This window comes from Pseudomonas sp. MPR-R2A5, assembly GCF_058793055.1.
The window spans coordinates 1-56076 of the sequence record NZ_JBXAFK010000022.1 but is presented as its reverse complement, the minus strand read 5'-3'; the positions used below and the strand labels follow the sequence as shown (position 1 = coordinate 56076).

55 protein-coding genes and 2 pseudogenes (1 of these 57 only partly in view) are annotated in these 56076 nt (G+C 60.7%); 24 read left to right on the top strand and 33 right to left on the bottom strand.

The features are described 5' to 3' along the window. On the bottom strand, positions 1–3786 hold the 5' portion of the coding sequence (locus AC1Q6I_RS17010) for a DNA glycosylase AlkZ-like family protein (protein ID WP_102624511.1). It extends 462 nt beyond the left edge of the window; 3786 of the gene's 4248 nt are visible here — the first part of the coding sequence; its start codon is at positions 3784–3786; the stop codon falls past the left edge of the window. A 210-nt stretch (positions 3787–3996) separates the two neighbouring features. Here AC1Q6I_RS17010 and AC1Q6I_RS17005 point away from each other — a divergent pair, with 210 nt between their 5' ends. Further along, the gene (locus AC1Q6I_RS17005) at positions 3997–4881 is read left to right on the top strand and encodes a sugar nucleotide-binding protein (RefSeq protein ID WP_024077661.1); all 885 of its coding nucleotides are present in this window, start codon (positions 3997–3999) and stop codon (positions 4879–4881) included. Positions 4882–5018: 137 nt separating this feature from the next. Here the strand turns inward: AC1Q6I_RS17005 and AC1Q6I_RS17000 are convergent, their stop codons facing one another. The 5 genes from AC1Q6I_RS17000 to AC1Q6I_RS16980 form a co-directional block, all read right to left on the bottom strand. Further along, positions 5019–5720 carry an OmpW/AlkL family protein gene (locus tag AC1Q6I_RS17000; RefSeq protein WP_024077660.1) on the bottom strand — a complete coding sequence of 234 codons (702 nt, stop codon included), beginning with the start codon at positions 5718–5720 and terminating at the stop codon, positions 5019–5021. Between the two features lie 94 nt (positions 5721–5814). After that, on the bottom strand, positions 5815–6336 hold the full coding sequence (locus tag AC1Q6I_RS16995) for a DUF3299 domain-containing protein (protein ID WP_041161033.1): 522 nt from the start codon (positions 6334–6336) through the stop codon (positions 5815–5817). Between the two features lie 11 nt (positions 6337–6347). Beyond that, complete coding sequence (locus AC1Q6I_RS16990) at positions 6348–7613, bottom strand: ABC transporter permease (RefSeq protein WP_024077658.1); 1266 nt, start codon at positions 7611–7613, stop codon at positions 6348–6350. Between the two features lies 1 nt (position 7614). Continuing rightward, a complete protein-coding gene (locus AC1Q6I_RS16985; RefSeq protein ID WP_024077657.1) occupies positions 7615–8325 on the bottom strand; it encodes an ABC transporter ATP-binding protein in 711 nt (236 codons plus the stop codon). A 70-nt stretch (positions 8326–8395) separates the two neighbouring features. Then, complete coding sequence (locus AC1Q6I_RS16980; protein ID WP_024077656.1) at positions 8396–8995, bottom strand: DUF2796 domain-containing protein; 600 nt, start codon at positions 8993–8995, stop codon at positions 8396–8398. Positions 8996–9126: 131 nt separating this feature from the next. On the opposite strand from AC1Q6I_RS16980, the gene AC1Q6I_RS16975 reads away from it, so the two are divergent. Beyond that, a complete protein-coding gene (locus tag AC1Q6I_RS16975) occupies positions 9127–9477 on the top strand; it encodes a hypothetical protein (RefSeq protein ID WP_024077655.1) in 351 nt (116 codons plus the stop codon). Positions 9478–9578: 101 nt separating this feature from the next. On the opposite strand, the gene trxA is transcribed toward AC1Q6I_RS16975, so the two are convergent. From trxA to AC1Q6I_RS16960, 3 genes are all read right to left on the bottom strand, one after another. Continuing rightward, on the bottom strand, positions 9579–10451 hold the full coding sequence (trxA, locus tag AC1Q6I_RS16970; protein ID WP_024077654.1) for a thioredoxin: 873 nt from the start codon (positions 10449–10451) through the stop codon (positions 9579–9581). A gap of 349 nt (positions 10452–10800) precedes the next feature. Next, positions 10801–11454, bottom strand: a complete 654-nt coding sequence (locus AC1Q6I_RS16965) for a class I SAM-dependent methyltransferase (RefSeq protein WP_102625664.1) — start codon at positions 11452–11454, stop codon at positions 10801–10803. Beyond that, complete coding sequence (locus tag AC1Q6I_RS16960; RefSeq protein WP_024077652.1) at positions 11451–11906, bottom strand: YbaY family lipoprotein; 456 nt, start codon at positions 11904–11906, stop codon at positions 11451–11453. Before AC1Q6I_RS16960 ends, AC1Q6I_RS16965 begins: the two co-directional genes overlap by 4 nt. A 139-nt stretch (positions 11907–12045) precedes the next feature. Here AC1Q6I_RS16960 and nrdR point away from each other — a divergent pair, with 139 nt between their 5' ends. The 10 genes from nrdR to AC1Q6I_RS16910 all read left to right on the top strand — a co-directional run bounded on the left by nrdR (position 12046) and on the right by AC1Q6I_RS16910 (position 19603). Then, a complete protein-coding gene (gene nrdR, locus AC1Q6I_RS16955) occupies positions 12046–12510 on the top strand; it encodes a transcriptional regulator NrdR (RefSeq protein ID WP_041161032.1) in 465 nt (154 codons plus the stop codon). Next, complete coding sequence (gene ribD, locus AC1Q6I_RS16950; protein ID WP_024077650.1) at positions 12507–13643, top strand: bifunctional diaminohydroxyphosphoribosylaminopyrimidine deaminase/5-amino-6-(5-phosphoribosylamino)uracil reductase RibD; 1137 nt, start codon at positions 12507–12509, stop codon at positions 13641–13643. The genes nrdR and ribD overlap by 4 nt, the downstream gene beginning before the upstream one ends. 47 nt (positions 13644–13690) lie before the next feature. Further along, entirely contained in the window at positions 13691–14353 is a 663-nt protein-coding gene (locus AC1Q6I_RS16945; protein WP_024077649.1) for a riboflavin synthase, read from the top strand. Positions 14354–14368: 15 nt separating this feature from the next. After that, complete coding sequence (gene ribBA / locus AC1Q6I_RS16940) at positions 14369–15460, top strand: bifunctional 3,4-dihydroxy-2-butanone-4-phosphate synthase/GTP cyclohydrolase II (RefSeq protein ID WP_024077648.1); 1092 nt, start codon at positions 14369–14371, stop codon at positions 15458–15460. 88 nt (positions 15461–15548) lie between these two features. Then, positions 15549–16025 carry a 6,7-dimethyl-8-ribityllumazine synthase gene (gene ribH / locus AC1Q6I_RS16935; protein WP_003194576.1) on the top strand — a complete coding sequence of 159 codons (477 nt, stop codon included), beginning with the start codon at positions 15549–15551 and terminating at the stop codon, positions 16023–16025. Then, complete coding sequence (nusB, locus tag AC1Q6I_RS16930) at positions 16022–16522, top strand: transcription antitermination factor NusB (protein ID WP_024077647.1); 501 nt, start codon at positions 16022–16024, stop codon at positions 16520–16522. Before ribH ends, nusB begins: the two co-directional genes overlap by 4 nt. A gap of 18 nt (positions 16523–16540) precedes the next feature. Next, positions 16541–17506 (top strand): thiamine-phosphate kinase, encoded by a 966-nt coding sequence (gene thiL / locus AC1Q6I_RS16925; protein ID WP_024077646.1) that lies wholly within the window; start codon positions 16541–16543, stop codon positions 17504–17506. Positions 17507–17772: 266 nt separating this feature from the next. Next, positions 17773–18390, top strand: a complete 618-nt coding sequence (gene ribA, locus AC1Q6I_RS16920) for a GTP cyclohydrolase II (protein WP_024077645.1) — start codon at positions 17773–17775, stop codon at positions 18388–18390. Beyond that, the gene (locus tag AC1Q6I_RS16915) at positions 18387–18806 is read left to right on the top strand and encodes a nuclear FMR1 interacting 1 family protein (protein ID WP_069077098.1); all 420 of its coding nucleotides are present in this window, start codon (positions 18387–18389) and stop codon (positions 18804–18806) included. Before ribA ends, AC1Q6I_RS16915 begins: the two co-directional genes overlap by 4 nt. Next, complete coding sequence (locus AC1Q6I_RS16910) at positions 18803–19603, top strand: cobalamin-binding protein (protein ID WP_102625666.1); 801 nt, start codon at positions 18803–18805, stop codon at positions 19601–19603. The genes AC1Q6I_RS16915 and AC1Q6I_RS16910 overlap by 4 nt, the downstream gene beginning before the upstream one ends. A gap of 21 nt (positions 19604–19624) precedes the next feature. Here AC1Q6I_RS16910 and AC1Q6I_RS16905 read toward each other — a convergent pair whose 3' ends face one another. From AC1Q6I_RS16905 to ycaC, 14 genes and pseudogenes are all read right to left on the bottom strand, one after another. Then, positions 19625–21520: a TonB-dependent receptor domain-containing protein gene (locus AC1Q6I_RS16905; protein WP_102642547.1), complete on the bottom strand. Its 1896-nt coding sequence runs from the start codon at positions 21518–21520 to the stop codon at positions 19625–19627. 141 nt (positions 21521–21661) lie between these two features. Further along, positions 21662–23560 carry a 1-deoxy-D-xylulose-5-phosphate synthase gene (gene dxs / locus AC1Q6I_RS16900; RefSeq protein ID WP_024077641.1) on the bottom strand — a complete coding sequence of 633 codons (1899 nt, stop codon included), beginning with the start codon at positions 23558–23560 and terminating at the stop codon, positions 21662–21664. Positions 23561–23670: 110 nt separating this feature from the next. Then, entirely contained in the window at positions 23671–24558 is an 888-nt protein-coding gene (gene ispA / locus AC1Q6I_RS16895; RefSeq protein WP_069077095.1) for a (2E,6E)-farnesyl diphosphate synthase, read from the bottom strand. Continuing rightward, the gene (locus tag AC1Q6I_RS16890; protein ID WP_102625721.1) at positions 24555–24797 is read right to left on the bottom strand and encodes an exodeoxyribonuclease VII small subunit; all 243 of its coding nucleotides are present in this window, start codon (positions 24795–24797) and stop codon (positions 24555–24557) included. The genes ispA and AC1Q6I_RS16890 overlap by 4 nt, the downstream gene beginning before the upstream one ends. A 74-nt stretch (positions 24798–24871) precedes the next feature. Further along, positions 24872–25273: pseudogene (locus AC1Q6I_RS16885) on the bottom strand (Fic family protein); the annotation flags it as partial. A gap of 8 nt (positions 25274–25281) precedes the next feature. Continuing rightward, a pseudogene (locus AC1Q6I_RS16880) lies at positions 25282–25632 on the bottom strand (DUF962 domain-containing protein). A 121-nt stretch (positions 25633–25753) separates the two neighbouring features. Then, the gene (locus AC1Q6I_RS16875) at positions 25754–26041 is read right to left on the bottom strand and encodes an Imm50 family immunity protein (RefSeq protein WP_256581231.1); all 288 of its coding nucleotides are present in this window, start codon (positions 26039–26041) and stop codon (positions 25754–25756) included. Between the two features lie 372 nt (positions 26042–26413). Next, positions 26414–26959 (bottom strand): hypothetical protein, encoded by a 546-nt coding sequence (locus AC1Q6I_RS16870; RefSeq protein WP_256581230.1) that lies wholly within the window; start codon positions 26957–26959, stop codon positions 26414–26416. 373 nt (positions 26960–27332) lie between these two features. Next, positions 27333–27632 (bottom strand): hypothetical protein, encoded by a 300-nt coding sequence (locus AC1Q6I_RS16865; RefSeq protein WP_102625720.1) that lies wholly within the window; start codon positions 27630–27632, stop codon positions 27333–27335. Between the two features lie 100 nt (positions 27633–27732). After that, on the bottom strand, positions 27733–28047 hold the full coding sequence (locus tag AC1Q6I_RS16860; RefSeq protein ID WP_102625719.1) for a hypothetical protein: 315 nt from the start codon (positions 28045–28047) through the stop codon (positions 27733–27735). 1 nt (position 28048) lies between these two features. Continuing rightward, positions 28049–32662, bottom strand: a complete 4614-nt coding sequence (locus AC1Q6I_RS16855) for an RHS repeat-associated core domain-containing protein (protein WP_492618400.1) — start codon at positions 32660–32662, stop codon at positions 28049–28051. Positions 32663–32796: 134 nt separating this feature from the next. Continuing rightward, positions 32797–33177: a MerR family transcriptional regulator gene (locus AC1Q6I_RS16850; RefSeq protein ID WP_024077634.1), complete on the bottom strand. Its 381-nt coding sequence runs from the start codon at positions 33175–33177 to the stop codon at positions 32797–32799. After that, positions 33116–33760, bottom strand: a complete 645-nt coding sequence (locus AC1Q6I_RS16845; protein WP_024077633.1) for an NAD(P)H-dependent oxidoreductase — start codon at positions 33758–33760, stop codon at positions 33116–33118. The genes AC1Q6I_RS16850 and AC1Q6I_RS16845 overlap by 62 nt, the downstream gene beginning before the upstream one ends. A gap of 132 nt (positions 33761–33892) precedes the next feature. Next, a complete protein-coding gene (gene ycaC, locus AC1Q6I_RS16840) occupies positions 33893–34525 on the bottom strand; it encodes an isochorismate family cysteine hydrolase YcaC (RefSeq protein ID WP_024077632.1) in 633 nt (210 codons plus the stop codon). Positions 34526–34894: 369 nt separating this feature from the next. On the opposite strand from ycaC, the gene AC1Q6I_RS16835 reads away from it, so the two are divergent. The 8 genes from AC1Q6I_RS16835 (at position 34895) to AC1Q6I_RS16800 (ending at position 40922) form a co-directional block, all read left to right on the top strand. Then, positions 34895–35476, top strand: a complete 582-nt coding sequence (locus AC1Q6I_RS16835) for a YjfI family protein (protein WP_081730367.1) — start codon at positions 34895–34897, stop codon at positions 35474–35476. 17 nt (positions 35477–35493) lie between these two features. Further along, complete coding sequence (locus AC1Q6I_RS16830) at positions 35494–36192, top strand: PspA/IM30 family protein (RefSeq protein WP_024077630.1); 699 nt, start codon at positions 35494–35496, stop codon at positions 36190–36192. Between the two features lie 56 nt (positions 36193–36248). Further along, positions 36249–36809 carry a rhomboid family intramembrane serine protease gene (locus AC1Q6I_RS16825; RefSeq protein ID WP_024077629.1) on the top strand — a complete coding sequence of 187 codons (561 nt, stop codon included), beginning with the start codon at positions 36249–36251 and terminating at the stop codon, positions 36807–36809. A gap of 72 nt (positions 36810–36881) precedes the next feature. Continuing rightward, a complete protein-coding gene (locus tag AC1Q6I_RS16820; RefSeq protein ID WP_102625365.1) occupies positions 36882–37916 on the top strand; it encodes an ion channel in 1035 nt (344 codons plus the stop codon). Next, positions 37903–38577 (top strand): DUF2491 family protein, encoded by a 675-nt coding sequence (locus AC1Q6I_RS16815; protein ID WP_024077627.1) that lies wholly within the window; start codon positions 37903–37905, stop codon positions 38575–38577. The genes AC1Q6I_RS16820 and AC1Q6I_RS16815 overlap by 14 nt, the downstream gene beginning before the upstream one ends. 15 nt (positions 38578–38592) lie before the next feature. Continuing rightward, the gene (locus AC1Q6I_RS16810; protein WP_024077626.1) at positions 38593–39021 is read left to right on the top strand and encodes a DUF350 domain-containing protein; all 429 of its coding nucleotides are present in this window, start codon (positions 38593–38595) and stop codon (positions 39019–39021) included. Between the two features lie 18 nt (positions 39022–39039). Then, the gene (locus AC1Q6I_RS16805) at positions 39040–39753 is read left to right on the top strand and encodes a DUF1190 domain-containing protein (RefSeq protein ID WP_024077625.1); all 714 of its coding nucleotides are present in this window, start codon (positions 39040–39042) and stop codon (positions 39751–39753) included. Positions 39754–39764: 11 nt separating this feature from the next. Then, the gene (locus AC1Q6I_RS16800) at positions 39765–40922 is read left to right on the top strand and encodes a glutathionylspermidine synthase family protein (protein WP_024077624.1); all 1158 of its coding nucleotides are present in this window, start codon (positions 39765–39767) and stop codon (positions 40920–40922) included. 608 nt (positions 40923–41530) lie between these two features. Here AC1Q6I_RS16800 and AC1Q6I_RS16795 read toward each other — a convergent pair. The 10 genes from AC1Q6I_RS16795 to exaC form a co-directional block, all read right to left on the bottom strand. Continuing rightward, complete coding sequence (locus tag AC1Q6I_RS16795; RefSeq protein ID WP_256581210.1) at positions 41531–41755, bottom strand: restriction endonuclease; 225 nt, start codon at positions 41753–41755, stop codon at positions 41531–41533. A gap of 311 nt (positions 41756–42066) precedes the next feature. Beyond that, positions 42067–42840, bottom strand: coding sequence for a LexA family transcriptional regulator (locus tag AC1Q6I_RS16790; RefSeq protein ID WP_081329255.1), 774 nt, complete (start codon positions 42838–42840; stop codon positions 42067–42069). A gap of 213 nt (positions 42841–43053) precedes the next feature. Next, complete coding sequence (gene ppa / locus AC1Q6I_RS16785) at positions 43054–43581, bottom strand: inorganic diphosphatase (protein ID WP_003176323.1); 528 nt, start codon at positions 43579–43581, stop codon at positions 43054–43056. Between the two features lie 108 nt (positions 43582–43689). Beyond that, positions 43690–44505, bottom strand: a complete 816-nt coding sequence (locus AC1Q6I_RS16780) for a M90 family metallopeptidase (protein WP_069077087.1) — start codon at positions 44503–44505, stop codon at positions 43690–43692. A 6-nt stretch (positions 44506–44511) separates the two neighbouring features. Further along, positions 44512–45171, bottom strand: coding sequence for a DedA family protein (locus tag AC1Q6I_RS16775; protein ID WP_069077088.1), 660 nt, complete (start codon positions 45169–45171; stop codon positions 44512–44514). 291 nt (positions 45172–45462) lie between these two features. Then, positions 45463–45921: a GNAT family N-acetyltransferase gene (locus AC1Q6I_RS16770; RefSeq protein WP_069077089.1), complete on the bottom strand. Its 459-nt coding sequence runs from the start codon at positions 45919–45921 to the stop codon at positions 45463–45465. 90 nt (positions 45922–46011) lie between these two features. Further along, positions 46012–46845, bottom strand: a complete 834-nt coding sequence (gene eutC, locus AC1Q6I_RS16765; protein ID WP_069077090.1) for an ethanolamine ammonia-lyase subunit EutC — start codon at positions 46843–46845, stop codon at positions 46012–46014. Beyond that, the gene (locus AC1Q6I_RS16760) at positions 46842–48236 is read right to left on the bottom strand and encodes an ethanolamine ammonia-lyase subunit EutB (protein ID WP_024077595.1); all 1395 of its coding nucleotides are present in this window, start codon (positions 48234–48236) and stop codon (positions 46842–46844) included. Before AC1Q6I_RS16760 ends, eutC begins: the two co-directional genes overlap by 4 nt. Before the next feature lie 52 nt (positions 48237–48288). Continuing rightward, on the bottom strand, positions 48289–49722 hold the full coding sequence (eat, locus tag AC1Q6I_RS16755) for an ethanolamine permease (protein ID WP_102625363.1): 1434 nt from the start codon (positions 49720–49722) through the stop codon (positions 48289–48291). A 145-nt stretch (positions 49723–49867) separates the two neighbouring features. After that, the gene (exaC, locus tag AC1Q6I_RS16750; RefSeq protein WP_024077593.1) at positions 49868–51388 is read right to left on the bottom strand and encodes an acetaldehyde dehydrogenase ExaC; all 1521 of its coding nucleotides are present in this window, start codon (positions 51386–51388) and stop codon (positions 49868–49870) included. A gap of 273 nt (positions 51389–51661) precedes the next feature. Here exaC and AC1Q6I_RS16745 point away from each other — a divergent pair, with 273 nt between their 5' ends. The 4 genes from AC1Q6I_RS16745 to AC1Q6I_RS16730 all read left to right on the top strand — a co-directional run bounded on the left by AC1Q6I_RS16745 (position 51662) and on the right by AC1Q6I_RS16730 (position 55893). Further along, positions 51662–53566: a sigma-54-dependent Fis family transcriptional regulator gene (locus AC1Q6I_RS16745; RefSeq protein WP_102625362.1), complete on the top strand. Its 1905-nt coding sequence runs from the start codon at positions 51662–51664 to the stop codon at positions 53564–53566. 74 nt (positions 53567–53640) lie between these two features. Beyond that, positions 53641–54990 (top strand): UDP-N-acetylmuramate:L-alanyl-gamma-D-glutamyl-meso-diaminopimelate ligase, encoded by a 1350-nt coding sequence (mpl, locus tag AC1Q6I_RS16740; RefSeq protein ID WP_069077093.1) that lies wholly within the window; start codon positions 53641–53643, stop codon positions 54988–54990. Next, complete coding sequence (ubiX, locus tag AC1Q6I_RS16735; protein WP_010206807.1) at positions 54987–55616, top strand: flavin prenyltransferase UbiX; 630 nt, start codon at positions 54987–54989, stop codon at positions 55614–55616. The genes mpl and ubiX overlap by 4 nt, the downstream gene beginning before the upstream one ends. Continuing rightward, entirely contained in the window at positions 55609–55893 is a 285-nt protein-coding gene (locus AC1Q6I_RS16730; protein ID WP_024077590.1) for a YceK/YidQ family lipoprotein, read from the top strand. Before ubiX ends, AC1Q6I_RS16730 begins: the two co-directional genes overlap by 8 nt. Positions 55894–56076: the final 183 nt, after the last annotated feature.

Sequence of the window (56076 nt, the reverse complement as noted above, 5' to 3'; positions counted from 1 at the left end):
TTCCGGCGGGCGCCGAATCAGCGCCCAACGCCCGGCATCGTCCATCCCGCCAACCAATGCGCCGCGCCCACGTCGGCTGCTGCGCGCCTGGCGTTTACTGGCGGGCGTGGTCAGCGCGCGCAGCCCGGCAAAACTGTCGGCATTGACCAGGCCGGCGCCGACCAATTCCTGTAGGGCGCCTTCCAGTTCGCTGCGCAGCAGATGGGCTTCGTGCACCAGTTCGTCGAAAAACAGCGCGCCGTGTTCGCGCAGGGCCAAGTGGACTTTTTGTGCCTTGGGCGACAACGTCGTGCTGTCCGTCTGTTCGGTCAGCCCGCTCCATAGCGGTACCTGGCTGCGCGGCAACAGCACTACCGGGGTGCTGCGCAACGCCATGGCGCCGGGTTTATTGCTCAGGCGTATCCACACCAGCCTGCCGCTGCGGCAGAGGTCATCGAGCCAGGTGGGAGTGTAATCCTTGATCCGCGCACTGAGCAGGTCACTGTCCCAGGCCGAGGCGGCCGCCGCGTAGCCTTCGAACTGCCCGACAATCTGGGGCAACACTGCGCTGCCCTGGCCGCGGGTGCTGTTGGACAGGTGCTGCCAATCGAACAGAAAGCGCATGAAATCCTGCAACGCCACCGGCTCTATTTCCCGGCGCAGGCGCTTGACCGTGTAGCGATGAATCCGCGCGAGCAAGTGCCGTTCGCACCATTGTTCTTCGCCGATGCCGGGACTGAAGTGCCCGCGCAGCACGTAGCCTTCTTGCTCCAGGCGTGCCAGGGCCTGGGCGATGTCGGCCACCGGCAGGCCGAGGGGCGCGGCAATTTCGATCAGCGTCAGCGGGCCGAAGCCAGCCAGGCGCGCGCGCAGCAGTTCCACCAGCGCGTCATCGTGAGTCCAGGGCTCATCGAACCCCGGTAGCAGCGGCAGGTGGTTGGGATAAATCGTCTGCACGCAACTCAAGCGCTCCACGGCCACCCAAAGACCGTTCGACAAACAATAAGCGCGGCCACACTTGGCCAAGGCATGCAGCCACTGCGCCCACTGTGGCGTGACTTCGTGGCTGGCGATGCACGCCAGGCTCATCAACGCCTCATGCATTTCATCCAGGCCCTGGGGCGCCGGCCAGGCTTCTTCGCGCACGCCGTCGATGGCCTGCGCGTCCAGCGCACCGAGGTCGTCGGTGCTTTGCGGGTCGCTCCAGCGCCGGTTGAGTACGGCCTGGGTGCGGCGTTCTTCCAGCGGGGCATCGTCGAGAAAGGTGTAGGGGCGCGCGTTGAGAATTTCGGCGGCCATGGGCGAGGGCGCCGGCAAGTCGCGGCTGATCAACCGCACTTCGCCGCGCTCCATGCGCCGCAACAGGGCCAGCCAGGCGTCGCTGTCCATGGCTTCGTGCAGGCAGTCATCGAGGGTCTGTTCCACCAGCGGATGCTCAGGCACTTCGCGTTCGCCTGCGAGGTTTTCCAGGCAGGCGATCTGGTCGGGAAACACGCAGGCGATCAGGTCTTCGCTTTTCATGCGCTGGATCTGGGGGGCCACCTTGCGCCCCCCGGTATAACGCGGCAACGCCAAGGCCACCCCGGCGTTCCAGCGCCAGCGCACACCGAACAGCGGCGCATCAAGCACGGCCTGGATCAGCAGGTGTTCGGCGCTGTGGCTGTTCAAATAGCGCCAGACGTCGTCCAGCTCGAAACTGTGGCTGGTGGACAGCGACAGCACAATCGCATTCTCGCTGGCCGCCGCTTGCAGTTCGAAGTTGAAGGTGCGGCAAAAACGCTTGCGCAAGGCCAGGCCCCAGGCACGGTTGACGCGGCTGCCGAACGGCGTGTGGATGATCAACTGGGTACCGCCGGACTCGTCGAAAAAGCGCTCCATGATCAACGTGTCCTGGGACGGCAATGCGCTCAGGGCCAGGCGTGTGCGCGCCAGATAATCGAGGATTTGTTCGGCGCTGGCGCGGTTCAGGCCGAGGGTGACGGTCAGCCAGTCGTGTGCACCTTGCAGGTCGCCGGGGGTGGCGCTGAGCAGCGTGTCCAATTGCCCCTGCAAGCGCGCCACCGCGGCGGATAATTCGTTGCTGCGCCCCGGTGCCTCGCCCAGCCAGAACGGAATGCTTGGCGGCTGGCCGTGGGCGTCTTCGACCCGCACCTTGCCGGCCTCGACGCGCAGGATGCGGTAGGACGTATTCCCGAGCTGGAAGATATCCCCAGCGATACTTTCCACCGCGAAGTCTTCGTTGACGCTGCCGATATTCAGGCCCTGGGGTTCGAGCAACACGCTGTAGTCGGCGTTGTCGGGGATGGTGCCGCCGCTGGTCACTGCGGTGAGTCTGGCGCCCCGGCGGCCGCGCAAGGTGCGCGTCAAGGCGTCGCGGTGCAGGTAGGCGCTGCGAATGCCCTGGCGACCGTTGTAGCCCTCGCTGAGCATCTGCAACAGCGCCTGGTAATGGTGGTTATCCAGCGCGGCGTAGGGCGCGGCGCGGTGGATCAGGTCGAGCAGGGCCTGTTCCGACCATTCCTGGGCGCTGACCTCGGCGATGATCTGCTGGGCCAGTACGTCCAGCGGCGCAATCGGGATATGCAAGGTGTCGAGTTCGCCCCGGCGCACGCAGTCGAGCAGCGCGGCGCATTCGATCAGGTCGTCGCGGGTGGTGGCGAACAGGCGCCCCTTGGGTGTGCCGCCAACCTGGTGCCCGGAGCGGCCAACGCGTTGCAGAAACCCGTTGATGGAACCCGGCGAGCCGATCTGGCACACCAGGTCGACATCGCCGATATCAATCCCCAGCTCCAGGGACGCGGTGGCGATCAGTACTTGCAGGGTGCCGGCCTTGAGGCGTTGCTCGGCGTCCAGGCGCAGCTCCTTGGCCAGGCTGCCGTGGTGGGCGGCCACTGCGCTCTTGCCCAGGCGCTCGCTCAAGTGCCGGGCCAGGCGTTCGGCCAGGCGCCGGGTGTTGACGAAAATCAGCGTGGTGCGGTGTTCACGGGCCAGGGCGGCGAGGCGGTCGTAGACCAGCTCCCACACATCGTTGGCCATCACCGCCGACAGTGGCACCGGCGGCACTTCGATATCCAGGTCGCGGGGGCGGGCGTGGCCGATATCGACGATGTCGCACAGGCGCTCGCTGCCCACCAGAAAGCGCGACACGGCCTCGATGGGCTTTTGCGTGGCGGACAGGCCAATGCGGGTCAGCGGCTCGGCGCACAAGCCTTGCAGGCGCTCCAGGCTCAAGGCCAGGTGGCTACCGCGCTTGCCGGCGGCGATGGCGTGGATTTCATCGACAATCACCGTGCGCGTGCTGGCGAGCATCTGCCGGCCGGAGTCCGAGCCCAGCAGCACATACAGCGATTCCGGTGTCGTCACCAGGATATGCGGCGGGCGCTTGCGCATCAGTGCGCGGTCTTTTTGCGGGGTGTCGCCGGTGCGCACGGCGGTGCGGATCGCCAGCGGTGGCAAGCCCAGGCGCTGCAGATGGTCGGTGATCCCGGCCAGCGGATTTTGCAGGTTGATCTGGATATCGTTGGACAGCGCCTTGAGCGGCGACACGTACACCACCAGGGTTTCATCCGGCAACTGCCCGCCGTTGGCCAGGCCTTGGTGCACCAGGTCATCCAGTACGGCCAGGAAGGCGGTCAGCGTCTTGCCGGAACCGGTGGGCGCGGCGATCAGCGTCGAGCGGCGCTGGCGGATTAACGGCCACGCCTCGGCCTGGGCCTGGGTCACCGAGGGAAAAGTACTATGGAACCAGGCGCTGACGGCGGGGTGGAAACCGTTCAATACCGTGTCCGTTGATTCAGGAAGGTTCATAAAACAATCCTACCTCATTGGGGCCGCCGCGCAGCCCAACGCGGGGCAAGCCTGCTCACCGCCGTCCAACAACGTGCAACCCCGCACTTTATAAGTGACGGTTGCGCTACAAACCCGCAAAATGCAACGATTCTGGCAACTACCCACAGCATCGCTCACAAGGCGGCTGACAATAACCATCGTTCCAAACAGACCGGGCCTGCTCAATCTATGCGAATGCGCCTTATGTTACTGGGCGGCGGGAATGCCCTCGGGCAGGCGCTGATTCGCCTCGGTGCAGAGGAAGACATCGGTTTCCTCGCACCCAAACCGCCCCAAGACGGCTGGGATGCCGCAAGCCTCACCCAATTGCTCGACGACACCCGTCCCGATGCGTTGATCAACCTCGCCTACTATTTCGATTGGTTCCAGGCAGAGGCGGTCAGCGAAACCCGCCTGGCGTCCCAGGAGTATGCGATCGAACGTCTGGCCGAACTGTGCCAGCACCACACCATTACCCTGCTGCAACCGTCCAGCTACCGCGTGTTCGATGGCTCCCGCGCCACCGCCTACAGCGAAAAAGACGAACCGGTGCCCCTGGGCCTGCGTGGCCAGGCGTTGTGGCGGATCGAACAAAGCGTGCGCGCCACTTGCCCGCAACACGTACTGCTACGGTTCGGCTGGCTGCTGGACGACAGCGTCGACGGCACCCTCGGGCGTTTTCTGGCCCGTGCGGAGAAAGCGGAGGAATTGCTGATGGCAGACGACCGGCGCGGCAATCCGACCCCGGTGGACGATGCCGCGCGGGTGATCCTTTCGGTGCTCAAGCAACTCGATTGCGCGGCGCCGCTATGGGGCACCTATCACTATGCCGGCCACGAGGCGACGACCCCGTTGGCGCTGGGCCAGGCGATTCTTACCGAAGCGCGTCACTTTCATCCGCTGGCGATCGAATCGCCCACCGCCCAGGCTCATGCGGCGCGGCCGGATGCGGGCGACGAACCGCAACATGCGGTGCTGGCCTGCAAGAAAATCCTGCATACCTTTGGCATCAAGCCACGGGCGTGGCGGGCCGGGTTGCCGGCGTTGCTGGACCGGTTCTACCGCCGCGGCTGACACCACACAAAGCAAAAATGTGGGAGGGGGCTTGCCCCCGATAACACGGTGTCAGTCAACCGATTCATTGACTGATCCACCGCTATCGGGAGCAAGCCCCCTCCCACATTGGTTGTGTGGCGTTTGTTCGATTTCGCTTAGAACTTGTAGCCGATACCGACCATGTAGACCAATGGGTCGACATCGACATCAACCTTGGCGCGAGTGCCTGGGGCCACTCCGTTGTTTTCAACGGTGGCGGTGGTGCTGATGTCGATGTAGCGCACCTGGCCGTTGATCATCCACTTATCGTTGATCATGTAGTCGGCACCAATTTGCGCGGCCCAGCCCCAGGAGTTATCGGCCTTGAAGTTGCTGAAGCCAGCTTGTTGGGCGCCGCTGCTGACGTGTTCGTCATAGATCCAGGTGTAGTTGATACCGGCACCCACATACGGTTGGAACGCCGACTTGCTGTCCAGCGGGTAGTACACAACGCTCAGGGTTGGCGGCAGGTGTTTCAGGGTGCCGAGTTTGCCGTTGGCGGCGCTGAGAGCCGTGTTCTTGAGCTTCACATCATGCTCGAACGGGGTAGCCGCCAGCAGTTCGATACCCCAGTGGCTGGTGAACATATAGGCGAAGTTCAGACCCAGTTGCGTGTCGCTGTCCATGGTCGCCTTGCCGCCCAGGTTGGTACCGGCCAGCGGGCCCTGGTCTACCTTGACACTGCCGCTGTCGGCCTTCGGGTTCACGGTAATTGCACCAGCGCGAACCAGAATGTCGCCCGCTTCGTGAGCGTGGGCTACGGGGGCCGCGAGGGCGAGCGCGAAGAGGGACGCGCCGAGCAGAGACTTGTTGTTCATGGGAGCTCCAAGGGACGTTTAAAAGTTGTACGTCCAATGGTAAAGATCGTTCCGTTCGGACTTTTGACTCAGCTCAATGAAAGGGTGATAAGCGTTATTCCGGCAGTTCGTAGAGGTAAATCTTCTCGGCATCCATCTGGTAGCCGGCGTCCGCCAGCTCACTGGACGACGGCTTGACCTGCATCGCCCCTTCGATCCAGTACGGCTGGTACAGCTCATCGAGCTTCACCCCAACCTCACTTTTCACGTGCACGATCTGGTTCGACGGCGGCGGCGGCACGTGGATGCACGCGCCGAAATACGGCACCAGCAAGAACTCGGTGGTACGGCCTTCCTCGCTGACTTCCAACGGCACGATGTAACCCGGCAGGCGAATATGCTGGCCGTCGAGGCTTTGCACCACCGGCGCATTGGGCAAGTCCTGCTTGGCCGCAGGCGCCGCTTCGACGGACAAGGCATCGGCCATGTTCGACAGGTCGTGCAGCGGTTTCATGTTGGGGATTTCCGGCGGCGCGTCCGGCGGGATCATCTCCTGCCAGGATAGATCCCTGGGCTGATCCTCCGCCCAGGCGGGCACAGCCACCAGCAGTAACAACGCAAACAGAGCGCGACGCATCGAAGCCTTCCTCATAAACGTATGGACAGGCCGTCGGCCAAAGATTGTCGATAGGCACGCCAGGCGGGCACGCTGCCCATCAACAGTGCCGCTGCAAGGATACCGGCCAGTAACGTCCACTCATATTCGCTCGGCCAGGACATCGGCAGGTCCAGGCCGTAATTGGCCTGTAGATATCCGCGCGACGCGGCGATGCATACATACAGCAAACCCACGCCGGCGATCACACCGGACAGCGCCAGGGCGAAGGCTTCGAAGATCAGCAGCGTCGCAATGTGCCAGGGCCGCGCGCCCACCGAACGCAGGATCGCCATTTCGCGCCGGCGTTCGTTGAGGCTGGTGAGGATCGCTGTGAGCATGCCGATCAAACCGGTCAGCACCACGAACAGTGAGATCACGAACAGCGCCTTTTCAGCGGTGCCCATCATGCTCCATAGCTCTTGCAGCGCCACGCCGGGCAGGATCGCCAGCATCGGCTCGCCACGGAATTCGTTGATCTCCCGTTGCAGCGCAAAGGTGGAAATCTTGTTGTTCAGGCCAAGCATAAAGGCGGTGATGGCTTGCGGGGTCAGGTCCATGTTGCGTGCCTGGTCGGCGCTGATGCGGCCTTTGCCCTGGGCCGGCACGCCGTTGTGCCAGTCGATATGGATCGCCTCCATGCCGCCGAGGCTGATATGCAGCGTGCGGTCCACCGGCGTGCCGGTGCGCTTGAGAATACCGACCACGGTGAACGGTTTGTCGTCGTGCTTGACCAGGCTGACCGCTGCCACGCCATGGGCCAGCACCAGTTTGTCGCCCAGCTTGTAGTGCAGTGCATCGGCCACTTCGGCACCTAGCACCACTTCGAACGGGTCGGTGGCGAAGGCACGGCCGCTGGCCAGTTCGAGGTTTTGCTTGCGCCCGTACTGATAGTGCTCGAAGTACGATTCGTTGGTGCCCATCACGCGGTAGCCGCGGTGGGAGTCGCCGAGGGAAATCGGGATCGCCCATTTCACCTGGGGGTTGGCGGCGAAGTGTTCGTAGCTGTCCCAGCGGATGTTATTGGTGGCGTTACCGATGCGGAACACCGAATACAGCAGCAGGTTGACCGAACCGGAGCGCGCGCCGACGATCAGGTCGGTGCCGCTGATGGTGCTGGCGAAACTGTTGCGCGCCTCAACGCGCACGCGCTCCACCGCCAGCAGCAGGCACACCGACAGGGCGATGGCGAAGGCGGTGAGGATCGCGGTAAAGCGACGGTTAGCCAGGCTGGCCATGGCTAGACGAAACAAATACATCTCAAACCTCTGCGGGCGTGGCGGCGCGATTGAGTTCGGCCAGCGACAGGTTGCGATCGAACAACGGCGCCAGGCTCTGGTCATGGCTGACAAACAACAGGCTGGAACCGGCTTCGCGGCATTCGGCGAACAACAGCTGGATGAAGGCTTCGCGGGCGTCGTAGTCGAGGGCCGAGGTGGGCTCGTCGGCGATCACCAGTTCTGGTTGGCCGATCAGTGCGCGGGCGGCGGCGACTCGTTGTTGCTGGCCGATGGACAACGAATCGGCGCGGCGTTCCAGCAGGTCGAGGTCTTTCAGGCCCAGGTGCGCCAGCAAGGTCGCGGCGGCCTGGTCGATGCTGCCGTGACGCTGGATCGCACGTTGCGCGCGCAGCTTGGAAAAGTGGCACGGCAGCTCGACGTTCTCGCGCACCGACAGGAACGGCAGCAGGTTGAACTGCTGGAAGATATAGCCGGTGTGGTCGACGCGAAAGCGATCACGGGCACCGGCCGAAAGGTCGGTCAGCTCCTGCCCGAGCAGGCGGATGCTGCCTCGGCTGGGCTTCTGCACACCGCCCAGCAGGCCGAGCAGGGTGGTCTTGCCACTGCCGCTTGGGCCCTTGAGGAACAGGGTTTCACCCGCTTCCAGGCGGAACGCGGGGATGTCCAGCAACTGGGGGTGACCGGGCCAGTTGAAGCCCAGGTCGGACAGTTCGATGAGCGCTTGAGTCATGGGAAATCAGTATCGCCTGCTAACGAGGTTACGAAAAATGGCGCCGATCGCCTGTGGGGGCGCATTCCAATCAGAACTTCAGGGTAGCTGCCTGCGGCGTCGCTTCAACACCCTGCTGGCCGCTTGGGCCGATCAGTTGTACCTGGATTTTTTGGGTGGCGGGGAAGGTCTTGAACACTTGCGTCAGGTCGAGATTGCTCAGGGCGGTCGGCGTGGCGCAGGTGAACTGGTAGTGGGCGTGGATTTCGCTGTGGTCGTGATGATGCTCATGGGCGCCGTCTTTGGCGTCGTGATCATCGTCATCATCATGGTCCGCTTCCGGCTTGTCGCCGAACAGCGGGCTGTTCAGTTCCTGGGTGCTGATCACGCAGCCAGCGGCCTTGGGCAGGTTGAACAGGGCCAGCGGGTTTTCCAGCTGTTTGCGCGCGGCGGCGACCTTGGCTTTGTCGGCGGCGCTGGTTGCCGCATGTTCGAAGCCCACCAGGTTCATCGCCGGGCTGTCCAGTTCAAGCTCCAGGGCCTGGCCGTCGAGGACTGCGTTGAGGCGGCCAACACCGTGTTCATGAGCACCCAGGCTGCCGTGCTCATGATCGTGGTCGTGTTCATCCGCGGCGTGAGCGACGGCCAGTGGCAACAAGGCGAACGGCAAAGCAAGCATCAGACGGCGCATGACAAGGCTCCAGAACATGAAAGTTTTGTTATGTGATCTTATAACAATATTCGGCAGAGTTTGACCGTCCGCTTGGCGTTGCGCAAGCCGCATGGGAGCATGCTCGTCAGAAAAATGCAGGAGTAAGGACGATGTTGCGAATTCGTGGAACCGTCGGCGACCTGCCGGTGGATTTGACCCTGGAGCTGGATGATGGCGATTGGGCGCGACTCGGCGCGCAGCTACAGGCGACGCCAGTGAACAGCGCGGCGGCCGCACCGGTTGCTCCGGTCAAGCACAATGATGACCTGTGGCAACACGCCCAGGACCTCTTGCGTCATGCCGGGCAGCTCAATGGCCTGGAGCTGCTCGACCAGTTGGAAGGTTTGGCGGGGGATGCCTCGGCGGGCAAGCGTCTGCTGGTGCGCCTGCGCCATAGCGCCAAGGTCAAGGTGAGCAGCGGCGGGGATACGCCGCTCTATACCTGGATTGAGCCCTTGTAGGCGCAAGCTTGCTCGCGAAAGTCGTTAACGATAACGCGGGTATTCTGGATGAACGCGGCGCCCTGGCGTTTTTCGCGAGCAAGCTCGCTCCTACAGAGCGACTAGTACAACGCAGCGAACAACTTGCGACGGTACACGGTCACCAGCGGGTGATCATTGCCCAGTAACTCGAACACCTGCAGCAAGGTCTTGTGCGGCAAGCCTTCGCCATAGCTGCGGTTACGGATGAACAGCTTGAGCAAGCCTTCCAGCGCCGCGTCGTACTGCTGGCGTGCCAGCTGCTGGATGGTCAACTGATAGGCCGCTTCATCGTCCTGCGGGTTTTGCGCCAGGCGGCTTTTCAGGTCGGCGGCATCCGGCAGGTCACCCGCCTGGCGCAGGAAGGTGATCTGCGCCTTGGCCCCGGCGAGGGCGGCCTTGTGATCGTCGCTCTTCACGGCGTCGAGCACGGTCTGGGCTTCGCCCAATTCACCGCGTTCGGCCAGGCAGCGGGCATACAGAATCAGCGCGGCGGCGTTGGTATTGTCCTCGCCCAGCAATGTCACCAATACGGCTTCGGCGTCGCTGATACGGCCCTCGGCAAACAACGCCTGGGCCTGCTCCAGCGGGTCCGCCGCAGCCGGCGGCGGCATCTGCACATGAGGCTCCAACATGGCCCGCACTGCCGACTCTGGCTGTGCCCCGGCAAACCCGTCCACCGGCTGGCCGTCCTTGAACAGCACCACCGTCGGCAGGCTGCGAATACCGAAACGCGCGACGATGTCCTGCTCGGCCTCGCAATCGACCTTGGCCAGCAGCAACTCGCCCTGATAACTCTCGGCAATCTGCGCCAGCAGCGGCATCAACGCCTTGCACGGCGCGCACCACTCGGCCCAGAAGTCCACCAGCACGGGCTTTTCAAAGGAGTTCTGGATCACCGCCTGGTCGAAGTTGGCGGTGGTGACATCGAAGATGTACGGCGTGGGCTCACTCATGGGGCGTCTCGAATAAAGCGGGAATGGCGCAACTATAAGGGCTGGTGAAGGCTACCGGAAGGAGCAGGGTGCTGATGATCAAGCGCAAGCCCTAATGCCAGTCAGTTAAGGAGAAACATTGTGACTGTGGCGAGCGGGCTTGTCCCGCGTTGGGCTGCGCAGCAGCCCTCAAACATAGCCCCGGAGCTGCCTGGCACACTGCAGCGTTCTTATTGGGGCTGCTGCGCAGCCCAACGCGGGACAAGCCCGCTCGCCACAGAAAAAAGTGAGTAGATGCCATTGCGCATAAGGGCTTCGCCGAAGGAAGCCTCACGCTCAAAAAAGTCGGAAATGGCCTGACGATTGGGGGTTATCTTCGCGAATGGTACAGGCTCACCTTGCGAAACTCCCAAGGCTCGGCCAAGTCCGGCAGCGTCAGCGCATCGAGTATCTTCAGCCGCCGATAGGCCGGGTGCTGGAAGTCCCGCACTCGCGAATCCGCCACCAGCGCTTCGCGGCCACGGCTGAGGAAGTGGTCGAGCAAGGGCAGGTTGGCGCGGTCGTACAGCACATCAGCCACCAGGATCAGGTCGAAGCGGTCGGCTTCGGCGAAAAAGTCCGCTGAGTAGCTCAGTTCCACACCATTGAGTTCGGCATTCGCGCGGCAGGACGCTAACGCCAGCGGATCCAGGTCGCAGGCAACCACTTCCAACGCGCCCGCCTTGACCGCCGCAATCCCGGCCACACCGGAGCCGGCGCCGAAATCCAGCACGCGCTTGCCCTTCACCCATTCCGGGTTCGCTGCCAGGTACCGCGCCAGTGCCAGGCCACTGGCCCAGCAAAAACTCCAGTAGGGCGGTTCATGCAGGATGCGCCGGGTTTCTTCGGGGCTGAAGGCGCGGTCCATATTGTCGGCATCGAGCAGCCACAACGACAGCTCGGTGCCCGGCAGGGGGCAGGGCACCAGGTGCGCGTCGCCGATCAGTTCGCTCAGGGCGCGTTGCAGGTCCAGCGGTGGCGTCATGGTGCCTTGACGAGTTGCAGGGGGCCGGTGGTCTGGGTGATCGCCTGGGTGATGCGTACGGCGGGCAGGTGCAGGATCAGCTGGCCGGACTGGCTGGCACGGCCGCGTAACTCAACCCGTGCACCGGCCGGGAACGCTTCGGGGTTGAAGCGCAGGCGGAAGGCCAGGGGCTTGCCGTTGCCACTGAGCACGCTGCTGGCGAGCAGTTGTTGCGGGCGGCTGCGGTCGTCGATCACCAGCAGCGCCAGCTCCACCTCGGCGCCACTGGGCACGTTGGTGAGGGTACCGTTGATTTCCCGTTGATAGGCCGGCAGCGGGCCGACGTCTTCAATGCCTGGGACTTTTTTCTCTTGCTGCGGCGTCGGTTGGGGGGTCGATGGTTTCGGGGCTTCGCTGCTGCAGGCGACCAGAACACTGAACAGGGTGAGTAAAACAAGTGGTCGTAACTGCATGTACGGCTCCAGAAAGGACAAAATCCGTGGCTTAAAAAGTATGAAACATAATAGTCAGCCTATATACCGTAAAGGCTATGGCTTGTCTTGCCACGGGGATGCGCTACCATGGCCCTCCCTTTTTTTGTTGCCTGCCACCATGCACTGTCCCTTCTGCGGTGCCAACGACACCAAGGTCATTGACTCACGTCTGGTCGCCGAGGGCGATCAAGTGCGTCGCCGGCGCGAATGCCTGGCCTGCGGTGAACGTTTCACCACCTTCGAAACCGCCGAACTGGTATTGCCACGTCTGATCAAGTCCGACGGCAGTCGCCAGCCTTTCGATGAAGACAAATTGCGCGCCGGTATGCAGCGCGCCCTGGAAAAACGCCCGGTGAGTGTCGAGCGGCTGGAGGCGGCGCTGGTGCATATCAAGCACAAGCTGCGTGCGACCGGCGAGCGCGAGGTCAAGAGCCTGGTGGTTGGAGAGCTGGTGATGGGCGAGCTGCAAAAGCTCGACGAAGTCGCCTATATCCGTTTCGCCTCGGTGTATCGACGCTTCCAGGACCTCAATGAGTTCCGCGAAGAGATCGACCGCCTGGCCCGTGAGCCGGTCAAGAAATGAACCCACCTTCTGCTGAACAGGCTGTCCTCGACGCTCACTACATGGCCCGCGCCCTCGAATTGGCGCGTAATGGCCTGTACACCACCCATCCCAACCCGCGAGTGGGCTGCGTGATTGTGCGTGATGGGCAGGTCGTCGGCGAAGGCTGGCATGTGCGCACCGGCGAGCCCCATGCCGAAGTGCATGCCTTGCGCGCTGCCGGGGGTAAAGCCCGAGGCGCCACGGCCTATGTGACCCTCGAGCCTTGCAGCCACTATGGCCATACCCCGCCTTGCGCCGACGCACTGGTGAGTGCCGGGCTGGCGCGGGTGGTCGCGGCGATGCAGGACCCTAACCCGGAAGTTGCCGGGCGCGGCATGCAGCGCCTGGCCCAGGCCGGTATCGAGGTCTACAGCGGTGTGCTGGAAGGGGAAGCCCGCGCCCTCAATAAAGGCTTCCTCAAGCGCATGGAGCACGGCCTGCCGTTTGTGCGGGTCAAGCTGGCGATGAGCCTGGATGGCCGCACTGCGATGGCCAGCGGCGAGAGCCAATGGATCACCGGGCCCGCCGCCCGCGCCGCGGTACAGCGCCTGCGCGCCCAGGCCAGTGTGGTGCTGACCGGCGCCGACACGGTATTGGCCGACGGTGCGCGCCTGACCGTGCGCGCCGCCGAATTGGGCCTGGATGACGCCACCACCGCCCTGGCCATGTCACGCCCGCCGTTGCGCGTGCTGATCGACGGCCGCCTGCGGGTGCCGCTCAATGCGCCGTTCTTCAAGGCCGGCCCGGCGCTGGTCATTACCTGCGTCACTGCGGAAAACCAGTTCCCCCGTGGCCCCGAATGCCTGGTGGTGCCCGGCGTCGATGGCCAGGTTGACCTACGCTCGGCGCTGGTGGCGCTGGCGGCCCGTGGCGTCAATGAAGTGCTGGTGGAGGCCGGCCCAAGCCTGGCGGGTGCATTTGCCCAGCAGGGCCTGGTCGACGAATACGTGATTTTCGTCGCCGGCAAGTTCCTCGGCTCCGCCGCCCGGCCTTTGCTGGACTGGCCGCTTGAGAAACTGGCGGATGCCCCCCAACTCAAGATCACTGAAATGCGCGCTGTAGGCGACGACTGGCGAGTCACTGCCATCCCGCTTCCACCCGCGCGCGTATAATTCTGACCGGGCGCTCAAGTGCCCGTACCGTTTTCCAGGAGAAGGCCATGTTCACCGGCATTATCGAATCCATCGGCAGCATCCGTGCCATGACCCCCAAGGGCGGCGATGTGCGCCTGCTGGTTGAAACCGGCAAGCTCGACCTCGGCGACGTCAAATTGGGCGACAGCATCGCGGTCAGCGGCGTGTGCCTGACCGTCATCGAGCTGACGGGCAACGGCTTTGCCGCCGACGTCAGCCGGGAAACCCTGGACTGCACCGCGATGAACGACCTCAAGGCTGGCAGCCCGGTCAACCTGGAAAAAGCCCTGACCCCGACCACCCGCCTGGGCGGCCACCTGGTCAGCGGCCACGTCGACGGTGTCGGCGAAGTGGTATCGCGCAGCGAAAACGCACGCGCCGTGGAATTTCGCATCCGCGCGCCAAAAGAATTGGCCAAGTACATCGCCCACAAAGGCTCGATCACCGTCGACGGCACCAGCCTGACGGTGAACGCCGTGAACGGCGCTGAATTTGAACTGACCATCATTCCCCACACCCTGAGCGAAACCATCATGGCGTCGTACCAGCCGGGTCGCCGGGTGAACCTGGAAGTCGACTTGCTTGCCCGTTACCTGGAGCGCCTGTTGCTGGGCGATAAGGCCGCAGAGCCTGCAACCGGGAACATCACTGAGAGTTTTCTGGCCGCTAACGGCTACCTGAAATCCTGACCAAGGGGGTGCCCTGTGGCGCTCAATAGCATCGAAGAACTGGTTGAAGACATCCGCCAAGGCAAGATGGTCATCCTGATGGATGACGAAGACCGCGAGAACGAAGGCGATATCATCATGGCCGCCGAACTGTGCCAGGCCGAACACATCAACTTCATGGCCAAGCACGCCCGTGGGCTGATCTGCATGCCCATGAGCCGCGAGCGCTGCGAGTTGCTCAAGCTGCCGTTGATGGCGCCGCGCAATGGTTCGGGTTTCGGTACCAAGTTCACCGTGTCGATTGAAGCGACCACCGGCGTCACCACCGGTATTTCCGCCGCCGACCGTGCGCGCACCGTGCAAGCGGCCGCCGCGAAAGACGCCAAGGCCGAAGACATCGTCAGCCCTGGCCACATTTTTCCGCTGATGGCTCAACCGGGCGGCACCCTGGCCCGTGCCGGCCACACCGAAGCCGCGTGCGATCTGGCGCGCATGGCCGGGTTCGAGCCGAGCGGCGTGATCTGCGAAGTGATGAACGACGACGGCACCATGGCCCGCCGCGCCGAGCTCGAGGCGTTTGCCGCCGAACACAACCTCAAGATCGGCACCATCGCCGACCTGATCCACTACCGGATGATCCACGAACGTACCGTTCAGCGGATTGCCGAGCAGCCGCTGGACAGCGAACTGGGCCAATTCAATTTGGTGACCTACCGTGATTCCGTTGAGGGCGATGTGCACATGGCGCTGACCCTGGGCACCATCTGCGCCGAAGAACCGACCTTGGTGCGCGTGCACAACATGGACCCGCTGCGTGACCTGCTGATGGTCAAGCAACCCGGTCGTTGGAGCCTGCGCGCCGCCATGGCTGCGGTTTCCGAGGCCGGCAGCGGTGTGGTATTGCTGCTGGGCAACCCGGTGGATGGCGACGTATTGCTCGCGCATATTCGTGAAACCGCCGAGAACACCCAGGTCAAGACACCGACCACCTACAGCATCGTCGGGGCCGGTTCGCAGATCCTGCGCGACCTCGGCGTACGCAAAATGCGCCTGATGAGCGCACCGATGAAATTTAATGCGATATCCGGTTTCGACCTGGAAGTTGTAGAATACGTGCCCTCCGAATAAAGGCCGGCGATTTTCGCCCCTTGTTCGCGGTTAAATCATCACTGAGGGACGCACTTTTCGCGTCCCGGCTCTTTAAGAGATTTGTCGAATGACCCTGAAGACCATCGAAGGTACCTTCATCGCCCCCAAAGGCCGCTATGCCCTGGTGGTTGGCCGTTTCAACAGCTTCGTGGTTGAAAGCCTGGTAAGCGGTGCCGTGGACGCCCTGGTTCGCCACGGTGTGAGCGAAAGCGACATCACCCTCATCCGCGCCCCTGGCGCCTTCGAAATTCCACTGGTTGCGCAAAAAGTTGCGCAGCAGGGCGAATACGCGGCGATCATCGCCCTGGGCGCGGTCATTCGTGGCGGTACTCCGCACTTCGAATACGTCGCCGGCGAATGCACCAAGGGCCTGGCCCAGGTGTCCATGGAGTTCGGCGTGCCGGTTGCCTTCGGCGTGCTGACCGTGGATTCCATCGAGCAAGCCATCGAGCGTTCCGGCACCAAGGCCGGTAACAAAGGCGCTGAAGCTGCCCTGTCCGCCCTGGAAATGGTCAGCCTGCTGTCGCAGTTGGAGGCCAAGTGATTTCCGACGAGAGCGATCGTTTCAACCCGCGCGACGAGCGTCCTGCGGATGCCGGCAAGCCATCGAAAAGCGAAAAGCGTCGTGCAGCTCGCCAACTCGCTACCCAGGCGCTGTACCAGCGTCACATGGCGGGTACCTCGCTGAATGAAATCGAAGCGCAATTTCGTGTCGACAACGATTTCACCTTCGCCGACCAGAGCTACTTCCACGACATCCTGCATGGTGTCCCGGCCAACCTGACCGAGATCGACACTGCACTGACGCCGTGCCTGGACCTGACCATCGAAGAACTGGACCCGGTTGAACTGGCCGTACTGCGCCTGTCCACCTGGGAACTGCTCAAGCGCGTCGACGTGCCGTACCGCGTGGTGATCAACGAAGGCATCGAACTGGCGAAAGTCTACGGTTCGACCGACGGCCACAAGTTCGTCAACGGTGTGCTCGATAAACTGGCTCCGCGCCTGCGTGAAGCCGAAGTGAAGGAACACAAGCGCTGATCCGCGCTTGAGTTCCCGATGGGCGAGTTTGAGCTGATCCGTAAATACTTCGCCGCCGCGCCCTGTGCGCAGGGCGGCGAAGGCATTGCCCTGGGGATCGGCGACGACTGCGCCCTGCTGGCGCTCCCCGTTGGGGAGCAACTGGCAATCTCTACCGATACCTTAGTGGCCGGCGTGCACTTTGCCGACCCCTGTGATCCGTTCCTGCTCGGCCAGCGCTCGCTGGCCGTGGCGGTGAGTGACCTGGCCGCCATGGGCGCCCATCCCCTTGCGTTTACCCTTGCCCTGACAACGCCGACGGTCGATGCCGATTGGCTGCAACGCTATGCCCAGGGGCTGAACGCCATGGCGCAAAGCTGCGGTGTGGGCCTGGTCGGCGGCGACACCACGCGCGGGCCGCTGAGCCTGACCCTGACCGTGTTTGGCCGGGTGCCGGCCGGGCAGGCGTTGACGCGCAGCGGTGCGCGTCCGGGTGACCTGCTGTGTGTGGGCGGTGAACTGGGCAATGCTGCCGGCGCCTTGCCGTTGGTGCTGGGCCAGCGCAGCGCCGAGGCGGCCATCGCCGATCCACTGCTGGCGCATTACTGGTCGCCGCAACCGCAATTGGCCCTGGGCCTGGCGCTGCGGGGCAAGGCCACATCAGCCATGGATATTTCCGACGGGCTCCTGGCCGATTGCGGGCATATCGCCAAGGCGTCGTCCGTCAGCCTGCTGATCGAGCGCCAGGCGCTGCCTTTGTCCAAGGCCCTGCTCGCGTTTGTGGGGGATGATGCCGCGCGAGTGGCGGCCTTGAGTGGTGGCGATGACTACGTGCTGGTGTTCACTCTGCCACCGACCGAGCTGGCGCCGTTGCTGGCGGGCGGCTGGCCGGTGCATGTGATCGGCCGGGTCGAGGTGGGGCAGGGGGTGACGCTGCTCGACGCGAACGGGCAGGACATCACCCCAGCCGTGCGTGGCTATCAGCACTTTCGCGAGACGCCCTGAACAGGCGTCTCATCCGTCCCAGGCGCCCTGTAGGAGCGAGCTTGCTCGCGAAAAACGTAAGCACAGCGCGTTTATTCAGGCTGCGCGTGTCAGCGTTGACGAGGTTCGCGAGCAAGATCCAGGCGGCCCCTCGTTCCTGCACATAGAACCGATACGAAGGCCAATCGAACCGATTGATCTTTATCAGCGATAATTCAGCTTAAGCGTCTGTAGGAACGTGCTGTTACAATGCCCGCCTCTGTGAAATCTGAAATCAGGAGCACACGGTGCCCGTCGTTTTCGTCGCTGCTTCCAAGCTGCCTACCCCTTTTGCCACATTCACCATGCATGGCTTTCTCGAAGAAGAAACCGGGCGCGAGCACGTTGTGCTCAGCCTGGGTGATATCGCCGATGGCGCGCCGGTACTTGGCCGCGTGCACTCCGAGTGCCTGACTGGCGATGCGCTGTTCAGCCAGCGCTGCGATTGTGGCTCGCAGTTGGAGGCCGCGATGCAAGCCATCGCCCGTGAAGGCCGGGGCGTGCTGCTGTACCTGCGCCAGGAAGGCCGTGGCATTGGCCTGCTGAACAAGATCCGCGCCTACGAGTTGCAGGATGGCGGCGCCGACACCGTCGAAGCCAACGAACGCCTGGGCTTTGCCGCTGACCAGCGGGACTACGGCATCTGCTTGCCGATGCTGGAGCACCTGGGCGTCAAATCCCTGCGCCTGATGACCAACAACCCGCGCAAGGTCAAAGCCTTGACCGAGATGGGCATCACCGTGGCCGAGCGCGTGCCGCTGCACACCGGGCACAACCCGCACAACAAACTCTACCTAGCCACCAAGGCCAGCAAGCTCGACCACATGATGGGCAACGAGCATCAGGGCGAGGTCGACCGCGCGTGACCCGAGGCCAGGTAAAACGGCGACTGTCCTTCAGCTGGTGGCAGTACCTGGCCCTGGCGCTGCTGCCGTTGTTCGTGATCAACCTGGTCTTTGGCCACGCTGAATCCCTGCTGCCGGTGCTGGCCATGCCGTTCTTTATTGCCGGTGTGGCCTCGATGTTTCTCAGCCTGCGTTTTTTCCATGGCTATAAACACGCGCTGATCGCCACCGCCAAAGCCCTCGACACCCCTGAAGAACCCGCGGCCTGGATCACCCTCGCGGCCCGGCGCCGCACGGCGTTGCTGGTGGCTGCCGTGCCGGCCTGGATTGGCGCACTGGCGGTGTTCGTCGGCCTGGAAGCGGTGCCGCTGTTTCTGCTGGCGTTGTCGACTCTGGTGCTGTTTTACCTCTATCGCATCCCGCGTCAGTTGGGATGATGCGTCACTGGCTGGCGCTCCTGCTGCTGGCGTGCTGCGCCCAAGCCCTGGCGGTCGAACGGGTGGTCAGCCTGGCCCCATCCCTGTCTGAAATCGTGGTTGAACTGGGCGCTGCCGACCTTTTGGTGGGCGTACTGGACGGCGGCGATCGGCCAGCCGCGCTGGCGACAGTGCCGTCGGTGGGGCAGTACGGGCAGTTGAATATGGAGCGCCTGCTCAGCCTCAAGCCCGACCTGATCCTGCTGTGGCCCGGCAGCATCAATTCGGCGCAGCGTGACCAATTGCAACGCCTGAGTATCCCGGTGTACGTCGCCGAACCCCATAGCCTTGAACAGTTGACCACCCAGGTGCAGGCCATTGCCGAGCAGTTGGGGCGCGCCGACACCGGTCGACAATTGGCCGCCCAGTTGCGCCAACGCTTGGCTCAGTTGCGCCAGCGCTACCAGCGTGCCGAACCGTTGCGCGTGTTTTACCAAGTGTGGAACCGGCCGCTGTACACCGTGGGCGGCGGGCAGATCATCAGCGATGCGCTCAGCGTGTGCGGCGCGCGCAATGTGTTCGACGATCTGAAGTTGCCCGCGCCGCAGGTCAGCATCGAGTCGGTGTTGCAGCGTAATCCTGAGGTGATCCTGGCGGGCGATCAGCCGCAGCTGGAGGCTTGGAAGGCCTGGCCGCAGGTGGCTGCCGTTGCGCAGGGGCGCTTGTTGTTAGTGCCGGATAAAGGCCTGGAGCGGCCGAGTGGGCAGATGTTGGAGGCGCTGGCGCGGTTGTGCCAGGTGATTGCGCCGAACCTGTGAGGTCGGGCCTCGAATGTTTGCTCAGAGCGCCGGCGTCCAGCTCACCCCAATCCTCCACACCCGACCCTCTTCCCGATAATCCTGGTTGTTCAGGAATGCCGGATCGTTATAGCTGTAGCGCGCCCGCGCGTAAGCCTTGTCCAGCAGGTTATCGACCTTCAGCGACAGCGACACTTCCCGGCTCACCGCCCAACTGCTGCGCAATCCCAACAAGGCATAGCCGCCCAGGCGATGGCGATTGTCTTCATCGTCATAGCTGCTGCTGATCGCCTGCCAGCTCGCGCCGACTCCGAATTGATCGAATTGCCGATCCAGGTCCAGGCTCACGGTGCGCCGTGCACGGCGGGCCAGGGTGTGGCCGGTGTTGCGGTCACGCGGGTCGATGACCGAGACGCCCAGGTTGCCTTGCCAGCCAAACAGTTCCTGTTTGAGTGCGCCCTCAAAGCCGTTGATACGCGCTGCTGCCACGTTCTGCGGCTTGCTGGTGCGGTCGAGAATGATGGCGTCGCTCAAGTCGGTGCGATACAGCGAGGCTTCCAGGCGTGTGCGGTCGCTGAGCTGGCTGCGCCATTGCAACTCGTAACTCTTTGAGGTCTCTGGCTGCAGGTTGGGGTTGCTGTACTGGGTGTCCGGATAATAAAGGTCGTTAAAGGTCGGCGCGCGAAAGCCCTCGCTGTAGCTGAGCAGCACATCATTGTCCGGGTTGATCGGCACGGTGAGGGTGCCGCTCCAACTGTTCTGGGCGCCGAATTGCTGGTTCTGGTCGCGGCGCAGGCCCAACTCGGTGGAAAACCCCTGGCCGTGGAAGCGGTGCTGCACGAAGGCGGCGCGGTTCCAGCGGCTGTTTTCGGTAAAGGAGGTGGAACCGTGGAAGCGGTCTTCGTACCAGTCGCCGCCGAGGATCAGACTGTTCTGGTCATCCAGCGTCAGGTCGTTCTGCCAGTTGACCGAGTCGCGGTAGGTATTGAACACGCTGAAATCCTCGCTGAGGGTATCGCGCTTGGTGTCGCGGTTTTCGCTATGGCCCAGTTCCAGGCGCGACTGCCAGTGCTCATTGAGTTCGGCGTCGACATAACCGCTGGCGCTGCTCACGGCGTAGTCGGTGTAGGGTTTCTGGCCGACGGTCTGCCCGGTGGCGGCGACGTAGCGCCCGAAGCTGTTGTCGTATTCCGACTTGCCGCGGCTGTCCAGGAGATTGAAACCCACCTCCAGCGCCTCACTGAAGGCATGGCTGAGGTTCAGGCTGACGGACTGGTTGCGGTAGGCATCCCGATCGCCATCGCTGGGGAATGACGTGTGCGTCGAATTGATGCCGGCGGTTTCATCCAGGCTCGCGCCCAGGTTGAAGCGTGTGTGTTCATCACCGCCGGATAATCCGAGGCTGCGCTCCCAGGACTGGTGGCTGCCCAAGCCCAGGTTCAAGCGTGGTTGCAGGCCCTGTTCGGCATTGCGCCGGGTAAACACCTGGATCACCCCGCCGATCGCGTCGCTGCCGTAGATCACCGAGCGCGAACCGCGCAGCACTTCCACCCGCTCGATCTGATCGACGTTCAGGTACTGCAGGCCACTGTCGCCGGAGGTGGTATTGGCGATGCGCTGGCCGTCCACCAGCACCAGGCTTTGTGCGGACTTGGTGCCACGCAGGTAAATGCCTGGAAGGCTGCCACGGCCGCCGGTGGGCGCAACTTGCACACCGGGGACGCGGCTGAGCAGGTCGGCCAGGCTGGTGGGTTGCAGGCGGTCGATGTCGTCGCGGGTGAAGACGGTGTTGGCGGCGCTGCTGTCGTTGCGCGCCTGGACCTGGCGGTTGGCGCTGATGACCACGTCGGGGAGTTTCAGCGCATCGTCGCGGGTGTCGGCGAGCAATTCAGGGGAGGGCAGAAGCAGCAGGGGGAGGGCGAGGCGAAGATGTCTCATGGGGCTGTCCATGGCGTTTGAAGGTGACGCAAATCAAATGTGGGAGGGGGCTTGCCCCCGATGGCGTCTTGTCAGTCAGCATCGTAGTTGACTGAACTGCCGCTATCGGGGCAAGCCCCCTCCCACATGTTGAGCCGGTTTCTACAGCCCCAGCAGGGTCATACGCTCGCGCACGGAGGCTTCGATTCCTGCTTCGTCCAACCCGCACTCCGCCAGCATCTGCGCCGGCTTGGCGTGTTCGACGTACATATCCGGCAGGCCCAGGTGCAATACCGACTTGAGGATATTCTCGCGCGCCAGGAACTCGCTGACGGCGGCACCGGCACCGCCCATGATGGCGTTCTCTTCAACCGTCACCAGCAATTCATGGCTGGCGGCGATGTCGCGTACCAGGGCTTCATCCAGCGGCTTGACGAAGCGCATGTCGACCACGGTGGCATCGATCTTCTCGGCGACTTTCAGCGCTTCGGCCAATTGCACGCCAAACACCAGGAAGGCGGCCTTGCTGCCTTGGCGACGCAGGATCCCTTTGCCGATCTCGATAGGCGCCAGGTCTTTCTCGATCACCGCGTTCGGGCCATTGCCTCGCGGGTAACGCACAGCGGCCGGGCCGTTATACAGGTGGCCGGTGCTGAGCATCTTGCGCAGTTCGTTCTCGTCGCTCGGCGTCATCACCAGCATGCCGGGGATGCAACGCAGGTAGGACAGGTCGAAACTGCCGGCGTGGGTCGGGCCGTCTTCGCCGACCAGGCCAGCGCGGTCGATGGCAAACAGCACGTCGAGGTTTTGCACCGCCACGTCATGCACCAACTGGTCATAACCGCGTTGCAGGAAGGTGGAATAGATCGCCACCACTGGCTTGGCGCCTTCACAGGCCATGCCGGCGGCGAAGGTCACGGCGTGTTGTTCGGCAATCGCGACGTCGAAGTAACGCAGCGGGAAACGCTCGCTGAAGGCCACCAGGTCGGAGCCTTCCTTCATCGCCGGGGTAATCCCTACCAGGCGCGGGTCGGCAGCGGCCATGTCGCACAGCCATTCGCCGAACACCCCGGAATACTTCGGCCCACTGGCCTTTTTCGGTGCGGCGGCGGGGGCGTCCAGGGGTTCGAGCTTGGTGATGGCGTGGTAGCCAATCGGGTCGACTTCGGCCGGGGCGAAGCCTTTGCCCTTCTTGGTAACGATATGCAGGAATTGCGGGCCCTTGAGGTCACGCATGTTGCGCAACGTGGCGATCAGGGTCGGCAGGTCGTGGCCGTCGATCGGGCCGATGTAGTTCCAGCCCAGTTCCTCGAACAGCGTGCCGGGCACCAGCATGCCCTTGGCATATTCCTCGGTACGCCGCGCGATTTCCCACGCGCCGGGCAGGCGTGACAGCACTTTCTTGCTGCCTTCGCGCATGCTCGCGTAGGTACGGCTGGAGAGAATCTTGGCCAGGTAATTGGACAAGCCACCGACATTGCGCGAGATCGACATGTCGTTGTCGTTGAGGATCACCAACATATTGGCATCCACTTCCGGCGCGTGGTTGAGCGCCTCGAAGGCCATGCCGGCGGTCAGTGCACCATCACCAATCACGGCAATCGCCTTGCGATCGCTGCCTTGCAGGCGGGCGGCAATCGCCATGCCCAGCGCTGCACTGATGGAGGTGCTCGAGTGGCCGACACCAAAGGTGTCGTACTCGCTCTCGGAACGACGCGGGAAGGCAGCAATGCCGTCCTTCTGGCGCAGGGTGCTCATGCGCTCGCGGCGGCCCGTGAGGATCTTATGCGGATACGCCTGGTGACCCACGTCCCACACCAGCCGGTCGTCCGGGGTGTCGAACACGTAATGCAGCGCGATGGTCAGCTCGATGACGCCCAGGCCTGCACCGAAATGCCCACCGGTCTGGCCGACCGTGTAGAGCAATTCCAGGCGCAACTCATCGGCCAGGGTTTCCAGCTCGGCTTCACCCAGACGACGCAGGCCGTCCGGCGTGGCAGCACGGTCGAGCAGGGGCGTGGACGGGCGTTTGCGGGGAATCTCTTGAAACGTCGTGGGCATCAGGCGAATCGTTATAGGTATAGAAGAGGCGGCAGTTTACCTCAAGCATCGCAAACTGCCCACGCAGAGCGCCGAACTTGGCTGATATGCGGCTGCAATGGCCGCAGTTATCAGTGCCGACGTTCGACGATATACCGCGCCAGGTGCCGCAGCGGCTCGGCTGCCGCGTCGAAAGGTCGCAGGGCGGCCAGGGCCTGGTCGCGTAGCTCGATGGCATACGCCTTGGCAGCTTCAAGCCCGAGCAATGCAGGATAAGTCGGTTTGTCCCGTGCGATATCCGCACCCTGGCGTTTGCCCAGGGTGGCGGTATCACTTTCCACGTCGAGAATGTCGTCCTGTACCTGGAACGCCAGGCCGATGGCCCGGGAATAGGTTTGCAAGGCCGCCAACTGCGGCGCTTCGGCCCGGCCACTGGCCAGGGCACCGAGGTGCACGGCAGCTTCTATCAATGCGCCGGTCTTGTGGCGATGCATATGTTCGAGGGCTTGCTGATCCAGCTTGAGGCTGACCGACCCCATGTCGATCGCCTGCCCGCCGACCATGCCGGCCGGGCCCGCAGCCAGGGCTAACGCGGTCACCATACGCAGGCGGATCTCGGCATTGACGCTGCTCAGCGCCGGGTCCAGCAAGGCGCTGAACGCCAGGCTCTGCAAACCGTCGCCGGCCAGGATCGCATAGGCTTCATCAAAGGCTTTATGGGTGGTGGGTTGGCCACGACGCAGATCGTCGTCGTCCATCGCCGGCAAATCGTCATGCACCAGGGAATACGCGTGAATCAACTCAACCGCACACGCCGCGCCATTCGCCTCTTCGGCCGGTGCGCCCAAGGCTTCACAGGCCGCATACGCCAGCAACGGGCGCACACGCTTGCCGCCATTCATCACGCTGTAGCGCATGGCTTCATAGAGACGCTTCATTTCCGGGCTTGGCGCAACAAACAAGGGCTCCAGCGCCGCATTCACCCGGGCTTGGCTGCTGGCCTGATACGCGTCGATCATTCCGGCTGTTCCGCATCGAAAGGTTCTTCGGCCAACTCCCCGTCGCGCTCCAGCAACACCTGGACCTTCTGCTCCGCCTGCGCCAACGCGCTCTGGCAGTCACGGGTCAGGCAGATGCCTTGCTCAAACGCCGTCAGCGAGTCCTCCAGCGACAACTCGCCGTTCTCCAGACGCTCGACCAATGTTTGCAGGTCGGCGAGGGATTGTTCGAAATCGAGTGCAACTTTTTTGCGGGCCATGGCGGCTATTCCGGTAGACGGTAAACCGGCGCGACACTAGCAGACATGGGGGATGGGGGCAAATGAGAGGGGCGTCACTCGCCTGCTGTATTGACCCGATAACGCGTGCTGCGGCCGCCTCCCGGGAGACGAACCAAACAGTTTTTTTCCAACAGATCGGCCAGGTGTCGCGTCGCCGTCGCCTTGGATACCTTTGCCACCGCCTGGTACTGCGCAGCGCTGATGCCGTGTTCGAAGCCCTTCTCACCACCGTCGAGCAGGCGATTGAGGACCTTGATCTGTTCAGCCGACAAAGGGAGGTCGCGGTGTTGCTGCCAGAACCGACTCTTTTCCAGCACTCGGTCAATCCGCGCCATGGCCTGCTGCACGCTGCGTAACAGGGTTTTAAGGAACCACTCCAGCCAGTCCGTGATATCCAATGAGGCCTTCTGGCTGGATTCCAGCGCGTTGTAGTAGCCGGTGCGGTCTTCGCCTAAGCCGGCTATCAGTGGTGGTGGCGCTGACGCCAGCCACCGCTCAACACAAAGTGTGAGAAGGTCACGAACTGCTCGGCCACTGGGGGCTGTACCGCATCTTTGCGATCACTGAATGACTCGCAGGCCTAAGCTTCCAGGCTATGGCCCTGGCCCTGCAGCGCCAGGCCAGCCAGGATGCCAACTGCACCAACGGCGAAACTGGCCAAGCTCAGGCTGAACACTCCGGAAACGATCAACAGGAAGCCGATGATAAACAGCGGCACGGCGATCAAGTGCAGCGCCAGGTTGGTCGGGTGCTGATGGTTTTGAGGGTAGTTGCGCCATTGCCAGGCGGGGAGATTGGGATGACGTTTGCCCATGATGGTGAATCCTCTGTCCGTTGAAACAACATGGGGAGAGTTTCGGTGGAGGTGGGCGGGGGAGCGAATTGGCATTGGCTATGGAGGCCATAGGGGGCACGTATTCAGAAGTTGTGACTGTCTAGAAAAAATAATCATCTGGCCCATTTATGTAAACATTTGGGTCCACAAGTGAAATGGATTTAGCTTTGAATTCAATTAAAAAGTTCTTATTAGTCGCCTGAAAATAAAACTGATTATTTTCCTTGGTGATTTTGACAAAAAATACCTCCCGAACAGGAATGTTTTGTATTTTTAGGCTGTGAATGCCATAACAGTCTATCCCCATCCTGCAGGTGTTGTAGCCTTGCCTTCCCATTTTTTTTGGCAATATGTCAGGAAAGTCAGGTATGTCGAATCCTAGTCCCACAGAAGGTCGATCGTTTTCTATTTGTAAAGAAAAAAGAGCAATTCGCCAATTTCTACAGGTTCGTTAAAGATTTTTTCAAAGAATATATTTTGATCCGGTTCGTTCCAGTATTTCATCGTTTACTCCTGAAAATTGTAATGTTCCTTGGCTTCGGGTAACGGGGACGGATTTATTTAATGGAGCAGTGAATCGAATGTTCAGGTTATAAATAGTTCTGTCCCCTTTCTGCTAGTTGGTTTTGTAGTCTTCCCTCTGGTGCTAGATATTTAGGATGCTATTTGATGGCGTCGCGTAGTGTTGGGGAGTGTTTCAGATTGTTGAGTAGTTGTTCAAATTTGAATTTTTGGTCTGGAGAGGTTGTTGCGTTTTTGGTCATATCTTTTCAACGCTATATCCGTCTGAAGTCACTGTAAAAATAACCTCTTTTCTGATGGTTTCCTTGAAGCAGTAAGTCTTTGTATTTTGCAGAGGGGTAGTGCATTTTGCCTCTTGCGAGAGGGTAAGATCTTCTTCTTTATGAAGGCCGTTTGTTTCGATTCCAATCGCGCTAATACCTTTGAATTCTATGGGGTTGTGGAAGGTGATTAGTAAAAATTCATCTTGCTGGTTGGTAAAAACCATCAGTAATTCGTTACGCTTACACGTTACTTGTTGAATGGTTCCCTTCGAGATGTCAGGTACTTCTGTTTCAGGTTCTTTTTTATTCAAGGGTTGATCGGGTTTCCAAAATTTCAAGTCGGAAAAATGTCTCTCTATATCATCCATTTCGTCATCGCCGAGAGAATCATCAAAGTGTTGAGAAATTATCGTGCGTACCTTTGCCAACCTCTGGGTAACGGCACAGTCATCGATAAAGTCAGTGGTTGCTTTGCGGTATTCTTCCAGGGCACCAGGTTTTTCAGCATAAAAGCTGCCCATTTTGCGTAGGGATATTAGTATGTATTAAATTTCTTTAAGGGCATCAAGTGCCTCTTTGCCGCTGAGTACTATTTTTTGATTTTGCTCTAGCATTATTTTTTTCTCGTAAATGTAGGGTTGTTTAATGTTAGGTTGCCTTTTACGGTTAGCTCCATGGTGCTGTATCTGTGGGGAATTGGGACGTGGGGGGAATTGGGACGGATTTATTTGATCGAAAACAGCGAGTCGGATCTTTAGTCTATAAATAGTTCTGTCCCCTTTCTGCTGTTGCTTCCTTCCTGCCTCCTTTCTGCTTCGTCGATGCGGGTCATGCGCGTAATGTCTTCGCTGTACTCGCCGCCGATGACAACGATATTTTTATCCATCGTATTTTTTAGTGCTGTATTAATTGAGATTGTGCACGGAGAAGTAGCTTGCCTAGTGTATCAATTGATTGCGTGGTGAGAGTTGGAGTAGGTGAGTCCCAGTCATAGTCTTTGACGACCTTTATTTGGAAGTGGCCTTTTGCATCGAATGAAGGAAACCAACCTACGTCAAGTAAGAAGCCGTCCGGATACTCCACCTGAAGCATATCCTCCTTCAAGTTGTGTACTTGATCCTCAATCGCAGAATCCTCCAGCAAAGAAAGCTCATCATAGGTGATGTTACCTTGTATGAAGCCTAACGAGATCATTTGGTTAATCTCCTGAATTCTTGCTCCGAAATAGGGTGGGTTGAAACTTTAGCTTATAAATAGTTCTGTCCCCTTCCTGGTCCCTTTCTGGTCATAAATGTCATATCTCTTGTGTGCTATAGCTACCAGCAACTACGAGAAGAATTGTTTCTCCGCTATTGCTCGATGTAAAGCAGTAAGTTATTCCAGTTTCATCAGGCTCCAGTCTAGTTGCTTCTTGCGAAAGCCATGTGTTTTCTTCTTCGTACATGTCGCATATTTCGGTGCCGACAGCGCCTAAGCCTTGAAAGGCAACTAGATCGTTGAAGGTTATCTTCCATTGTTTTTCCTGCCAGTCTGTAAACTCCATTATCAATGTATTGCGGTTGCAAATCAGTTTTTCAATTGTTCCATCTGCCACAGGGAATTTGTTCATATCAGCTTCCTGGATGTTTTTCACCCGGTAAAAATCCGGATCCGTGCCCTTTTTTGTAATTATGTGGGAGGACCTTCATTACTAGATTGTTTTTTTCAGCCTGTCTCCAACTGAAATCGTTGGGCTTTAGCTCTATATGATAGTGCTCGCCGTGATGTCTCGGTACGAATATACCCTCATCTCCCGGATGGCTCTCAAATCTTATCCGGGTATTACTGTTAGGTCTCCACTCCATTCGCTGAGTGTCATGCTTTGTCGTAGATACTTTTGGCGTTACTCCTAGCACTTCTGTTAAATCATTTGGGTCCCTTGGGAAATGAGAATGGGCAGTTGGTAGGGTTGGCTGTCCATCATTGTGTTGTGGTACAGGCTCGTCAACACTCGACGATGGTTTACATTCGTTATTCCCTGGACATGTACTCAGTCCCAGTGGATCCACCCATCCCGTAGGATTGGGCGCGTACAAGTACGCGTTGATCCCACCCGCCAACTTCACCGGATCCGGTGTCAGGTAACGACCAACATCCGGATTGTAGTAGCGATGGCGGTTGTAATGCAGCCCGCTTTCCTGATCGAAGTACTGACCCTGAAAACGCAGTGGGTTGTCGACTGTTCCGATGTCGAGTCGGGTGATTTCGCCGTAGGCGCGGTAGTGGGCGGACCAGACGATTTCGCCCTCGGGATTGGTGAGTTCCTGGGGTGTGCCGAGGTGGTCGAGTTGGTAGTGGTAGGGCTTCGTTTCTTTTGGGCCGAAGCCTTCCAGTAGCGCCAGTGGGCGGAAGCTGTCCGGTTCGTAGAGATAGCTGCGATGCTTTTCGGCGTGGTGCTCGGCGATGAGTTTGTCGCCTTGCCAGAAAAACTCCGTGGTTATGCGATCCACGGTCTTGCTGATGCGCCGCCCAAACGGGTCATAGCGATAGCTCGCGGTTTGGCCGTCGGGTTGGGTAATGCCTATCAGCCGGTGCTGGCAGTCGTAGCGGTATTCGGTAATCAGCGCGTGCCCACGGCCACGCCGTTCGCGGATCAGGTTGCCGAAGGCGTCGTAGTCGTAATGGCGGTCACCCTGGATCATCAGGCGGTTGCCGGCGACGATGTCGGGGCCGGGGCGGTCTTGCATGAGCAGGTTGCCGGCCGGGTCGTGGGCGAAGCGTTCGTGCGGGTCCTGTGAGTGGTCGACGCGGGTGAGGCGGGCGAGGGGGTCGTAGTGGTAGTGGTGTTCGCCTTTGCGGCTGTCGACTAAACGGGTGAGGTTGCCGGTTTTGTCGTAGTCGTAGTGGCGCTGGTAAAGGGGGGTGTCCTGTTGCGCGACGGTGTGGGCGTGCAGGCGGTGTTGTTCGTCGTAGTGGTAGTGGCTGAGGAGCTGGCCCTGTTGGCGTTGGTGTTCTTGGCCGGCCTTGAAAAGATGAGAGGTCAGCAGTGCGCCATTTAACTCGACGGTGGCGAGGTGGCCGCCTTTGCTGTGGTTGAACACCACGCGGTTGTTGTCGGGCAGGCGCAGGTTTTGAAGTTGACCGCAGGCATCGTAGCCATAGCGCAAGGTGCCCCAGCCTTGGTGTTCGGCGGTGAGACGGTTTTGTGGGTCGTATTCGTAGGCTAACGCCCAGTGGCCGTCGTCGACGCTAAGGAGGTTGCCCTGGCGGTCGTAGGTATATTCAACAAGGTTGCCGTCGGGCAGGGTTTTTCGTACGAGGCGACCGGCGTGGTCTCGCTCATAACGAGTAACGAGCTGACTGCCATCGTCGCCGTGTTCGGTCTTTTCCTGCAGGTTGCCGTTGAGGTCGTAGGCATAAACCGTACGCTGCCCATCAAACCCGACTTCCTGCTGGATCAGGCCGTTGGGGTGGTAGTCGAGCCGGTAGGTCTCGCCAACCTCGTTTTCGATCTCGGTCAGCAGTAGCCGGGCGTTGTCGTAGCGGTAGTGGACCTGGGTGCCATCGGCATTGATACGGCGGCTGATCAGGTGCAAGCCGTCGGCGTATTCGTAGCGGGTGACGCGCCCGAGTTCATCGCGTTCGGCGGTGATTTTTCCGTAGGGGTTGTAGCTGTATTCGCGCGTAGCGCCGTCCGGTTGAGTTAGCTTGACCAGGCGCCCGGCGGCATCCCATTGGTACTGGGTCAGCGCGCCATGCTCATCCTCGCGGGCAATCTGTCGACCCAAGTCGTCATAGCGATAGCGCCGCACACCGCCATTGGGCAGCGTCTGCTCCAGCAGTTGCCCGCGCTCATTCCACACCAGCCGTTGGCAGCTGTGATCCGGGTGCCAAACCCCCACCAGTTGTCCGTATTGGTCGTAGCTGTAGTCGGTGACATGGCCGTCGGGATCGGTCTTACGCGTAATGTCGCCTTGGTCATTGCGCTCGTACTTCCACAGCGCCTGACCCCGGCGCACCACGCGTACGAAGCCATTGTCATGCTCGTAGGACGTCGGCTCGTCATCCCCCGGAAACAGCGCGACCAAGCGCCCGGCTTCGTCGTACTGATACGCCGTCACCGCCCCCAGCGGATCTTGCTCAACCGTCAGCCGACCTTTGTCATCATAGGATTTGAAGTGCTGCGCACCGTCCGGATCAATCCGCTGCACCAGCCGCGCCCGGTGGTCATGGACATACACTTCCTGGCTGCCATCGGCGCTGTGCACCGTGACGCGCCCGTCCTCGCCCCAGACATAGCGCGTGTCCATCTGCGAAAAACTGGCCCAATGCCGGACACATCGCGCCGCCTTGCCAGACCGTTCCCACGCCCAAAAGAAACTCGCCCCACCGGCCAAGCCACGCTCAAGAATCACGTGCTGCTCGTCGTACCGATACACCTCGCTTTCGCCGACGGCATTGGTCGCGCAAACCAGTCGGCCGGCATCGTCATAGGCGTAGGCAACAACGTGCTGCTCCGTCACCCAGACGTAGGGTTCATGCCCCGTGGCGCGCTGAACCTGGTAGTCCACCGCCACAATGCGGCCCCGTTCATAGCGCAAAAACAGCGACCGGCCCGCGCCGTTATCCAACCGTTCGATGCGCCCCAATACGTCGCGGAAAATTCGCAGGCGGTTGTCATACGCGTCACTGATCGAGACCAATACACCGTCGCGAAAGTGATAAAACCGCGCCGCCTGGGCCAGCACCAGTTCATCCGGCGAAGCGCCCAGATAGATCGCCGCTTCAGCCAGGCTGTTGGTGATCGCGGGGCGAGCCGCGGTGGGCAGTGGAAACTCAGTCGTGCGGTTTTCATGGTCAATCCAGACGACCGAATCGCCCACCACGGAAAGCCTGTGCGCCAGCGAATGACTCCAGCCAAACCCCAACCCGCAATCCACTTCCACCGCACTGGTGCGGTACAACCGGGTCCACTCGAACGGCAAGATCCCGTCCAGCGTGCCATCGGTGAGGGTGAGCAGCTCCTCGCCGGTAACCATCGACACCGGGCAGCCGTTGGTGACGGTCTTGTCCGAAGACGCGGCAGCATCCCCCGCAGGGTTTTTCCCCGAAAGAGGCTCATCATCCACGTGCTCTCTTTGCTTCAGCACCGTGTTCTGCCGCGCCCGCCAGCGCATCTGCAGCGTGCCTTGCTTCACGCCGCCGACCGCGCCGCGAACCGCCACCGCTTTGTAGCGATCCACCGCCTGCATGAACTTCGTCAGAATCGCCAGCACGCCCTGAACAAAACCCACCGCCGCCTTAACCATCTGCGCGCCATACCTGGCCAGCCGCAGGCTCAAATACGCCACAGCCGCCGCCGGCAATGCGATGGTCAGCACCGCACCCATCACCAGGTCGATCAGCAGCGACACCACAAACCCAGCCGCCACTTGCGCAATCTCACTGGGCGGCAATGCGTCCAACCAGATCATCGCCGTGCGCACCAGCAGGAACAGCGCCGCTTCATCACTGGCGAGCAACATCGCCTGTTCCATGACCTTGGGGGCGCTGGCGGCCAAATCCGCCAGCTTGGCCGCTTCGGCGCCAAGCTGTTCGACGTACTTCAACGGGTCTTCAAGAATTGCCTGCACCAGCTGGATGCTGTCCCACACCTCGCGAATCGCCGCCCAACTGCCAGCCAATATCCCGCTGCCAATCGCGCTGGCCGTCGACTGTTGCCAATGCGGCTTGAACCCTTCCCACTGCGACCGCAGCCATTGCTCCAGGTCTGCGGTCAACCCGGCGTAGGACACAAACAACGCGTCCACCTGTTGGGCCGACACGCCGCCTTGCACCCGTACCTGGTAGCGCGCGCCCGCGACGCATGGGTGCGAGCCTTTACCCTGTTCATCGAGCATGACCACGGTAGAACTGCCGTCATCCAGGCCGATCACCTCAACCGGGATATCGCCGATCGGCACGTCATACACCGACTCGAACTTGCTTTCGATCTGCAACATACCGCCCGCCGGGCAGCGGGCCACGGTGGAGAAGTCGGTATCGGAAAGGCTCACGGAACGTTGCGAATTCCCCGCGCGCAACACCCGATCCATCCCCAGCAACGACGGTAAATCAGCGGCGTGGCTCACCGAATCCAGCGCGCGCGAATACCAGGCCCCCAGTTGCTGGCGATACGTCACCAGGCTCTGATGGAAGCTATCCAGCTCATGTTCGATATGGGCAATGTGGGAAGCGTTGGTCATCCGTGACGTCTCGGCAGAAGGCAAGGCGTCGGAGTCTGCCGCAGCGAAAAGCGGCTGGATGAACGGTTTTGAAAATCAGAATGGGCTTACGTGGGCAGCGAAAAAATCGCGTCAGTTCACCTTCAAAGGCTACTTCAAATAGCGATGCTGCTCATTGACGAACAGTGTCCATGCGCCTCTTTCAGTTGGCTCTCAAACTCAAGCAAGCCGGCCTGTACGCTCTGTAACTTGGCGATTTGTGCGGCCAACTCGCGTTTCTTGCTGGCGATGGCCCGGTCTGCCCGCTCCCAAGGCAACGCGTCGCCTTGGGAACCGCGCAAAATTTCCTGCAACTCCTTGAGCTTGAAACCCAACTGCTGCGCACACTTGATAAACATCAGCAGCTCAACGCTCTGCTCTGAATAGACCCGGTATTGGCCCCGGCGCTGCGGCGTCGGCAGCAGGCCAATCGCTTCATAGTGCCGAATCGCCTTGATGGTCGTGCCCGACAATTGCGCGGCTTTGCCGATGTACATGAAAACTCCCTTTTCCCGCTAGTACGCTGGCTCGTGTCAGCCACTTGGCTCGCTGCCCCGGCGTAGAACCCAGCACCGCTCCCAGCAGTAACGTTTTGAGCGGCTTGATCCCGCAAAACGCCAATGTAGTGCTGCGCATCTGATGCACGCCCGGCATGCGATAGAACCAGCGGTAATACCACGGCAGCGTATCCAGGGTCACTAGCAAGTGTGCGGTGCGGCCGTGTAGCAGCTTGTCAGGAAACAGCTTGCCCTCACGGTATTTGAAGGCAAAGCCAGGTAGGAAAATGCGGTCGATAAAGCCCTTTAACAGCGCCGGGATGCCGCCCCACCAAATCGGAAAGACGAACGTCAGATGAGTGGCCCAGAGGATGTCGGATTGGGCGCTGAGCAGGTCGGGTTCCAAGGGCTGGATTTCGCTGTAGCCGTTGTGAAGGATCGGGTCGAAAACCAGATCACCCAGGCGTAGGACGCGCACCTCATGGCCGGCGATCTTTGCCGAGTGGCTGTAGGTGTCTGCCAGGGCCGAACAGAAGCTGGTGGTTGAAGGATGGCCAAGGATGACCAGGATGCGTTGAGCCATGGGGCGTGACCTGAAAGGTGGGGCTTTCAGGGTAGGGTGTGCTGTATAGGGGAGAGTCAAGGGGGGCAACTGCTGGCACAAAACAGCGAAAGCCTGCTTTTCAGGGCAGGCTTATCGCAACCGTCGGCTTACTTACTTCTGATGGGCCGTCAGCGCCGCATAACCATTCATCAAGTTGCGATAGTTAGGGATACGCTGGGACAACAAATTCCCCAGGCCTTCGATATCGTTGCGCCAGTCGCGATGCAGCTCACACGCCACCGAGAACCAGTTCATCATCTGCGCACCCGCTTGGGTCATCCGGCTCCACGCTGCCTGCTGCACCGTGGTGTTGAAGGTCCCCGACGCATCGGTAACCACAAACACATCAAACCCTTCCGCCAGTGCCGACAAGGTCGGGAACGCTACGCATACATCCGTTACCACGCCGGCAATGATGATCTGCTTACGTCCGGTAGCCTTGATCGCCTTGACGAAGTCTTCGTTGTCCCAGGCATTGATCTGGCCTGGGCGAGCGATGTACGGCGCGTCCGGGAACATCTCTTTCAGCTCGGGGACCAGCGGGCCGTTGGGGCCTTGCTCGAAGCTGGTGGTGAGGATGGTCGGCAGGTTGAAGAACTTGGCCAGGTCCGCCAGGGCCAGCACGTTGTTCTTGAACTCGTTGGGCGAGAAGTCCTGCACCAGGGAGATCAGGCCGGTTTGGTGGTCGACCAGCAGAACTACGGCGTCGTCTTTGTTCAAGCGGTTGTAGGTTGCAGTGCTCATGGTTGAATCCTTTTTTGTTTAGGTTGGTTGGGCGTTGCGTTCAACATGGGCACAGATTAATGGGTGGGTGCTGGGGGATAAATCGGCTGGAATGGGTAATACCGTCAACTCAAAAGCGACAATTCATGAGTTGTCAGTAGGACTGATCCTTTTAGTGGTCGGAAAAGTAAGTCAAAAAATCTCACGCGTGAGCTATTGAGCGTGGCAAAAAATGCCTGTAGATTTTCTCACGCGTGAGTTTTTCACAGCGAGGTCAGTACCATGGAACGCCGCTCTCCATCGAGTCCGTCTAAAGGGCCCGATACCGATTCAACGAGCCTTCAGGGAGAGCGCTTGAAGCCGTCCGCCAAAAAGCCATCGAGCTTTTACATGAAGCAGATGCGTGCAGGCCTGGCGGCCGCCGGCTACGTGAAACACGAGACTTGGGTGCTTCCCGAAAACCGAAGCTTGCTCAAGCAGATGGAGAAACAGCTTCGCCAGCCGATTCTGGCTGGCTCATTCATGTCGGAGAATTACATGAGCGCAGGTACCAACTGGAATATCGATCGCCTCTACACCGCTCTTCAGGCCCTGGACGACGTGGTGTCCAAGGACATTACGCTTTCTCTCGTCCAAGGCTCCGAGTCCAGTATCAAGCTGGAAATGAACGACTTCGGTGGCTTACCGATTTACATCGCGGTGGTGGGCGAGCAGATCATCGTTGACACCGTTCTAGTCGATGTCGAATCCATCAACGATGTCACGAAATTCAATGACGCGGTGTTGCGCAGCCGGGAAATGTTCCCGCTGTCCTCGATCGGTATCGAGTCCATGCCTAACGGGCAAGTTGTCTACAACATGTTCGGTGCGTTGAGTTCCGACTCCAGCCTGACAAACATCGTCACCGAGGTGAAAACCCTGGTCGACAACGTGCAGCGCGCCAGCGAAGCCTTCGAACGTTTCTTCAATTAAGTATTCGGGAGTATCCAATGACTCAGTCCATCTGGAGCAAATTGTTCACCGCGCTGCGTGGCGGTGCCAATGAAGTCGGCGAATCGATCGTCGACCAACAGGCCCTGCGCATCCTCGATCAGGAAATTCGCGACGCCGACACCGCGCTGGCCAACGCCAAGCGTGAACTGGTCAGCATCATGGCCAAGCACAAATTGGCGACTGATCGCGTCAACGAGTACGACGCCAAGATCAAGGACCTGGAGTCCAAGGCGGTGGCTGCCCTGCAGGCCAATCGTGAAGACCTCGCCCTGGAAGTGGCCGAAGCCATCTCGACCCTGACCAACGAGCGGGATGTGGAGCACAAGCAAGCCACCGAGTTCGGTGGCTATGCCGAAAGCATGCGCAAGGACATCACCAAGGCCGAAAGCCGGATCAAAAGCCTGCGCCAGCAAGTGGATATGGCCAAGGCTCGCGAAAGCGTACAGAAGGCCCAGGTCAGCGCCTCCATCGCCAGCGGCGGTGCCAACGGCAAGCTGGAAACCGCCGTCGGTACGCTGAATCGTTTGCAGGCCAAGCAACAGCAGCGCGCCGCTGAACTGCAAGCCCAGGATGAACTGGCGGATGCATCGACCGGGACCGACTTGGAGCGCAAGCTGCGCGAAGCCGGCATCACGCCGAACGAAGGCAGCGCCAATGCGATTCTGGAGCGTCTGAAGCAAAAGTCGGCGGAGTAAGCAGCGTCGCCGCAGGGAGGGCAGTGTCTGCCCTTCTTTTTTACGTCGAGGTCAGGATGGATGCCCTGAAGGGTTTCAAGACAATCGCAGGCTTGGCCTTCTTCATGGTCGCGCTGCAACTGCTCAATGTGGCGACCGGTTACAGCCTCATGGCGTTCGGCCTGATCCCGAGAACGCTGCAGGGGCTGCCCGGCATCCTCACCTCACCGTTTTTGCACGGGTCGTTTGCCCACCTGAGCGCCAACCTGGTTGCCTTTTTGATCCTGGGCACCCTGGTGATCATCGAAGGGCTCAATCGGTTCGTTACCGTCAGCGCGATCATTATCCTGCTGGGCGGTTCACTGCTCTGGTTGTTCGGTTTTGCGGGCATACACGTGGGGGCCAGCGGCTGGGTCTTCGGGTTATGGGCCTACCTGTTATCGCGCGCCTGGTTCCACCGGAGCTGGAGCAACCTGATAACGGCCGGTGTCGTAGCGGTACTGTATGGCGGCCTGATCCTTGGCTTCCTGCCGCGTCAGGGTGTTTCCTTCGAAGGGCATCTGTTTGGTGCATTCGCCGGATTTATTGCAGCCAAGGTACTTCTCTCCAAACCACGCAGCAGGTTTAATGCCGGCTGAACGCACTTGAGCATCCAGACGTCGAGGCGATGGCGTGATCAGGAATCAAGTACCCAGGGAGTCAGGGACGGAATGTCGATTTTTCTTTTGCTGCGCATGTACGCCTCCTCCCTCTTTCACCGTTTCGGCTGGGCAGGCCTGGTCGTTGCCTTGGGTGTTCACCTGAGCACGGCTTATCTGGGCCTGGTGTACCTGGGCGAACAGCACCTCACCGCTCCGGCCACGTTTGTTTACTTCTATCTCGCCACCACGCTGACCGTCGGCTATGGCGATCTTGCGCCACAGACCTCGGCGGGGCGCGTGTTCGTAGCGACCTGGGTCATGCTCGGCGGCATTGCGCTGCTGACGGCAGCCATCGGCAAAACCACCAGCACTGTCATCGATGCATGGAGAAAAGGCATGAAGGGCAAAGGCGATTTCACCGGCAAGGTCGGCCATACCGTGCTCATCGGCTGGGAGGGCGCGTCCAGTGAGCGGGTCATCGAGTTATTGCTTCAAGACGAAACCTCGAACGACAACCTGATCGTCATCTGCGATTGCACCCTCGAAGAAAACCCGATGCCGGGCAAAGCGGCGTTCATCCGTGGTGAGAGCCTGTCCTCCACAGCGTTGTTGCTGCGTGCCGGTGTGCCCGGCGCCGAGCGTGTGTTGGTGCGAACCCCGTCTGACGATTTGACGCTGGCCACCGTGCTGGCGGTGAATCAACTGAGTCCGGTCGGGCATGTCGTCGCCCACTTCAATGAAAGTGAAATTGCCGCACTGGCCAGTTCCTACGCCCCCAGCCTGGAATGCACGTCAAGCATGGCCATCGAAATGTTGGTGCGCGCCTCCCAGGATCCGGGCTCGTCGGTGGTCATCAATGAGTTGCTGTGCGTGGGGCAGGGCGCCACCCAATACCTGATGAGATTGCCCGAGGCGTTTGAAGCAACGTTCGGCGATCTGTACACCCAAATGAAAGAGCGCCACAACGCCACCCTCATCGGCTATCGCGCCAAAGGTGCCCAGCAACCCTCGATCAACCCGCCCAGCGCTACGCGCGTTGAAGGCGGCGAACTCTTCTACATCGCCTCCACCCGCCTCAAGGAAATTTCCAATGGGATGGTTTAAACAGTTGATGGGGCTTGAGGCCCCGCAAGCGACTACACAATCGAAAGGCGCCGCCGCCGAACCGCTGCCGACCAGCGGGCCTCTGGGCCTGGCACCGGGCAAAGGCGTGATATTCGATGCGACCCTGAAGTTGTTGCTCGACGGGAAAACCACAGTGGTTATCCCCGGCTCCCAGGAAATCTGGAGTAACGGCACCGTGGACCTCGGGCAGTCGACCTGGCTGTCGCGCTATTACATGAACGACGAAGACTACTGGTTGCAGGTGCACACCACGGGCGATATCGCCGGGCAGGTCGAGTCGGTGATCCTGTTCAACTACCTGAGTTACGTCACCCTCAGCAGCGAGGCTGAATTGCGTCGGCTGGCGGGGCCGCAGAGTCTGATCGGGTTGCCGACCTACACCCACAATGGCGTCGAGTACACGCGCGTGTGGGGCAGCGAGGACGGCCAGACAGAATTGGTGGCCATGAGCGAGCACGTGATAAACCCCGAGGACTCCTACAGTGTCGAGCACCGCTCGATGCTATATGCCCGTGACACAGGCCTGACCGATCGACGGGAGTTTCTGTTGTTCTCTGTCGAAGAAGACGCTGAAGGCACCGTCAGCCTGAGCACGTCGCTGGGCATTTCGCTGTACACAACCGACTTGAATGCGCTCTAAAAAAGGAAGAAGTCCATGCTAGAAGCTCTCTCCATCTCCCTGAACAAAGCCGCCGTCGTCGGCTTTGTCACCTACATTCTGGGGGCGGCGGTGCTGTTCGCGCTGTTCCAGTTCATCTACACCCGCGTTACCCCGCACAAGGAGTTCGAGCTGATCCGGGCGGGCAACGTTTCCGCGGCAGTCGCCCTGGGCGGCGCCATCGTCGGTTTCGCCATTCCAGCCAGCAACGTGATTGCCTACTCGATCAGCATCCTCGACTTCGTCGTCTGGGCGGTGATCGCCGCCGTCGTCCAACTGTTGGCGTTTCTGCTGACCAGCCTCGTGCTCAAAGGCACTTCCGAGCGCATCAAGAGAGGCGAGCTCGCTGCGGGCATCTACGTGGCCGCCGTGGCCATCAGCGTGGGCATGTTGAATGCCGCGTGCATGACGCCTACCCAGAACTGATTGCGCACGGAGCTCCCGATGAAACGAAGCAAGTACGTCCAGCTTTCGCTGGCAGCGTCGGTCGCCATGGCGATATCCGGTTGTGGACCGACGGAAAAAACCTACGATTTGCAGAAAAAGTACAACTTCCAGTCGGTTCAGCAGTGTGCCGATGAAAAGCTTCCAGTGGACGTCTGCTCGGACGCCTACATGACCGCCATGGCCGAGCATCGCCGCATTGCCCCGGTATACGCCAGCCAGGCCGATTGCGATGCCGACTTTGTCGCGGGCTGGTGCCAGCTGGACTCCAATGGCCAGTTCATTCCCAAGCTGGGCGGTTTCGAACTGACCGCCGAAGGCCAGGTGACACAATCCCAGGTAGACGCTGCCCAGGCCCAGGTTCCCGGCTCGCAGGCCAGCAGCGGCGGCTCCGGCTTCTCCACCAGCAGCCTGCTGACCGGTCTGCTGATCGGCAACATGCTGAGCAGCAATCGCAACAGCTACCGCTCCGAGCCGGTGTATCGCTATCGCGATGATCGCGGCGACTACGGCTCCTCGACGCTCAATCAGCGGGTCTCGAATGGGGCGACGTTTGGCCGCTCGAATCAGGCCAGGTACGGCAGCAGCAATTACACCAACACGCTGCGCTCTTCCAGCCAGTCGAGCTCCGTGGCGTCGGCCACCTCCCGTGGCGGCTTCGGCAGCAAGGCCAGCGCACGCAGCGGCTGGGGCGGCGGCGGGTCGAGCAGTTAAGGAGCCGGGCCATGAAGAAAATCCATTGCGCAGAACGTGATGACTGGAAACAGACGGCTGAAAACCTTGGCTTTCTGTTCCATACCATCGACGACGAACCCTACTGGGACGAGAGCGCGTATTACCAGTTCACGCTCAAGCAAATCGAGAACGACCTCGAAGACCCGACCACCGAGATCCATGACATGTGCATGGACCTCGTGGCCCGCGTGGTCCAGAGCGAAGAGCTGCTCGAGCGCCTGAGCATTCCCGCGCCCTTCTTCGACATGATCAAAACCTCATGGCTCGAAGGCCACCCGCACCTGTACGGGCGCATGGACTTCTCCTACAACGGCACCGGGCCCGCCAAGCTGCTGGAACTCAACTACGACACACCGACCAGCCTCTACGAGGCCGCGGCATTCCAGTGGGGCTGGCTGGAGCAATGCATCGAACGCGGCTTGCTGCCCAAGCATGCCGACCAGTTCAACAGCATCGACACCAAACTCCACCAGGCTTTCGCTCAACTGCAGGTCAACCAGCCGTTCTACTTCGCCTCCATGAAAGACTCGGTCGAAGACAAAGGCACCACCGACTACCTGCGCCTGGTCGCAGAAAAAGTCGGCATCGAATCGCGCCACATCGACATCGAAGACATCGGCCTGACCGCAGAAGGTCGCTTCGTTGACCTTGAAGATCGCTGGATTCCCCACCTGTTCAAACTGCACGCCTGGGAATTCATCTTCCACGAACCCTTCGGCGCTGCGATCGCCGAGAGTGACACGCAGTTCTTCGAACCCGCCTGGAAGGCCATCCTCTCCAACAAAGGCGTCTTGCCGCTGCTGTGGGAATTCAACAAAGGCCACCCAAATTTGCTCGCGGCCCACCTGGATACCGACCCAGGTAAAGCCGTGCCAAAGGGCTGGGTGCGCAAGCCGTTCTTCTCGCGGGAAGGGGCCAACATCGAGCTGCAAACTGCTGACGGACTGATCGTGAAAGAAGACGGCCCCTACACGGACGCGCCGTTTATCCTTCAGGAATTCGCACCGCTACCGCGGTTTGGGGACAGCTATACGTTGATTGGGTCCTGGGTGATTGGGGACCAGGCGGCGGGGATTGGGGTGCGGGAGGATAATAGTTTGATTACCAAGGATTCGAGCCGGTTTTTGCCGCATTTGATATTGGATTGAGGCTGGAGCTTACAGGGCCAGCAGGGCTGATCTCTTTCATTGGCAGGACGCTTCCGAGAGAATCCCCCACCGCATTGCGCCAGCGAAATTCCGTGACTAGGCTGCGATCCGTCACTGCCTATTCAGTGATCGTGTTTAGTCGCCCGGATTTGATTGGTGCATAAGCAACGATAAGGGTGATCGCGTCCGCTTAAAAATACGCGGACACCATCGCCCTTAAAGCTGGAGTTCGGAAGGTGAGTTCGCCGGACGCTTACAGATGGGTTTTAGTCATTGGGGCGTACGCTCACTAGGTCGTCCAATTAAAGGCGAGGCCACTCTTATGAGCGCCTTTCTCATTCCGTCAGTGTAAGCACGTGCGCGGAACGTGTCGCTTTTTTTAGATTTTTGCGACATGTTTCGGACTTGTGTCGCTGTCAACGACATGTTGAGCATCGACCAGCTAGCAACATGCTCCGAGGCGTCGGAAAAGTAAGCGCCGTCTAGTCCGCTATCTGAGTTCAAGCGAACGCTAGCTTGCTCCAGCCTAAAGCCGCTCGTGCGGAAATGGACGAGCTTGAGGGCGTTAAATTGGTGGAATCTGGCTGGGAAAAAGTTTAAAGGCCAGATCAATACTCTACGAAGTAATCGCTACCCAGCTGCTTTACTTCGTAAACCTGTTTCACGTTGCAGCCCAGGTTGTTTTCGACCATCAGCCGTGCCAACTCAAAGGCATCGATCAGCACCACTTTTATATCCAGGCTTATGGTTGCTTCACGGGCACCGCTTGAGAAGTCTGAAGTGGTAATGAAACACTCCTTGTTGGTGGCGGATCGGGTTCTTGGGGCATACAGCCTAGATAATGCTGCTGAGAGGCATATGAGGCGATAATCTGCCCGCGTTGGCTATTCAATCGCCCAACAGCTGTTGGACAATTTGGATTTGTGATTCTTGTGGGCATTAAAAAGCCGGCTTGTGGCCGGCTTCTCGGGGACCGCCTCAGCTTGTTTTTGACAAACCTCACCAGCCTTCAAATCGCTCAGCCAACATTGCGTCTGGCTGAATAGTAGGGGCATCCGCGGGAACGTCTCCGCTTCGCCAGGCAAGGTGGATAGCCTAAGACCACCCCCTGCCAAATGTGCGGCGCATGATACCCACATTCACTTCAAATGCCCACCTCCGGATCCGATTTAGAGCCTTCCCAGCCCAGCAGGTGTTCATCCAGTGGCACCGGTGGGCGGCGGTTGTTGAGGGTGGACCACCAGAATACCCAGCCCACGACCTGGAAGTTTTGTTCGAAGCGTTCCTCGTAGGTGAGGTGTTCGTCCGGGTGCTCGTTGGCGTTGTGGCTGCGCATGCGCAGGCCGCCGCCCGGGCGGTTGTAGAGGTATTTGATGCGCAGCATGCCGTCGTGTTCGACGGCGTAGATTTCGCCGTCGATGATTTGGGTGCGGCCGCGGTCGATGGCGAGGGTGGCGCCTTGTTGGATGATGTCGATCATGCTGTTGTCGACCATATAGGCGCCTACCGCGCGGTCGGGGTTGACGGTGAGGGTTTCGAGGGTGTGCAGGGAGACGCGGATGCGCTCGGTGGAGGTGAATGACGGGTGGAGGGGGATCTCCACGTCGATTTTTTCCGGGGGGCAGGCTGGGCCTGTGAGGTATTTGCCGCTCTCTTCGCGGAAGGGGAGTGCTTTCCTTGCAGTGGGGCCGTCCAGCAGGAAGTTGGCCGGCGGATGTTTGGGGCCCAGGCCGGCGTGTAGCCAGCGGCTGGAGACGCACAGCAGCTCTGCGATCTCGTTGAGTCGGCCCATGGGGACGCCGCGTTTGAACCAGTTGTTCACGTGTTGAGGCGTGACGCCGCGGTTCTTGGCGAAGTCGGAGGCGGAAAGATTAACTTCCCGTAATAGCGCTTTTAAGCGATCACCTGATGTATTCATAAACGCAGAGTTTACTGGCCGGAAAAACAGATCAAATAAACCATGCGTTGAATCGCGCGAGTAGGATTTTGCTTAGTTGTGGCTTTATCTTTCGGACTTGCTGGTTAGTTGAACGCTGCGAGTTAAACATTGAACTTGGCGTTTAATTTTCCCCACAAAAAAGCCCCGAATAATCGGGGCTTTTTTAATTGCCGGGGCAATGAGGAGCGGGTATCAGCCTTTGTAGGCCGCGACCGACTTCATGATCTCGGCACGGGCGGCGTCTGCGTTGCCCCAACCGTCGATCTTCACCCATTTGCCTTTTTCGAGGTCTTTGTAGTTCTCGAAGAAGTGTTTGATCTGTTCCAGCAGCAGTGGGGGCAGGTCGGTGTATTCCTTCACGTCGACGTACAGCTGGGACAGCTTGTCGTGTGGCACTGCGATCACTTTGGCATCGCCGCCGCCGTCGTCAGTCATGTTCAGGATGCCGACTGGGCGTGCGCGGATGACCGAACCTGGGGTAACCGGGTAAGGGGTTACAACCAGCACGTCGAGGGGGTCGCCGTCGTCAGCCAGGGTGTTGGGGATGAAACCGTAGTTGGCCGGGTAGAACATCGGGGTGGCCATGAAACGGTCAACGAACAGGCAGTCGCTGTCTTTGTCGATTTCGTATTTGATCGGCGCGTGGTTGGCCGGAATTTCGATGGCGACGTAGATGTCGTTCGGCAGGTCTTTGCCAGCCGGAATCTTGCTGTAGCTCATTGGGCGTTGCCCCCGTAGTTGGCCATGGAACATGGCCGGATTGGCCTAAAAGTGGCGGCGATTATAGGCATATTCTGACGCCGATGCCATGCGCCAGACGTCGTACGGTCATTCGCCTTGTGGCTGATAACGCGGGTCGCTGGCTTGCAGTTGGTTCAGGCGGGCCAGGGGATCCTGGCGATAAAAGCGGCTCAGTTGCGCATACACCTGTGGATAACTTTCCGTCAGTAAATCCGGCGCGCTGAAAAAATATTCGCTGGTGACGGCAAAGAATTCCGCCGGGTTTTCGGCGGCGTAAGGGTCGATGGCCGTCTCGGCGTCGGGGTTGGCATCGAGTTGGCGGTTGAGGTCGTCAAACGCGCTTTGCATCACGCTGGCCCACTCCTGCACGCGCATGTCGTGGTGCAACGGCGGCAGGCCGTTGGCATCGCCATTGAGCATGTCGAGTTTGTGCGCCAGTTCGTGGATAACCAGGTTGTAGCCTTCCCAGTTGCCGCTGGCCAGCACGCCGGGCCAGGCGAGGATCACCGGACCCTGCTGCCAGGCTTCGCCGCTGTGTTCGCCGTCCCACTCATGCTCGACACCGCTGGCGTCGCGATGGCGTTGCGGGCTGAGGAAGTCGTCTGGGTACAGCACGATTTCGTGGAAGCCCTGGTACCAGTCGAGGTCGCCGAGGTTCATCAAGGGCAGTTGCGCCTGGGCAGCGAGCAGCAGACGTTGTTCCTGATGCAGGTCGACGCCGGGCAGGGCGGTGAGGTGTTTTTCGGCGAGGAATACCACGCAGGCTTCGCGCAGCCACTGGTCCTGTTCGGCGCTGAGGCCGTCGAGGAAGGTCAGGTGGTGGCGCACCCGATGCCAGGTGTCATCGGCAATCGGGTGCTTGGCCAGCAGGCGCCGGCGACGCCAGGCGCTGAGGGACCACATGGCCGGTCAGTGCGGCTTGGCTTCGGAGGAGGTGCGACCACCAAAGCGGCTGCGGACTACACCAATGATCATCGGCACCAGCGACAGCAGAATGATGAACACCACCAGCAACGACAGGTTTTTCTTGATGAACGGTACGTTGCCGAAGAAGTAGCCCAGCGTCACCAGGCCGCCGACCCAGAAGACGGTGCCCAGCACGCTGAAACCGAAGAAACGCGGGTAGGGCATTTTCGCGATACCGGCGACGAACGGTGCAAAGGTCCGCAGGATTGGCAGGAAGCGCGCCAGGGTCACGGTTTTGCCGCCGTGCTTGTCGTAGAAGTCGTGGGTTTTTTGCAGGTAGTCGCGACGGAAGATTTTCGAGTTCGGGTTGCTGAACAGGCGTTCCCCGGCCGTTCGCCCGATCACGTAGTTGGTGCTGTCACCGAGGATCGCCGCCAGCATCAACAGGCCGCCGAGCAATACCGGGTCCATGCCACCGCCCGCTGCGACGGCGCCGGCGATAAACAGCAACGAATCACCCGGCAGGAACGGCATGACCACCAGGCCGGTTTCGCAAAAGATGACGAGGAACAGAATGGCGTAGATCCACGGACCGTAATTGGTAACCAGCAGGTCGAGGTAGACGTCGAGATGCAGGATAAGGTCTAGCGGGTTGAAATCCATGGATGGCACCTGTGTGGACGGCCCGGCTCGGCAGGCCTGTGCGGAAGCTCGGGTAATAAGGCTACAAGTGGATGTAGTGTTTCTTACAACCCTGAAAGGTCCGCATTATACGGATTGAGAGGTGAAAAGCGTGTTGGTTTTGTAGCGGGGGATGTCGCGATGCACGGTCCACAGATCGCCAGAAATGCATTGTGGGAGCGAGTTTCCTCGCGAAAGCATTCGGTCAGTTATAAATAGTCTGACTGAAAAGCCGCTATCGGGGCAGGCCCCCTCCCACAAGGTGTCAGGGCGTCAGTCTTCGCTGATCGGCAGGGTGTAGTTCTTGAACTCGGTGTCCTCGCGAAACCCGATCGACTCATAGGTCTTCTGCGCCACTTGATTGTTACTGCTGGTCGACACCCGCAGCCGCACCGCATGAGTCTCCTTGGCCATCTTCTTCGCTGTACGTATCAGGTTATCCGCCACCAGTTGCCGACGCGCGTCTTCGGCCACATAGATGTCGTTGAGTATCCACACGCGTTTGAGCGACAACGACGAAAAGCTTGGGTACAGCTGACAGAACCCCAGCAGCCGCTTGTCGTCATCGTCGGCCAGGGCCAGGTAGATCACCGACTCCTTGCGGCGCAGGCGCTTTTCCAGGAAGGCCCGCGACGAATCCGGGAACGGCAGCGCCCCGTAGAACTCGCGGTATTTGACGAACAAGGGGGTCAACAGGTCCAGGTGTTCCAGGGTCGCTTGAGTGATCCGCATGCCAGGCCTCAACTTCCAAAGGGTATGACCACGCGAGCGGCCGTGACTCGATGCTGCCTAAAGACGCAAAAAAGCGCAATCGTGCCGCGATCAGTCCAACGGCGGGCTGAGCAAGAAGTTGCCTTTCATCAGGTCCGGGTCGTCGGACTCAATGGTCTGCACCTGCGCCTCATCCTTGAGGTTGACCCCCGACAACTGCCGGCGACACGCCTCTCGCATCAAGTACAGCAGGCGGTGGGCCGCCATGCCATAACTCAAGCCTTCCAAGCGCACGTTGGAGATGCAGTTGCGGTAGGCATCGGTCAGGCCGACCTTGGGGTTGTAGGTGAAATACAGCCCCAGGCTGTCCGGCGAACTGAGTCCCGGCCGTTCGCCGATCAGGATCACCACCATCTTGGCCCCCAGCAATTGCCCGATCTCATCCGCCACCGCCACGCGGCCCTGTTCCACCAGGATCACTGGCGACAAGGACCACCCCTCGGCGTGAGTCTGTTCCTCCATGCGTGCGAGAAACGGCAAGGTGTGTTTATGCACGGCCAGCGCCGACAGGCCATCGGCCACCACCACCGCCAGGTCCACACCGCCAGGATTGGCCGCCGCATAGTCGCGCAGGCTCTGGGCCGATTCATCACTCAAGCGCCGCCCCAGGTCGGGGCGTTGCAGGTAGCTATGCCGATCGACGGCCGCACTGTGCAGCAACAGGCTGTCACGCCCGCGTTCGGCCAGTTGGCTGCTGAGGCCCCCATGGTCGAAGGGCAGGTGCACTGCGTCCCGCGCCTGGGCATGGGCGAACTGGAAGTCCAACTGTGCGCTGGTCGGGATGCTCGTGCCGGTACGGCCCAGGGCAATGCGCGCCGGGGTCAGGCGGCGTAGCTCCAGCCACGGGTTTTCAGGAAGGTCGAGTTGCACGGGTGGCTCCTTCATCCCAATTGCGCCAAGGCGTGGCGAAATGCCGGGGGCAGGCTGTTGCCGAAGCGCACCTTGCCGTCGGCTTGCGTGAAGATGCCCATCTTCGCCAGCCACTGTTCAAATTCCGGTGCCGGCTTTAAACCCAGGGTTTGGCGGGCGTACAAGGCGTCATGGAATGAGGTGGTCTGGTAGTTGAGCATGATGTCGTCGGAGCCGGGGATGCCCATGATGAAGTTGATGCCGGCCACGCCGAGCAGGGTCAACAGGGTGTCCATGTCGTCTTGGTCGGCTTCGGCGTGGTTGGTGTAGCAGATGTCGCAACCCATCGGCACCCCCAGCAGCTTGCCGCAGAAGTGGTCTTCAAGGCCCGCGCGAATGATCTGCTTGCCGTTGTACAGGTACTCGGGGCCGATAAAGCCAACCACGGTATTCACCAGGAACGGCTTGAAGTGGCGGGCCACCGCATAGGCGCGGGTTTCGCAGGTTTGCTGGTCGACGCCAAAGTGCGCATTGGCCGACAAGGCGCTGCCCTGGCCGGTTTCGAAATACATCAGGTTCTGGCCCAGGGTGCCACGGTTCAGGCTCAAACCCGCCTCGTAGCCTTCCTGCAACACACTCAGGCTGATGCCGAAACTGGCGTTGGCCGCCTCGGTACCGGCAATTGATTGGAATACCAGGTCCAGCGGCACGCCACGGTTGATGGCTTCGATGGAGGTGGTGACGTGAGTCAGCACGCAGGCCTGGGTGGGAATGTCGTAGCGCTGGATGATCGCGTCGAGCATTTCCAGCATGGCGCAGATCGAGGCGATGCTGTCGGTGGCCGGGTTGATACCGATCATGGCGTCGCCGTTGCCGTAGAGCAGGCCGTCGAGAATGCTGGCCGCGATACCGGCCGGTTCATCCGTGGGGTGGTTGGGTTGCAGGCGGGTCGATAAGCGCCCGCGCAGGCCCATGGTGCCGCGAAACTGGGTGACCACGCGGATCTTCTGCGCCACCAGCACCAGGTCTTGCACGCGCATGATCTTGGAGACGGCGGCGGCCATTTCGGGTGTCAGCCCTGGCGCCAATGCGCGTAGGGATTGTTCATCGGCCGCATCGCTGAGCAGCCAGTCGCGCAGGCCGCCGACGGTCAGGTGGCTGACCGGGGCAAACGCCTGTTTATCATGGGTGTCGATGATCAGTCGGGTGACTTCATCGCTTTCATAGGGGATCAGCGCCTCTTGCAGAAAGTGCGTCAGCGGGATATTGGCCAAGGCCATTTGCGCCGCCACCCGCTCGCCGTCGTTCTGCGCGGCGACGCCGGCGAGAAAGTCCCCGGAGCGTGCGGGGCTGGCCTTGGCCATCACGTCCTTGAGGCTGTCGAAGCGGTAGGTTTGTGCACCCACCGCGTGGGAAAAGCTTGCCATACAGTGTCTCCTTGACGACGCGGGCAGGAACCCGCGTCGAGGTTTACGGCAGTTAGTGCAGGGTGGCCTCTGCGGCCTGGATCGCCGCGAATTCCTCTTCCGGCGTGCCCGCTACCAAGTGATGCCGGCTGTAGAAAGCAAAGTAAGCAATTAATACTCCATAGATGATCGCGGCGCCAATCACCACCCTTGGATCCACCAGAAAGCCCGCAACGACGGCCACACAGGCCAGTACCAGGGCGACACCGGACGTGAAGATGCCGCCCGGCGTGCGGTACGGACGGTCCATTTTGGGGCGACGGATGCGCAGCGTGATGTGCGCGGCCATCATTAGCACGTAGGAAATGGTCGCGCCGAACACCGCCACCAGGATCAACAAGTCACCCTGGCCGGTCAGCGACAGGCCAAAACCGATAATGCCGGGGATCACCAGCGCCAGGACCGGCGCCTTGCTCTTGTTGGTCTGGGACAGTTTGCGCGGCAGGTAGCCGGCGCGGGACAAGGCGAAGATCTGCCGCGAATAGGCGTAGATAATCGAGAAAAAGCTGGCGATCAAGCCGGCCAGGCCGACCAGGTTGACGAAGCTGCCCATCCAGGTCGAGCCGCCATAGGACAACGCCAGCGCTTCCACCAACGGGTTGCCGGACTTGACCAGCGCATAGGTGCCGGCGCCGCCCGGTGCGATCACCAGGATCAGCAGGGCAAAACTGGTCAGCACCACAATGGCGCCGATCAGGCCGCGGGGCAGGTCCCGTTTGGGGTTCTTGGTTTCTTCAGCGGCCAGGGGCACGCCCTCGACGGCAAGGAAAAACCAGATCGCATAAGGGATCGCCGCCCACACGCCGACATAGCCGAAGGGCAGGAAGGTGCTGGCGCCCTTGGCCTCGGTCACCGGGATATCCAGCAGGTTGGCGACATTGACGTGCGGCACCATCGACACCAGGAACACGCCCAGGGCAATCGCGGCGATGGCGGTGATCACGAACATCAGCTTCAAGGCTTCACCCACGCCAAAGATGTGGATACCAATAAAGATGATGTAGAACGCCAGGTAGATCATCCAGCCGCCAATGCCGAACAGCGACTCGCAATAAGCGCCGATAAACACCGCGATGGCGGCGGGCGCGATAGCGTATTCGATCAGTATCGCGGTGCCCGTCAGGAACCCGCCCCAGGGCCCGAAGGCGCTGCGGGCAAAACCGTAGCCACCGCCGGCAGTGGGAATCATGGAAGACAGTTCAGCCAGGGAAAAGCACATGCACAGGTACATGGTGGCCATCAGCAATGTGGCGAGGAACATGCCGCCCCAGCCACCCTGGGCCAGGCCGAAGTTCCAGCCGGCGTAGTCGCCGGAGATCACGTAGGCAACGCCAAGGCCAACTAACAGCACCCAGCCAGCGGCGCCTTTTTTGAGTTCGCGTTGTTGGAAGTATTGGGAGTCGACTTTTTCGAAGTCGACGGAAGATCCAGTCGGTTCGCTAGGCATGAAGAAGTACCTTTCATTGTTATTGTTTTTAACTCGGCCTCTGTGTGCCGAATGCAATTGGCAAGTACTTGTGGAGAGCTAAGTGTGGGAGGGGCGGTACCCCTCCCACGCTTGATTGCATTTCAAATGTGGGAGGAGGGGTTAGTTAGAAGAAGCCCAACGGATTAATGTCGTAGCTCACCAGCAAGTTCTTGGTCTGCTGGTAATGATCCAACATCATCTTGTGCGTCTCACGGCCCACACCGGACTTCTTGTAACCGCCAAACGCGGCATGCGCCGGGTACAGGTGGTAGCAGTTGGTCCACACGCGGCCGGCCTTGATCGCGCGGCCCATGCGGTAAGCGCGGTTGATGTCGCGGGTCCACAGGCCGGCACCCAGGCCGAACTCAGTGTCGTTGGCAATCGCCAGGGCTTCGGCTTCGTCCTTGAAGGTGGTGATGCTCACCACCGGGCCAAAGATTTCTTCCTGGAACACGCGCATCTTGTTGGTGCCCTTGAGCAGGGTCGGCTGGATGTAATAGCCGGTGGCCAGATCGCCGGTCAGCTTCTCCACCTTGCCGCCGGTCAGCAGCTCGGCGCCTTCGCCCTTGGCGATTTCCAGGTAGGACAGGATCTTGTCGAACTGCTGCTCGGACGCCTGGGCGCCGACCATGGTGTCGGTGTCGAGTGGGTCGCCACGCTTGATCGACTCAACCTTCTTCATCACCACCTTCATGAAGTCGTCGTAGATCGACTCTTCCACCAGTGCGCGCGATGGGCAGGTGCACACTTCGCCCTGGTTGAAGAAGGCCAGTACCAGGCCTTCGGCGGCCTTTTCGATGAACTGCGGTTCGGCTTTCATGATGTCGGCGAAGAAGATGTTCGGCGACTTGCCGCCCAGTTCCACGGTCGACGGAATGATGTTCTCGGCCGCGCAATGCATGATGTGCGCGCCCACCGGGGTGGAGCCGGTGAAGGCGATCTTGGCGATGCGCTTGCTGGTGGCCAGGGCTTCGCCCGCTTCTTTGCCGAAGCCGTGCACCACGTTGAGCACGCCGGGTGGCAGCAGGTCGCCAATGACTTCCATCAGCACGTTGATACCCAGTGGGGTTTGCTCGGCGGGCTTGAGCACCACGCAGTTGCCGGCGGCCAGGGCCGGGGCGAGTTTCCAGGCGGCCATCAGTAGCGGGAAGTTCCACGGGATGATCTGGCCAACCACGCCCAGGGGCTCATGGAAGTGGTAGGCGGCGGTGTGCTCGTTGATTTCGGCAGTGCTGCCTTCCTGGGCACGGATGCAGCCGGCGAAGTAGCGGAAGTGGTCGGCGGCCAGCGGAATGTCGGCGTTGAGGGTTTCACGCACGGCCTTGCCGTTGTCCCAGGTTTCGGTGATGGCCAGCAGTTCGAGGTTCTGTTCGATGCGGTCGGCGATTTTCAGCAGTACCAGCGCGCGGTCCTGGGCCGAGGTCTTGCCCCAGGCGTCAGCGGCGGCATGGGCGGCGTCCAGCGCTTTGTCGATGTCTTTGGCAGTGGAGCGGGGGAACTCGGCGATGGGCTTGCCGTTGACCGGCGAGGTGTTGGTGAAATAGTTGCCATCGACCGGCGCAACGAATTCGCCCCCGATGTAGTTGCCGTACTTGGCCTTGAACGAAACGATCGCGCCTTCAGTACCGGGGTGTGCGTAACGCATGATGGGTATCTCCTGGCTTTTATGTTTATTGGAGTGCAGCGCGGCAAGCGCTTGTTAAAGCGTAGAGCAAAGGTTGGGCCACTGCTTTGCGGGCCAGGTAAATCAAGGGCTTGGTCGTTGTTGCAAAGCGTTGCTGTGGCAGCCGTGGTACAGGCGCAGTGACAGTTTGTGCCATAAACGGTACAGCCTGTGACCAGTGGGTCGGCTCGGGATTGCAAAGGTCGGATGGCTGGGGGATGCTGGGGGCTCTCACGTAGAGAGAATAATAAGAACATGCAGAACGATCATTTCAGTCGCCATGCCCAGCAAGTCCTCACCGTGGCCCAAGGGCGCGACCCGTCCAGTGACCCGTCCATCGCCCGCTCCTGGCTGAGGTGCCTGGAGGACTATCACCTCGACCCTGCGCAAACCATCGCCCCTACCGTGCTCGAACATGGCCGCCTGCTGGAAAGTCGCGAGCGCCTGCAACAGGTGCTGCACATCGCCGGCAGCGAGATGAACAGCCTGCATCAACAGCTCTCGGGCGCCGGCCATGCAGTGTTGTTGACCGATGCGCGCGGGGTGATCCTCAACTGTGTCACCGCGTCGAGTGAGCGCAAGATTTTCGAGCGCGCCGGGCTGTGGCTGGGCGCGGACTGGAGCGAGGCCTGCGAAGGCACCAACGGCATCGGCACCTGCCTGGTGGAGCGCCAGTCGTTGACGATTCATCGTGATGAACACTTCCGTGGCCGGCATACCGGGCTGACCTGCTCGGCCAGCCCGGTGTTCGACCCTCATGGCGAATTACTGGCGGTGCTGGATGTGTCCTCGGCCAGGGAAGCGGTGTCGCGCCAGAGCCAGTTTCACACCATGGCCTTGGTCAATCTCTCGGCGAAGATGATCGAGAGTTGTTACTTCCTGCGGCATTTCGAGAACCAATGGTTGCTGCGCTTTCATTTACAGGCGGAATCGGTGGGCCTGTTCAGCGAGGGGTTGCTCGCGTTCGACGGCGAAGGGCGTATCTGTGCGGTCAACCAGAGCGCGTTGAACCTGCTGGGGCAGGTTCGCGGCGGCTTGCTCGGGCAGCCGGTGGAGGCGTTGTTCGAGTGTTCGCTGGATCAGCTGCTCGGTCGCGCCAGCGCAAATGCCACCGCCAGTTGGCCGTTGCGTACCCGGGATGGCCGGCATTTGTTCGCGGCCCTGCGCGGTCAGCCTCGCGGCGTAGGGGTACCCGCCCCCATTGCCAAGTTGCCGGAGCCACCACGGCTGCCCGGTATCTGCCTGGGTGATCCGGCCTTGCAAAACGATTTCCGTAAGGCGTTGCGGGTATTCGAGCGCGACGTGCCGTTGCTGATCAATGGCGAGACCGGCTCCGGCAAGGAGGCGTTCGCAAAGGCGGTGCACCATGCCAGCCAGCGCGCCGACAAAGCCTTTGTTGCGCTCAACTGCGCGGCTATCCCGGAAAGCCTGATCGAAAGCGAACTGTTCGGCTACCGCGGCGGCAGCTTTACCGGCGCGCGCAAGGAGGGCATGCAGGGCAAGTTGCAACAGGCTGATGGCGGTACGCTGTTCCTCGATGAAATCGGCGATATGCCCCTGGCGTTGCAGACGCGGCTATTAAGGGTGCTGGAGGACCGCATGGTCGTGCCTCTGGGCGGTGAGCCCCAGGCGATCGATGTCAGGATCATCAGCGCGACCCACAGGGATTTGCTCGGGCGTGTGGCGGACGGCAGTTTCCGCGAAGATCTGTATTACCGGCTCAACGGCCTGGAAGTCGGGTTGCCGCCGTTGCGTGAGCGCAGTGATAAATCTCAATTGCTGGATTTCCTGCTGGCAGAAGAGGCGGGCGGGCAGGCCGTGTTGCTTGAGCTGGCGGCGCGTTCGGCGCTGCTTCGCTTTGCCTGGCCCGGCAATGTCCGGCAGATGCGTACCGTGCTGCGTACGCTGGCGGCGCTGTGTGACGACGGGAGAGTCGGCCTTGAGGACCTGCCCGCGCAGATCCGCCAGGCCCAGGCGCAACCGGTGGCCGAGGCCCTGTCCATGGAGTCGCCTCTGGAGGACGCCGAGCGCCTGGCGTTGCTCGCGGCGCTGGAGCAACAGCGCTGGCACATGACCCACACGGCGGAACAGCTGGGGGTCAGCCGTAACACCCTCTATAGAAAGCTGCGCCGGCACGGTATTGCCCGCGCCTCCCTATGATCGGGTCCCACAGCTAAAAGGTGCGATTTTTGCCCCCCTGCGCTAACCTGCCTCGATGTTTTACGAGGTCGACTATGCACATTCATATTCTTGGTATCTGCGGCACGTTCATGGGCTCGATGGCGGTTCTGGCCAAAGAGTTGGGCCATCACGTTACCGGCTCCGACGCCAATGTTTACCCGCCCATGAGCACACAGTTGCAGGCCCAGGGCATTGAGCTGACGCAGGGCTACGACCCATCCCAATTCGATCCGGTCCCCGACCTGGTGGTGATCGGCAACGCCATGTCTCGTGGCAACCCGGCGGTCGAGTACGTCCTGAACAAAGGCTTGCCCTATGTCTCCGGCCCGCAATGGCTGGCTGATCACGTGCTGCAAGGCCGCTGGGTATTGGCGGTCGCCGGCACCCATGGCAAGACCACCACCAGCAGCATGCTGGCCTGGGTCCTGGAGCATGCGGGCATGAGCCCGGGCTTCCTGATCGGCGGCGTGCCGCAGAACTTCTCGGTGTCGGCGCGCCTGGGCGATACGCCGTTCTTCGTGATCGAGGCCGATGAGTACGACAGCGCCTTCTTCGACAAACGTTCCAAGTTCGTCCACTACCGCCCGCGCACTGCGATCCTCAATAACCTTGAGTTCGATCACGCGGACATCTTCCCCGATTTGCAGGCCATCGAGCGGCAGTTCCACCACTTGGTGCGCACGATTCCAAGCGAAGGCCTGGTGATCCACCCGACAACCGAGCCGGCCTTGCAGCGCGTGATCGACATGGGCTGCTGGACCCCGGTGCAAACCACCGGTGCGGGCGGGCAGTGGCAGGTCAAGTTGCTCAGCGAGGACGGCTCACGCTTTGAAGTGCTGTTCGAAGGCCAGGCCCAGGGCATCGTCGAATGGGATATGACCGGTCAGCACAACGTAGCCAACGCCCTGGTGACCCTGGCAGCCGCGCGCCATGTGGGCGTGGTGCCGTCGATGGGCATTGCCGCGTTGAGCGCATTCAAAAGCGTGAAGCGCCGCATGGAGAAGGTCGCCGACGTGAATGGGATTACCATCTACGACGACTTTGCCCACCACCCGACGGCGATTGCCACCACCCTTGATGGCCTGCGCAAGCGGGTTGGGGATGCGCCGATCATCGCCATTGTCGAGCCGCGCTCCAACTCCATGAAACTCGGCGCGCACCGCGACGGTTTGCCGGAAAGTGTCAACGACGCCGACCAGGTGGTGTGGTATGCACCGGCCAACCTCGGTTGGGACCTGCCCGCGATTGCGGCGCTTTGCAGCGTGCCGTCGAAGGTCTGCGATTCCATTGAAGGCATCATCGAATTCGTCAAGCAACAGGCCAAGCCTGGCACCCACGTGGTGGTCATGAGCAACGGCGGCTTTGGCGGCTTGCATGGCAAGTTGGCCGAGGCGCTGAAATGAGCGGCCCGGAACGCGTTACCCTGGCGATGACCGGCGCGTCCGGCGCGCCCTATGGCCTGCGCCTGCTGGACTGCCTGGTGCGCGAAGAACGTGAGGTCCACTTCCTGATTTCCAAGGCCGCGCAACTGGTGATGGCCACCGAGACGGACGTGGCGCTGCCGCCCAAGGTGCAGATGATGCAAGCCTTCCTCACCGAGTACACCGGTGCGGCGGCAGGGCAGATCAAGGTCTATGGCAAGGAAGATTGGATGTCGCCGGTCGCCTCGGGCTCCGGCGCGCCAGCGGCGATGGTGGTGGTGCCGTGTTCCACCGGGACCTTGTCGGCGATTGCCACGGGCGCCTGCAACAACCTGATCGAACGCGCGGCGGATGTGACGCTCAAAGAGCGCCGCCAGTTGATCCTGGTGCCACGCGAAGCGCCGTATTCGAGCATTCACCTGGAGCACATGCTCAAGTTGTCGAACATGGGCGTGACCATCTTGCCGGCATCGCCTGGTTTCTATCACCAGCCGCAGACCATCGATGACCTGGTGGACTTCGTGGTGGCCCGGATTCTCAACCTGCTGAATATTCCCCAGGACATGTTGCCGCGCTGGGGTGAGCATCATTTGAGCAGCGATGAATAAGGCCCTGCTGGTCATCCTGGCGTTGCAACTGGCCGGCTGCGCCACCGCGCGTACGCTGGATGCGGCCAAGCCCGGCGCGCCGGTGGTGTATGCCGGCACGCGGCTGGATTTGTATGCGATGAATGGCGGCTGCTGCGCCATGGACCGGTTTGGTGCGCAGGCGCCGAGCTATCCCGGTGTCGACCTGCCAGCCAGTGCATTGCTTGATACGCTGCTGTTGCCGCTGTCGGTGTTGACGGTGCTCGGTGTGGGGTTTAACGCCACGGGCGGGCTCTAGCCTGGATTTTAAAGGCACCCCAAAACCAATGTGGGGGGCTAGTTATAGGCATAGAACGAGCAAACACTAACCTGTGGCCAGCGGGCGTGTTGTGGCGAGCGGGCTTACTGTGGCGAGCGGGCTTGCCCTAATGCCGTTCAGTTAAGGCTTTTTTGTAGGAGCGAGCTTGCTCGCGAAGAACTC

Coding starts and splice junctions, on each gene's coding strand:
- ispA (WP_069077095.1), bottom strand. CDS start 24,558: ATGATCGACGCGTATCAGGCCAGCAGCCAAGCCCGGGTGAATGCGGCG.
- AC1Q6I_RS16790 (WP_081329255.1), bottom strand. CDS start 42,840: ATGAATACATCAGGTGATCGCTTAAAAGCGCTATTACGGGAAGTTAAT.
- AC1Q6I_RS16835 (WP_081730367.1), top strand. CDS start 34,895: ATGAAGCAGATGCGTGCAGGCCTGGCGGCCGCCGGCTACGTGAAACAC.
- AC1Q6I_RS16855 (WP_492618400.1), bottom strand. CDS start 32,662: ATGACCAACGCTTCCCACATTGCCCATATCGAACATGAGCTGGATAGC.
- ycaC (WP_024077632.1), bottom strand. CDS start 34,525: ATGAGCACTGCAACCTACAACCGCTTGAACAAAGACGACGCCGTAGTT.
- AC1Q6I_RS16830 (WP_024077630.1), top strand. CDS start 35,494: ATGACTCAGTCCATCTGGAGCAAATTGTTCACCGCGCTGCGTGGCGGT.
- AC1Q6I_RS16760 (WP_024077595.1), bottom strand. CDS start 48,236: ATGGCAAGCTTTTCCCACGCGGTGGGTGCACAAACCTACCGCTTCGAC.
- AC1Q6I_RS16860 (WP_102625719.1), bottom strand. CDS start 28,047: ATGAACAAATTCCCTGTGGCAGATGGAACAATTGAAAAACTGATTTGC.
- AC1Q6I_RS16775 (WP_069077088.1), bottom strand. CDS start 45,171: ATGGATTTCAACCCGCTAGACCTTATCCTGCATCTCGACGTCTACCTC.
- AC1Q6I_RS16745 (WP_102625362.1), top strand. CDS start 51,662: ATGCAGAACGATCATTTCAGTCGCCATGCCCAGCAAGTCCTCACCGTG.
- AC1Q6I_RS16905 (WP_102642547.1), bottom strand. CDS start 21,520: ATGAGACATCTTCGCCTCGCCCTCCCCCTGCTGCTTCTGCCCTCCCCT.
- AC1Q6I_RS16850 (WP_024077634.1), bottom strand. CDS start 33,177: ATGTACATCGGCAAAGCCGCGCAATTGTCGGGCACGACCATCAAGGCG.
- AC1Q6I_RS16780 (WP_069077087.1), bottom strand. CDS start 44,505: ATGTGGTCCCTCAGCGCCTGGCGTCGCCGGCGCCTGCTGGCCAAGCAC.
- dxs (WP_024077641.1), bottom strand. CDS start 23,560: ATGCCCACGACGTTTCAAGAGATTCCCCGCAAACGCCCGTCCACGCCC.
- nrdR (WP_041161032.1), top strand. CDS start 12,046: ATGCACTGTCCCTTCTGCGGTGCCAACGACACCAAGGTCATTGACTCA.
- AC1Q6I_RS16845 (WP_024077633.1), bottom strand. CDS start 33,760: ATGGCTCAACGCATCCTGGTCATCCTTGGCCATCCTTCAACCACCAGC.
- AC1Q6I_RS16825 (WP_024077629.1), top strand. CDS start 36,249: ATGGATGCCCTGAAGGGTTTCAAGACAATCGCAGGCTTGGCCTTCTTC.
- eat (WP_102625363.1), bottom strand. CDS start 49,722: ATGCCTAGCGAACCGACTGGATCTTCCGTCGACTTCGAAAAAGTCGAC.
- ribH (WP_003194576.1), top strand. CDS start 15,549: ATGACCCTGAAGACCATCGAAGGTACCTTCATCGCCCCCAAAGGCCGC.
- AC1Q6I_RS16985 (WP_024077657.1), bottom strand. CDS start 8,325: ATGACTCAAGCGCTCATCGAACTGTCCGACCTGGGCTTCAACTGGCCC.
- AC1Q6I_RS16960 (WP_024077652.1), bottom strand. CDS start 11,906: ATGCAGTTACGACCACTTGTTTTACTCACCCTGTTCAGTGTTCTGGTC.
- AC1Q6I_RS16965 (WP_102625664.1), bottom strand. CDS start 11,454: ATGACGCCACCGCTGGACCTGCAACGCGCCCTGAGCGAACTGATCGGC.
- trxA (WP_024077654.1), bottom strand. CDS start 10,451: ATGAGTGAGCCCACGCCGTACATCTTCGATGTCACCACCGCCAACTTC.
- AC1Q6I_RS17000 (WP_024077660.1), bottom strand. CDS start 5,720: ATGAACAACAAGTCTCTGCTCGGCGCGTCCCTCTTCGCGCTCGCCCTC.
- thiL (WP_024077646.1), top strand. CDS start 16,541: ATGGGCGAGTTTGAGCTGATCCGTAAATACTTCGCCGCCGCGCCCTGT.
- AC1Q6I_RS16910 (WP_102625666.1), top strand. CDS start 18,803: ATGATGCGTCACTGGCTGGCGCTCCTGCTGCTGGCGTGCTGCGCCCAA.
- mpl (WP_069077093.1), top strand. CDS start 53,641: ATGCACATTCATATTCTTGGTATCTGCGGCACGTTCATGGGCTCGATG.
- AC1Q6I_RS17005 (WP_024077661.1), top strand. CDS start 3,997: ATGCGAATGCGCCTTATGTTACTGGGCGGCGGGAATGCCCTCGGGCAG.
- ppa (WP_003176323.1), bottom strand. CDS start 43,581: ATGAGCTACAGCAAGATTCCGGCTGGCAAAGACCTGCCGAACGACATC.
- AC1Q6I_RS16815 (WP_024077627.1), top strand. CDS start 37,903: ATGGGATGGTTTAAACAGTTGATGGGGCTTGAGGCCCCGCAAGCGACT.
- AC1Q6I_RS16865 (WP_102625720.1), bottom strand. CDS start 27,632: ATGATCTCGTTAGGCTTCATACAAGGTAACATCACCTATGATGAGCTT.
- AC1Q6I_RS16990 (WP_024077658.1), bottom strand. CDS start 7,613: ATGTATTTGTTTCGTCTAGCCATGGCCAGCCTGGCTAACCGTCGCTTT.
- AC1Q6I_RS16890 (WP_102625721.1), bottom strand. CDS start 24,797: ATGGCCCGCAAAAAAGTTGCACTCGATTTCGAACAATCCCTCGCCGAC.
- AC1Q6I_RS16945 (WP_024077649.1), top strand. CDS start 13,691: ATGTTCACCGGCATTATCGAATCCATCGGCAGCATCCGTGCCATGACC.
- AC1Q6I_RS16820 (WP_102625365.1), top strand. CDS start 36,882: ATGTCGATTTTTCTTTTGCTGCGCATGTACGCCTCCTCCCTCTTTCAC.
- AC1Q6I_RS16800 (WP_024077624.1), top strand. CDS start 39,765: ATGAAGAAAATCCATTGCGCAGAACGTGATGACTGGAAACAGACGGCT.
- AC1Q6I_RS16805 (WP_024077625.1), top strand. CDS start 39,040: ATGAAACGAAGCAAGTACGTCCAGCTTTCGCTGGCAGCGTCGGTCGCC.
- AC1Q6I_RS16730 (WP_024077590.1), top strand. CDS start 55,609: ATGAATAAGGCCCTGCTGGTCATCCTGGCGTTGCAACTGGCCGGCTGC.
- AC1Q6I_RS16810 (WP_024077626.1), top strand. CDS start 38,593: ATGCTAGAAGCTCTCTCCATCTCCCTGAACAAAGCCGCCGTCGTCGGC.
- ubiX (WP_010206807.1), top strand. CDS start 54,987: ATGAGCGGCCCGGAACGCGTTACCCTGGCGATGACCGGCGCGTCCGGC.
- eutC (WP_069077090.1), bottom strand. CDS start 46,845: ATGAAGGAGCCACCCGTGCAACTCGACCTTCCTGAAAACCCGTGGCTG.
- AC1Q6I_RS16995 (WP_041161033.1), bottom strand. CDS start 6,336: ATGCGTCGCGCTCTGTTTGCGTTGTTACTGCTGGTGGCTGTGCCCGCC.
- AC1Q6I_RS16975 (WP_024077655.1), top strand. CDS start 9,127: ATGTTGCGAATTCGTGGAACCGTCGGCGACCTGCCGGTGGATTTGACC.
- AC1Q6I_RS16770 (WP_069077089.1), bottom strand. CDS start 45,921: ATGCGGATCACTCAAGCGACCCTGGAACACCTGGACCTGTTGACCCCC.
- exaC (WP_024077593.1), bottom strand. CDS start 51,388: ATGCGTTACGCACACCCCGGTACTGAAGGCGCGATCGTTTCGTTCAAG.
- ribD (WP_024077650.1), top strand. CDS start 12,507: ATGAACCCACCTTCTGCTGAACAGGCTGTCCTCGACGCTCACTACATG.
- AC1Q6I_RS16980 (WP_024077656.1), bottom strand. CDS start 8,995: ATGCGCCGTCTGATGCTTGCTTTGCCGTTCGCCTTGTTGCCACTGGCC.
- AC1Q6I_RS16870 (WP_256581230.1), bottom strand. CDS start 26,959: ATGGGCAGCTTTTATGCTGAAAAACCTGGTGCCCTGGAAGAATACCGC.